This is a genomic window from Clostridium sp. YIM B02500, from assembly GCF_022324665.1.
In the GTDB taxonomy this organism is placed as follows: domain Bacteria; phylum Bacillota; class Clostridia; order Clostridiales; family Clostridiaceae; genus Clostridium; species Clostridium beijerinckii.
The window spans coordinates 1-47,908 of record NZ_JAKGTE010000037.1 but is presented as its reverse complement, the minus strand read 5'-3'; the positions used below and the strand labels follow the sequence as shown (position 1 = coordinate 47,908).

The following is a 47,908-nucleotide window of genomic DNA, read 5'->3' as shown; positions in this document are numbered from 1 at the left end:
TGCGAGTAGCACAGCCAGCAACAAAGCCTTACAGGCGCAGAGCAAACCACCCGTTTTACGGGTGGTCCTGATTGTAGGATAAATTAAATGATATAGGGGGCGTAAAAAATGAATAATAACATGGAAAATAACGAAATAATACAAAATGAGGACTTAAAGAAAGAAGATAATAAATATGCTAAATGCTTAGGAAAATGTACAATAGATGATTGTATGAAATGTCATGAAACAGAACAAGGTTGTCATGAATATTGGGCAATATGGTGTAGGGACAATAACCAGAACCAAATTGCAGAAAAAAACTAATATTCTAAACTTAAAAAGTTCCTATACCTTAGGATTTGTAAGGATAGGAACTTTTTTTGAATTTAATGTTTTAGGTCTGTGTAAACAGGACTAATTTCTATTAAGCATAAATTCATAATGATTTTCTTATTTAAAGCTACATTTTGAATATAATTTATCGGCGTCTTTTGTCTAAAGGACTTTTGTTGATTTTTTCATCAATATGATTGATTTAATAAATTGTGAACTTCATCCAATTCAATTTTATAAGTACTATTAGTGAATATGTAATCATCTATAATTATCTCCATAGCCATAGCCACTTTCTTTAGAATATGTCACATTAATTTGAGTTTTTATATCCTTTGTTTAACTTATGACAATTAAATGGAGTTAATAAAATTAACTAAAATAAAGTATAGTTATTATAGTTGTGAGGATTTAATTACATAATCTTTAAAGCTTTGAATTACAGGTGTTAATGCTCTATCTTTAATTACCGCTAAATAAAATATCCTTTCCCAGTTTGGGCTTTTAATCTGAATAACTTTCAAATTCATAGAATTTAGCATAGGCATATTAGGACAAACTGCAATACCAAAATTCTTAGAAACCAATCCTGCTATTACTTGATCTTCTTCAACTTCATAAGCAACTTTTGGCTGCTGTCCGATTTGATTGAATAAATCGTCTATTATAGGTCGAAGTCCGCTTTTTCTTGTGAAAATAATTTGAGGATATGGAATAGTTTCGATTAAATCTATAGTATCTTTATTTGCAAGTGGATGATCAGTAGGAACTATTAAAACCAATTCTTGTTTGGCAATTGGAATAAACTCAATAGTATGCTCTTCTTTAATCTTAGAGCAAAATGCAATATCATATTTTCTATCTTTAAGCCCCTGAATAATATCGGAAGTTACTCCAGTATGAAAGTGAAATTTAATTTCTTTTTTAGGATGAGATTCTAAAAAAAATGAAGTAACATCTGGAACAAAATCACTTCCTAATGTCCTAAGAAAAGCTAAATCAATTATACCTTCTCCATTACTGATTGATTTTAAAGTGGCTACATTTGAGTCAAGAATTTCTAAAGATTCTTGCACAGCAGCAAAAAACATTTTTCCACACTTTGTTAATACAACATTCCTACCTTCCTTTTCGAAAAGTGAAACTCCAAGTTCTTTTTCTAATGAAGAAATAGCACTACTTAAGCTTGGTTGAGTAATCATTAATTTTTCGGCAGCTTTTGTATAGTGTTCTAAATGCGCCAGAGTTATGAAATAACGTAAATGATATAAATTCAATTTAGCACCTCGCTTTCATAATGTATGTATTATGGTGAAATTATAGCATGACCTATATATAAAATCTATAGATTGTTAGGATATTATCAATTTGTTTTCTAAATAGGCCTATAATATAATATAAATATAGATTCCAATAATATTGATTAATAAATGGGACTCAGCTTTCAATCTACCGGTAGAATGATTAATGTTTTATAGAAACAGTTTTTAAACAAAATCCAGAAATCGATATCAATGTTATTTAGATATCAATGTTTTTAAATTGAAAGGAGTAAATACCATGAATAATGAAGTTATGAAAAATACTTATGAGGAAGGACAATGTCCACCACTTACAGTTAGCTCATGGACATTAGGAGATCAATGTAAATTTGAGGAAAGAGTTAAAGCAGCTAAAGAAGCAGGATATGAAGGAATAGGTCTTCGTGCTGAAACATATGTAGATGCATTAAATGAAGGTTTATTCGATTCTGATATTCTTGATATTCTTAAAAAATATGACATGAAGGTTACAGAAGTCGAATACATTACACTTTGGGCTGAAAATAACCGTTCTTATGAACAAAAATACAAAGAACAAATATGCTTCCATATGTGTGAATTATTTAATGTTCAACATATAAATATTGGTTTAATGGAAACTTATAGTGTAGAACATACTGCACAAAAGTTAAAAGAATTATGTCAAAGAGCAGGCAAATATGTAATTGGTGTAGAACCTATGCCATATAGTGGTATCCCAGATGTTAAAAAGGGTTGGGCAGTAGTTGAAGCTTCAGGTTGTGACAATGCTAAACTTATCTTAGATACATGGCATTGGGCAAGAGCAAACCAAGAAAATGATATTAAATTATTAGAAGGTATTCCAGCTGATAAGATCGTATCTATTCAAATCAACGATGTTTATGAAAGACCTTATGCAAAATCTATATTAAGAGATGAATCAATGCATGACAGACTTGCACCTGGTACAGGAATAAATGTAACAGAAGGTTTTGTTCGTATGATTAAAGAAAAAGGTATAAAACCAGCATGTATAGGTGTTGAAGTAATAAGTGATGCTATTTTAGCAAAAGGTGTTGCCGAAGCAGCTAAACACACATATAACAATACTATAAAAGTATTGGATAAGGCTTGGCCTGAAGTATATCTCCAAAAATAGAAATATACAATATTAATTGCATATTTTAAAGTAAACAAAAGATAAATAATTGTGAATTAAATTAACAATGAAAGGATGATTTGTTTTTATGAAATTTAAGTCAATGTTTACCCCAATTAAAATTGGGCCAATGACAGTTCCAAATCGTTTTGTAGTTCCACCAATGGGTAACAATTTTGCAAATACAGATGGAACATTGAGTGATAAATCTTTAGCTTATTACCGTGAACGTGCTATTGGAGGATTTGGATTAATTACGTTTGAAGCTACTGTTGTAGATAAGAAAGCTAAGGGTGGACCACGTAAACCATGTTTATTTGAAGATAAGACTGTAGAAAGCTTTAAGAAAGTTATAGATGCTTGTCATGAGGCTGGTGCAAAAATATCTATTCAGCTTCAACATGCAGGACCAGAAGGAAATGCAAAGATTGCAGGCTATCCATTAAAAGCTGCTTCAGCAATACCATCATCTCTAGGAAGAAATACGCCTGTTGCTATTTCTAGAGAAGAAATCTATGAACTTATAGAATTCTACGGTGATGCAGCAGTACGTGCAAAGGAAGCAGGAGCTGATGCAGTAGAAGTTCATTGTGCGCATGGATATTTAGTTAATAGTTTCCTTTCACCAAGAACTAATAAGCGTGTGGATGAATTTGGTGGTTGCTTTGAAAACAGAATGCGTTTACCACGTTTAATAATTGAAAACATACGTAAAAAAGTTGGACAATCTATGGCAATTCTTTGTCGTATAAATAGTTCTGACGAAGTTGACGGTGGATTAGATGTTCATGATAGTTCAACAATTGCTGCTTATTTAGAAGAGTGTGGTGTTGACGGTCTTCATGTTTCACGTGCTGTACATATACGTGATGAATATATGTGGGCACCTACAGTTTTACACGGAGGATTTAATGCAGAGCTAGTTACAGAAATTAAGCGTGCAGTAAATATTCCAGTTATTATTGTTGGACGTTTTACTGAACCACATTATGCAGAATTATTAGTTCGTGAAGGACGTGCTGATTTAGTAGCATTTGGACGTCAAAGTTTAGCTGATCCTCACACACCTAATAAGGCGAAAGAAGGTAAATTAGATCAATTAAATCCATGTATTGCCTGCTTACAAGGCTGCGTTGGAAATATGTATCAAGGAAATCCAGTTAAATGTCTTGTAAATCCATTCCTCGGTTATGAAGGAGAAATGAAGCCAGCTGAAACTAAAAAGAAAGTAATTGTTGTAGGTGGTGGAGTTGGCGGTATGCTTGCAGGATGGGCAGCAGCTGAAAGAGGTCACGATGTAACATTATTTGAGGCAACAGATACCCTTGGTGGACAAATGCGTTTAGCAGCTTATCCTCCAGGAAAAGGAGATCTTACAAATATGGTACGTAGTTATGTTGCTAAATGCGAACAATATGGAGTAAAAGTTCGTATGAATACAGAAGTAACTACAGAGATTTTAGAAGCAGAAAAACCTGATGCAGTAATTATTGCAACTGGTGCAAAACCATTAGTTCTTCCAATCCCAGGAATTAATGAATCAGGATTAATACATGCAGTAGATCTTCTTGATGGAAAAGAATCTTGTGGTGAAAAAGTACTTGTAGTAGGTGGCGGAATGGTTGGATGTGAAACAGCTGATTTCTTAGGAGAACAAGGACATGATGTTACAGTTATTGAACTTCGTGATAAAGTAGGAGCAGATGTAATTTCTGAACACCGTAAATTCTTAATGAAAGACTTTGAAGAATATAAGATTAAAAGTGTTACTAATGCAAAAGTTGCAAAATTCTTTGAAGGTGGCGTTGCTTATACATTAGAAGATGGATCAGAACATACTCTTGAAGGCTTTGATTCAGTAGTACTTGCTATGGGAGCACGTAATTATGATCCATTAAGTGAAAAAGTTAAGGAAATTGTAAAAGAAACTTATGTTGTTGGAGATGCAGTAAGAGCTCGTAGAGCCCTAGATGCTACGGCTGAAGCAATGGAAGTAGCAATGAAATTATAATTAATATCTTAAAAACGAGATATTAAAATTGTGAGGGATATTTATGGAAAAGAGAATTTCAGGAACAACAGCATTATATTGTTTGATTGGTACACCAATAGGTCATTCAGGATCTCCGGCTATGTACAATTATAGTTTTCAAAAGTTAGGAATAGACTCAGCATATGTAGCTTTTGATATTTCAATAGAAAAAGTGAAGGATACTATTGCAGCTTTTAGAACATTAAATATAAAAGGCGCAAACGTAACAATGCCATGCAAAAATGAAGTTGCTAAATATATGGATGAATTATCTCCAGCAGCGCGTCTAGTTGGAGCAGTTAATACTATCGTAAATGATGGCGGAAAATTAACTGGAAATATTACAGATGGTGTTGGATTCGTGCGTAACTTGAAAGAGCATGGAGTAGATATAAAAAATAAGAAAATTACTATTTTAGGTGCTGGTGGTGCTGCAACAGCGATCCAAGTTCAATGTGCTTTAGATGGAGCTAAAGAAATTAATACCTTCAATATAAAAGATGATTTTTACAAAAAAGCTGAGAAAACTATTGAAAATGTTAGAAAAGAAGTCTCAGAATGTGTTTTAAATTTATATGATCTAGAAGATGTGCAAAAACTTAATGATAAAATTGCAGATAGTGATATTCTAGTAAATGCAACACATGTAGGAATGCATCCTAACGAAAATGAATCTCCAATAAAAGACAGAAGTGTTTTTAGAAAAGATTTAGTTGTAGCAGATGTAGTATATAACCCAAGAAAAACAAAGCTTTTAGAAGATGCAGAAGCTGCTGGCTGCAAAATAGTGACTGGTATAGGTATGCTTTTGTGGCAAGGTGCAGAGGCATTTAAATTATATACAGGACTCGAAATGCCTGCAAAAGAAGTCAATGAGTTGTATTTTAAATAATCTTAGATATATAGTAAGAAAGTGAATACCCCATTATAATGAATTTTATTATGTTATAGGTTGGATTTTGAATCCAGCCTCATTATTAGGAAGTGTATTCAAATAATTTTATTTAGTCAAAAAAGTTAAAAAATTAACAAAAATGATAAAGTGAACTAATTTAATTAATAATATTATATCAAAGGAAAAATGAAAGGGGAAAAACAATGAATAATAAAAAATATTATCCGACGGCTTTAGCACTATACTTTACATATTTCATACATGGTATTGGAGTATCAATACTTGGACAATACAAACAGAATTTTGCGGGTGCATGGGGTGCAGACAAATTATCTAATGGTACTTTTGATGTAAGTATGGTGCTTGCAGTAATTGCTGCATTAGGACTTGGACGTTTAATAACACTTCCATTTTCGGGTCCAATTTCAGACAGATTCGGAAGGAAAATTTCTGGATTAATCGGTGTCGTTTTATATGTAGCTTACTTTATAGGAATTGCAATATCTCCAAATATGTATGTTGCTTATGCATTTGCATTATTAGGTGGTGCAGCTAATTCTTTCTTAGATACATGTGTTACTCCATCATGCCTAGAGATTTTTGTGAATTCTGGTGATGTTGCCAATATGTTTACAAAGTTCTCGATATCAATAGGACAATTTTTACTTCCTTTTATAATTGGTTTTATTGCAGCAAGCAATATGTCTTATACAACTATTTTCTTTGTGACAGGTATAGCATTAGCTATAGATGGTATTTTAATTGCAATTGCACAGTTTCCACCTAAAAATGGAAATGTAAATACAACAAAAGATACACCAATAAAATCAGAAAAAATGAAGTTTACAGCAACAAGCATAGCAGTTATTTGTATTGGTTTTACATGTACATCTACATTTCAACTATGGTTAAATTGTAATCAAGAATTAGGAAAGTTATATGGTTTAGCTAATCCAAGTCAAATTCAAACTTATTATGCATTAGGGTCAATGGTTGCTGTATTAGTAACAGCTGCACTTGTAAAAAGTTTTCTTAAACCAGTTAGAATACTTGTTATTTATCCAGCGATTTCAGCAATTATGTTATTGATTATATACTTTGTACAAACGCCAGAAATTTGTCTGATTGGTGGATTTATAATAGGATATTCAGCAGCAGGTGGTGTACTTCAGTTAGCTGTATCAACAGCAAACTCTATGTTTCCAACAAACAAAGGAAAGATTACATCTATTGTTATGATTGCATCGAGTGTAGCTAACTATGTTATTTTAAATGCAGCTAGTTATATCTCAAAGTCAGGTGGTCTAGAAGGACCAAAATATGTGCTCATATTTAATGTGGTAATTACTGCTGTTGGTATTCTACTTGCATTATTTGTAAATAAACAATACGCTAAAGCAGAAATAAAGTAAGTATTGGGAGTTTATAATTAATTCAATAAAATTTTTGCACAATACCATCATTCTCATATTAATTATTTTCAGTATAATTTATCAAATAATGAAGTGAGTATGATGGTTTTTTATAAATAATTTTCAAATTTATTGGACTTTGTATTGCTGAATGGATTGTAGTTACCTTTATATATACTTAGCATTTCGAGTTTAGGTGTTTTTATTTTATATAGATTTGGTCAAAAGGAGGGTAGCAAAGAAGAACAAGATTATATAGTATAAGAAAATAATTATATAACAAAACTAGAATATAATTAATAAAATTGGAGGGAAAATAATGGATCAAGAGAATATTGGTAAAATCAAAGAAGAACCGACAAAGAGACGATGGTTCGTACTTTTTTTGGTATGTATAATAACTTTTATAAATTACCTAGATAGAGCTAATATTTCAGTAGCAGCTCCATTTATATCAAGTGATATGGGTTTTAATGCTGCTAAAATGGGATTAATATTTTCTGCTATGAGTTGGTCATATACGTGTATGCAAATTCCATGTGGTTGGTTTCTTGAACGCTTAGGACCAAGAGTAGTATATGGGATTGCACTTTTTGGATGGTCTGCATTTACAGGAGCTATGTCCCTTACTTATAACTTTGCCAGCATGATTGCTTGTCGTCTTGGACTTGGCATATTTGAGGCACCAGCTTTTCCAGCAAATAGCCGTATTGTTACTGCATGGTTTCCATCTAGAGAACGTGGATTAGCAATTGGTGCTTATACTGGAGCTGAATATATAGGGCTCGCATTATGTACTCCTGTTTTAACATGGCTTTTGGTAAATTTTGGATGGAAATCTATATTTGTTGCTACTAGTTTAATAGGAATTATATTCACATTTTTTTGGTTGTTTTGTTATAATGACCCAGCCAAGTCAAAGGGGGTTAACCAAGAAGAGATTGACCTTATTAAAGAAGGCGGTGGTCTTTCAGATACTATCGCAGAAAAAAATAAAGTTAATTGGAAACAGGTAAAGTATCTTTTTACAAGCCGTCAGTTATGGGGAATGTATATAGGTGGATTTTGTAATACTGCGATATTATTCTTTTTTATGACATGGTTTCCATCTTACCTTGTTGCTGAAAAACATATGACTATGTTAAAGATGGGGATTTATGGAGCTTTACCATATATGGCAGCAATTGCTGGGGTTTTGTTTGCTGGAAGATGGTCAGATTGGATGATTTCTAAAGAATATGGAATAGGAATATCACGTAAACTTCCAGTTATTATCGGTTTACTATTATCTGCTGTTATTATGGCTGCTAATTATACTAATGATATTACAACTGTTATCATATTTATGTGCATAGCTTTCTTTGGTCAAGGTATGGCATCAACTATTTCTTGGGCCCTGTTATCTGAGATAATGCCTAAACAATTAGTAGGATTATGCGGTTCAGTTTTTAATTTTGTATCTAATATGGGAGGGGCTCTATCTCCTGCTATAGTTGGCTACTTAATTGCTGCAACAGGATCTTATGCATCTGCATTGGTTTTTGTTTCTGCAATGGGTGGATTAGGCGCTTTTTCGTACATATTTATTATCGGAAAACCTAAACGTATTGTGATTCCAGATTAATTAAGGTTATGTTTAACAATCTAGATTTTTAGTAATTTATTCATAGAATATTTCTATTGATAATAAGAGAAGAATTAATTGGAATATTATTAGAAATAGACATATCATATAATTGTAGGAAAATTAACAAATAAAAATTTTAATAAATATATATTATTTAAAATTAAGGAGAGATGAGAAATGGAAAGACGTATTACAGGATATACTACATTAATAGGGTTAATTGCAACACCAATAAAGCATACTAAATCACCAACGATGCATAATGAAGCTTTTTCATATTTAGGACTTGATTATGCATACCTTGCTTTTGAAGTGGGTAACGATGAGCTAGAAGATGCAGTAAAAGGATTAAAGGCATTAAAAGCCCGTGGATCTAATGTATCAATGCCTAATAAGACTGTTATTCACAAATATTTAGATAAGATTTCTCCAGCAGCAGAGCTTGCAGGTGCAGTTAACACGGTTGTAAATGATGATGGTGTTTTAACTGGACATATAACAGATGGAGTTGGATTTATGACTTCATTAAAAGATAGTGGTATTGATGTGATTGGTAAGAAAATGACTATAGCGGGAGCTGGTGGTGCTGCTACAGCAATTCAAGTTCAAGCTGCTTTAGATGGTGTGGCTGAAATATCTATCTTTAATATTAAGGATAAATTCTGGGCAAGAGCAGAAGAAACAGTTAAAAAGTTAACTGAAAAAACAAACTGTAAAGTTAAATTATTTGACTTAGCTGATACTGATGCTTTAAGAAGTGAAATTGAATCAAGTTATCTTTTTGTAAATGCTACAGGTGTTGGTATGAAGCCATTAGAAGGTCAAATGGTAATTCCAGATGAAACTTACTTACGTCCTGAATTATTCGTAGCAGATACAGTTTATATGCCACATGTAACTAAATTATTAGAAACAGCTGATAAAGTAGGTTGTAAATGGATTAATGGTGATGGTATGATGTTATATCAAGGAGCAGAAGCATTTAAACTTTTCACAGGAAAAGAAATGCCTATTGAACATATGAAAGAATTTTTAAACATTAAATAATATCATAAGTAGATAAAAAATGAATAGTGCTCATATAAGCTGCGATAATTATGCTATATTAAAGTAGAAGCAAGTTATAATTATAATATATGAATAAAATATTTATTGTAGCTTATATAGCATATGAGTTTTAAAATTTATTCTTTAATTATTTTATGAAAATATTATATAAAAGTATTTTGACACACAATATAAAATTGGACTGCAAAAAGATAGGAAGTGTATAATTTGTCTAAAAAAGAATTGATAAGACGTTATATTTTGTTTATAGTAGGATTATTTATTATGGCAATAGGAATTTCGCTTATGGTAAAAGCCCAACTTGGAACATCTCCAATATCATCAATGCCTTACGTAATAAGCTTAAAATTTACATCTATATCGTTAGGCATGTTTACTATTATATGGAATATGATTTTAATAATATCTCAAATATTTATTTTAGGCAAAAAGTTTCAAGCTTTTCAACTTTTACAGATTCCATTATCATTTATATTTGGAAGTTTTGTTGATTTTACAAGATATATGCTAAGTGGTATTTCAATACATAGGTATATATCTTGTATTCTATTATTGTTTTTAGGATGTTTTGTATTAGCATTAGGGGTAAGCTTTACAGTTTTAGCTGATGTTATTATGAATTCTGGTGAAGCATTTGTGCAAGCAATTTCAATTAAAACTGGAAAAGATTTTAGTTTTATAAAAGTTGCATTTGATATTTCACTTGTTATTCTATCAATTATTGCATCTTTGGTATTCTTTCATAAAATTGTAGGAATGCGGGAGGGTACAATTATTGCAGCTATAATTTCGGGATTTATTATCAGATTTTATAATAAAAACCTATCTTTCATTATTGACGAATTTATTGCTGATAAAAATTATGAAACAGTGAACTAATTAAATCTAAAAATTACAAAACTCGTATGTATATAGTTAGAAACAAGGAGGATAATTATGAAAAAAACAGTAAAAGTTAGAGATATTAGAATTGGAGAAGGAATTCCTAAAATTTGTGTTCCAATAGTTGGAAGAACAAAGGAAGAACTTCTAGAAGAAGTTAATTCTTTAAAAAATATTAGCTTAGATGTTGTTGAGTGGCGGGTTGACTTTTATGAAAATGTAGAAGAGATAGAAAAAGTTAAAGAAGTACTTGTAGCTATAAGAAAACTTCTTCTAAATACACCTATATTATTTACATTCCGTAGTAAAAAAGAAGGTGGAGAAAAAGAAGTATCTGTAGAATATTATGCGCAATTAAATAAAGAAATTGTAGCTACATCATTAGTTGATTTAGTTGATGTGGAGCTTTTCACTGGTGATGAAATAGTTAAGGATATAGTTGCTTCTGCACAAGCTTCTGGGGTTAAAGTTGTAATGTCAAATCATGATTTCTTTAAAACTCCGACACAAGGAGAAATTGTATCACGTTTAAGAAAAATGCAAGAATTAAAAGCTGATTTACCCAAAATAGCTGTGATGCCTAAAAATCAAAGTGATGTATTAGTTTTACTTTCGGCTACAAACGAAATGGTTCAAAATTATGCTGAAGGTCCAATAATTACAATGTCTATGGCTGGTACTGGAGTTATAAGTCGTTTAGCGGGAGAAATATTTGGTTCATCATTAACATTTGGAGCAGCCAAGAAAGCCTCAGCACCTGGTCAAATAGCAGTAGCTGATTTACGTACAGTACTTAATATTTTACATAATAGTGTCAAATAATTAATACGCTTGATTTTGTAAAAATAATTTATTTATATATTAAAAGCATATATTTTAAATCTAGTTGATTAGATCTTATGATACTAATGCTTTAAGTAAATTATAAAAAATGTAATAGATAATACTTAGTAAAAAATATAATGTTAACAGCACACTTATTGAAAGATAAGGTCGCAAAGCTATGAGTCTAAGGGAAATCTTATTTTCTATGATTGTCAGGTTGCCAGAATGTATTTGTAATAAATTTTGTATTTTATTTTGGTGTCCATAATTATATGGGCACTTTTTGTTTCTAAAGAAAGTCGAATAAAAAATATTATCGTTTAATTAACGCTAAAAAATTATATTCATAAAATAGTTTATTCAAATAATGTATTTCTGTAGTTAGTTTCACTACAGCATTCTACTGAATTTACTGATTGTCTGTACTAAAATTTTTAAATATATATAAATGAAAAAACAGAAGAATATTAAAATTAAATTTTAGTAAAATAACGAATTATAGGAGCTGTGAGAGGGTAAATAGTGTTAGGGGTGGAATTATGAAAAGTATAAAATCAAAATTAATAGTTTTTTTAGGCTTATTATTAGTAAGTATATGCATGGGATTAGGGATAATTTCATTTATGAATTCGTCAAATGCATTAAAATCAAATTTGGGAAAGACATTACCCAAAATTGCAGAACAAACTGCAAGTAGCGTTTCAGGAAGACTTGAAGGACAACTAAAATCCTTAGAAGCTGTTGCAGCTACATCAGAAATAAGTAATCCTAATATTGCAACAGAAAGCAAAATTCCCATTCTTTCAAATGAAGCAAAAAGAATGGGAAGTATTAGATTAGAATTTGTAGAAACAAATGGGGATATAAAAAAACCAGATGGAACAATTACGAATGTTAAGGATAGAGAGTATTTAAAGAAAGCATTAGAAGGTAAAGATAATGTATCAGATCCAATAGTAACTAAAGATGCTAATAAACAAGTTGTAGTTGTATATGCGGTTCCAGTTAAATATAATGATAAAATTGTAGGCGTGTTAATAGAAACAAGAGATGGTAATTATTTAAGTGAATTAACTAACCAACTTAAAATAGGCCAAACTGGTTATGCATTTATGATTAGAAAAGATGGAGCAAATATTGCTAGTACAGATAAGGAAAAGGTTATTAGTATGTATAATCCAATTGAAGAATCTAAAAAAGATTCTAGATTACAAGCAATAGCAGATATTGAAGTTAGAATGGGTGAAGGTGAAACAGGGCTCGGTAAATATACTTTTAATGGAGTAGATAAATACGTAGGGTATGCACCGGTTACTGGAACTGAATGGTCTGTAGGTGTTATAGTAACGGAAGGTGAAGTATTATCAGAATTATCTAGTTTAAAAGTTTCAGTAGCAATATCTTCTATAATATTTATATTAATTGGAAGTGGGATTATATTTATAATTGCAAGTAATATATCTAATGGTGTAAAATCAACTTCAAAACATTTGAAGTTATTGGCAGAAGGAAACTTGAGTGAAGAGGTTTCAATTAAATATATGAATCAAAAAGATGAAATTGGAGAAATGACTAATTTAATGAAATTAATGCAAGAATCTTTGGGAAAAATGATAAAGCAGGTAAAAGAAAACTCTTCAAATATTAATGCACAATCAGATAATTTATCATCTATATCGGAAGAAATAGCAAACGTATCACAAAATGTTACAGAAGCAATATCTGAAATAGCAAAAGGTACAAGTAATCAATCAGAAGAGTTAATACATATAACAGAAATCCTTAATGAATTTAGTAATAAATTATCTAAGATGGTTAAAGAGATACAAGCAGTAGATTCAAATTCTAGAGAGATAAGCATAATGGCAAATACAAGCAGTAGTGAAATGAATGGATTAAACCAATCAGTAACAAATGTAAGTAAATCATTTAAAGTATTTTATGGTAAAATAAATGCCCTTGGAAAGAATGTTAATAAGATAAATGAAATTACTAATTTAATAAATGATGTTGCAGACCAAACGAATTTATTAGCCTTGAATGCGGCTATAGAAGCAGCAAGGGCAGGAGAAGCAGGAAAAGGTTTTGCAGTGGTTGCAGATGAAATTAGGCAGCTTGCTGAACAATCAAAAGAGTCATCAGAAAGCATCAGTAAATTAATAAGCGGAATATTTAAAGAAACTGACGTTATAGTTGAAGATTCTGTTAACATGGATCAAGAGCTAATAAATCAGGTTAATGTAATAGAAAATTCAATAATATCCTTTAAAAAAATTATAGAAGCTGTTGATGAAGTGATTCCCAAAATTGAAATTGTTAAAAATTCAGCAGAGAACATAGAAACTGATAAAAATTCTATTATTACCAAAGTAGAAGGTTTATCTTCTATTTCGGTTGAAGTTTCAGCATCCTCAGAGGAAATTTCAGCATCTTCAGAGGAAATGAATGCTTCAACTGAAGAAGTGGCTTCAGCAGCACAAATACTGAATAGTATGATGAATGAAATGATTGAAGAAGTTGATAAATTTAAAGTTTAATTTTTTTGGCGGTCAATTATCTAGATTTCCTGCAAAGGTAAAAGCTATATTTGCATATAATTACCAAAGGTAAAATTATTCATTAAGGCTGGGCACTATCCTTTATTTATTTTTGAGAAACTATAACTTGGAAAATGCTATGGTTTTGTCTGTACAAAACTTAGGTAATTAAGATAAACTAATATATGCAATTAATGGAAGAATAAAAACTACTACGAGCAAGAGTATTAATTTATAAAATTGATACTCTTTTCTTTTAAATATTAGTATTTAAAAGAAAATACGAGGATTAAGTAGAATTTATGGAATAGCTATAGTATAAGATTGAAGTATTCAATACAGTGAATTTAGTAATAGATATATTATCTATCTTTTTCCTTTTAATAAAAACAGATAAATTGGATTCGATTTATAAAGTAAGAATGAAAAATAATATTTTTATATATTAAATGACATAACATATTATTGATAAGTGATATATAGTGTTATATAATTGAATATAAGAGAGTAATTTATATTAATAAAATAAATACCAAAATGATTATTAATATAGTTAGGAGGAGATTAAAATATCGTTTTTTATAGGAATAGACATAGGTGGTACAAATTTAAGAGCAGCAGTTATATCCAAAGAAGGAGATATAGTACAAATATTTAAAGTTGAAAACGAAGTGCAAAAGGGGGCGGCTTATAACTTAAATAAATTAGTTAATCAAATAAAGGGACAATGGAGCAGTTATGAAATAGAAAAAGTGGGAGTAGGTGCACCAGGACCACTAGACTTAAAAGTAGGTAAATTATTAAACCCTGTTAATTTAAAAGGATGGGAAAACTTTAATATAAAAGAATATCTAAGTGAGAAATTGGGATTACCTGTTCAAGTTAATAATGACGCTAATGTAGCAGGGCTTGCAGAAAGCTTAGTTGGAAGTGCTAAAGAATGCGAATCGGTATTTTATATAACGGTTTCTACTGGAGTAGGCGGTGCATTAATTATTGATAAGAAGATTATAAATGGAGCACATAGTCAAACAGCAGAAATCTACAACATGATAATAAATGAGGACAAGTATAGTCATGCAGGTACAAATAAAGGCGGGCTTGAAGGACAATGTAGTGGTGTAAATATAGCTAGAATAGCATCAGAAGCATATGGAAAAACATTAAGCACAAAAGAAGTGTTTGATCTATATAAAAGCAATGATGAAAAGGCTGTCCAGGTAATAGAAAAATGGATTAACAATATTTCAATTGGTATAGCTAATGTGATAGCTGTAGTAGATCCAGAAACTGTAGTTATTGGTGGAGCAGTATTAATATATAATACTTACTTGCTACCTAAAATTATTGAGTGCACTAAGACTAAGGTTTCAGATCCATCTATTGTTGATATAAGAATAGCGCAAATTGGTGATAATGCAGGTCTTATTGGTGCAGCAATGTTATAGAAGAAAATACTATTTCATTTTATAAATATTTAACGTATGGAGAAAATAACATAATTTAAATAAAGAAATATAGGAGGCATAAGATGAGTATACAATTCAAGTTCCCAGAAAATTTTTGGTGGGGATCAGCAACATCAGGTCCACAAAGTGAAGGTCGATTTAATAAAAAGCATGATAGTGTATTTGATCACTGGTTTGATATAGAACCAGAAGCATTTTTTAATGGAGTAGGTCCTAATGTAGCATCAAACTTTTATAACAGTTATAAAGAAGATTTAAAATTGATTAAAGAAATAGGTTTAAATAGTATTAGAACATCAATTCAATGGACACGATTGATAAAAGATTTTGAAACTGGAGAAGTAGATGAAGATGGTGTAAGATTCTACAATGCTGTAATAGATGAATGTATTACAAATAATATCCTTCCAGTTATGAATCTACACCACTTTGATTTACCAGTTGAATTATATGATAAATATGGCGGATGGGAATCAAAACATGTAGTAGATTTATTTGCATTGTTTGCAAAGAAGTGCTTTGAGTTATTTGGAGATAGAGTTAAACATTGGGCAACATTTAATGAACCTATGGTTGTAGTTGAAGGTGAATATTTATATAAATTCCATTATCCAAAGATAGTTGATGGGAAAAAAGCAGTGCAAGTTTTATATAATTTAAATTTGGCATCAGCAAAGGCTATAAAAGAGTTTAAAGAATCAAATTGTGGTAAGAATGGTGGGAAGATTGGTATTATTCTTAATTTAACGCCTTCATACCCAAGATCACAAAATGAAGAAGATGTAAAAGCAGCTAAATTTGCAGAAGATTTCTTTAACAATTCATTTTTGGATCCAGCTATAAAAGGTGAGTTTACAACGGATTTAGTTGAAGTTTTAACCAAAGATAATGTAATATGGGAATCAACAGAAGAAGAATTAGAAATAATAAAAAACAACACAATTGACTTCTTAGGAGTTAATTATTATCAACCAAGAAGAGCAAAAGCTAAGGAAGAAAAATTCGACGATTCAAAAGGTTGGATGCCTAATAAGTATTTTGACGATTATGAAATGCCAGGAAGAAGAATGAATCCATATAGAGGATGGGAGATATACCCACAATGCATGTATGATATAGCAATTAATATAAGAGATAATTATAACAACATTCCATGGTACATATCTGAAAATGGTATGGGAGTTGAAGGGGAAGAAAAATATATAAATGCAGATGGAGTTATAGAAGATGATTATAGAATAGAGTTCTATGAGGAGCATTTATCATATCTTCATAAAGGGATAAGTGAAGGATCTAATTGTTTTGGTTATCACACATGGACTCCGATTGATTGTTGGTCATGGGCTAATGCATATAAAAATAGATATGGGTTTATTGCTGTAGATTTAGCTACTCAAAAAAAGACAATTAAAAAATCAGGAAGATGGATTAAAGAAGTTGCAAAAAATAACGGATTTTAGATAGAAAATTATATTTGACAATCAAATGGCTGTCTCAAAACAATAATCTTGAGATGGCTATTTGAATTATACTAGAACTAGATTTTAAATATAGAGGTGATTTTTCAATGAGAAAATTTATGGCTTTTGATATAGGTGGAAGCTCAGTAAAATGGTCTGTAATTAATGAAAATGGAGAATTTATTGAAAATGGGAAATTTAATGTTCCAAGTGATAAAGAAGAATTTTTTTCTAAGTTATCAAGAACAACCAATGAAATGAAGGGAAAATTTGATGTTAAAGGAATTGCAATAAGTGCTCCAGGAGCAGTTGATAGTGAAAGTGGAGTAATAGGAGGAACAAGTGCTATTCCATATATACATGGGCCTAACTTTAAAGAGATTTTAAATGAAAAGACAAATTTAAACGTTGAACTTGAAAACGATGCTAATTGCGCAGCCCTTGGGGAATGTTGGCTTGGAGCTGGGAAGGACAATAAAGATTTAGCATTTGTTGTATGTGGATCAGGTATAGGTGGAGCAATAGTTAAGGATAAGAAGATTCACGGTGGCGTTCATAAGCATGGAGGAGAATTTGGTTACTGTTCAATAATCTGTGAATTAGAGGGAGAACTTAAATTTGCTAGTTGGAGCAAGGTTGGATCTACCACAGCATTAGTAAGAAAAGTTGAGAAATTAAAGGGATTGGATGAAGGAAGTCTTGATGGGGTTAAAGTTTTTGACTTATGTAATAATGGAGATGATATAGCAATTAATGAAGTTAATAAATATTACTTTATTATGGCAGCAGGAATATATAACATTCAATATACTTATGATCCAGAAGTTATTATTTTAGGTGGAGCAATAAGTGAAAGACCAGAATATGTTGAGGAAATAAATAAGAGAATCGACATACTTATGAGCAGTGATTTGGAGGGAAAAATAAAACCAGTTTTAAAAAAATGCGTATTTGGAAATGATGCTAATAAACTAGGTGCATTATGTAATTATCTTCAAAGAGAAAAAATTCTATAAATTACAGTATTAAATTATTTATAATGACTGAGCTATTTCAAAAGGAAAGTGATTCTTAGATGCACCATTTAAAAATTGGCAATTTATCACTTTATTATTAATTTTGAAATAACTCAGTCTTCTCTTTGTTATGATAATAGATTATCCTAAATGTTCAGTAGATTGGTTATATATTTGCGTATATAATTTTATTCCATGAGTTTTTAAAAGTAGAAATACAGCTAAAAACTTTAATATTTATTCTGAGTATACTTCTTTACCTAAAACTAATACCTTTTTTATATTTATATCATCGTCAAACAATATCAAGTCTGCATCATAGCCTTCCTTGATCTGCCCTTTATGATCATCAACTTTACAATGTTTAGCACCATTATAAGATGCCATTTTTATTACTTCATAAAGTGGTAAATTAGAGTTTTTGTATACATTTTTTACTGCTTTATCAAGAGTGAGAACAGAACCAGCTAAAGCGCCATTTTTTAAGCGTGCCTCACCATCATTAACGATGACATCTTGCCCTCCTAAGGAGTAGTTACCATTAGGCATGCAGCAAGCCATCATAGAATCAGAGATTAATAAAACATTATCAGTACCTTTTTGTTTGTAAGCAATTCTTAAAGCTGGGTATGAAATATGAATTCCATCTGAAATAGTTTCAGTTGTTATATCGCTGTCAAATATAGCGCCTACCACTCCTGGATTTCTGTGGGTTAAAGGAGTCATAGCATTAAAAAGATGAGTTGCATGGCAAGCACCACATTCAATAGCTTCCATAGCCTCTTCATACGTAGCACTGCTATGACCTAATGAACAGACTATTCCAATTGAGGATAAATACTTAATAAGTTCTTTAGCACCTTCAATTTCTGGTGCTAATGTTATAGATATAATAATATCCTCATAATCCTTAACTATATCATTGTAAGCTGAAACAGATGGCATCAAAATATAGTTGGGATTTTGAGCACCAATTGCTTTTGGACTTACAAACGGACCTTCTAAATGCACTCCAAGAATGTGAGCACCGTCTGAACCTTTTTCTTTTACGCTTTTAATTGCATCTAAAGATTTTCTTATATCGTCCACAGCAACAGTCATAGTTGTAGGAGTGAAGGAAGTTGTTCCGTGTTTAATTATAGTTTTAGAAATGGTATTGATTGATTCACTGGTACCGTCCATTGTATCTGAGCCTCCTGCGCCGTGTATATGAACATCAATAAAACCAGGTGAAACATATAGACCATTCGCATCTAAAATGCTGTCTGTATCTATATTAGACGGATTTATCTCTTTAATTTTCCCATCTTCAACTAGAATTGAGCCTTGTTCTATCTTGTCTAGGTAAATTATATTACAATTTCTTATTAACATATTTCTTCTCCTTTTAAGTCAAATTTCATATATTATAGTAAGTGGACATTATCAGTTTATATATTCAGTATATAGCATGTATAAAGAATTTTTCAAGTGTATGTTGACAGAATTAAAAGAATAAATTATAATTCTCTTAGTGGTAATTACCACTTGAAAAATATTAATTATTTAAGGAATTACAGAATTGAAAGTACTTAAAAGAAGCGTTTATAGGAAATTTTAAATTATTTGATTTATATTTTCTTTTGTGTACAAGAATAGTATAATTGTTGGGAAAACTACTAGAACTAAAAGAGGTGCACTTATGAGTACGATAAATAAAAATTCTAATATTCCTTTGTATGTTCAACTAATGAATATTCTCATTGAAAAAATAGAAAGCAGCATGGAAGAAAATGAAAAATTGGACTCCGAAAGAGAAATATGCAAAAAATATGCTGTCAGCAGAACTACAGTAAGAGAAGCATTAGATGAGTTGGAAAAAAATAATTATATTTATAAAGTTCAAGGAAAAGGAAATTTCATTTCACCAAGAGTTGTAGAACAAGATTTAATAAAGGTATCATCTTTTACAGAGGAAATGAAAAAACGTGGAAAAAATCCGACTTCTAAATTATTAAATTTTGAGATAATGGAAGCCAACAGCAAAGTGTCTAAAAAATTAAATATAGAAAAGAACGAGCTTGTGTATAAAATCTCGAGAATAAGGATTGCGGATAACATTCCTATGATATATGAAATGACTTATTTGCCGTATGAAAGATTTAAGCAGCTTACTAGGAATATGATAGAAGAAAATCCATTATATGAGATATTAAAAAATACTTTTAATATTAACATTACATCTGCTGAAGAAGTAATAGAAAGTGTTTTAATAAATAAATTAGAAAGTGTTTATTTAGAAATACCTCAAGGGCAGGCAGGATTAAAGTTTGAAAGAATAGCATATGAGCAAAATGAGATTGTTGAATATACCATAACAATAGCGAGAGGAGATAAATATAGATACAGGGTTTGTTTAAAAAATTAACATCAAAGGAGCGTAATAATAATGAAGTTACTAGTAGTTAAAGATTATGAAGAAATGAGTGAAGTTGCAGCTAAAATATTTAAGGAGGTAATTTCTGAGAAAACAAATGCTGTCCTAGGACTGGCTACAGGAAGTACTCCTGAAGGTTTATATAAAAAGATTATAGAAATGAACAGAAATAAAGAAATAGATTTTTCTAATATAAAAACAGTAAACTTAGATGAGTATGTTGGACTTGGAGGAGAAGATCCTCAAAGCTACAGATATTTTATGAATGAAAAGCTATTTAATCATGTTAATATAAATAAAGCAAATACATTTGTTCCAAATGGCTTAGCAAAAGACCTTGATGAAGAAGCTAAGAATTATGATAAAAAAGTGGATGAATTAGGTGGTATTGATATACAAATCCTTGGAATAGGTGCTAACGGCCATATTGCATTCAATGAACCAGATGATTTTTTAATAGCAGAAACTCATGTAACAGGTTTAACTAAAACTACAATAGAGGCAAATTCTAGATTTTTCAAATCTATAGAGGAAGTACCTACTAAAGCTTTATCTATGGGACTTGGTCAAATAATGAAAGCTAGAAAAATAGTATTGTTAGTAAGAGGTCAAGATAAAGCAGAAGCAATAAAAGGATTATTTAAAGGAAATATTACAACTCATAATCCGGCAACTATGTTACACATGCATAAAGATGTAACAGTAATAATAGATGAAGAAATGGCAAATGCAATTAAGTAATTGTAAAATAGGTGAAATTAAAATTTTAAACTATATTAAAATAACGGTGAGTTTTTTAATATAGTTTTTATTATTTTGAAGGAAATCAAGAATGATTTCTTTTTTTGTACAATTTATATCATATTTTAATATGAATTGTGTGTTAGAGTTATGATGTTCAGTGATTTTTTTATTAGATGTGCTTAACACAACTAGTAAAGTCATTATAAACAGTAGATTTTAATTGAATAAAGATACTAATAATTTATATATATAAATATTATTTTATTGAACATATATAATTGCCTTATAATTTGTATAATTAAACTTAATTTAAGTGTTTAATGATGTATAGAAATGATATAATTAATATATAAATGATATGATAAACATGTATATAAGTTATACCGTAAGGAGAAAGGTGAATATAATGGCAAAATATGAGGAAATTGCTGAAGACATAAGAAATAGAATATTGAATGGTGAATATAATCCTAATGAACAGTTGCCTTTAGAAAAAGAAATGTGTGAATATTATGGGGTTAGTAGAATAACAATAAAAAAGGCTGTTGATGAACTAGTAATTCAAGGGTTAGTAATAAAGCGAAGAGGTTCTGGAACATTTGTAAAAGCTCTTGATGAAGAAGGGGTTCAGGAATTAAGTCTAGCAAAACAATTTGAAGGATTTTCAGAAGCTCATAAGGATAGAAAAGTAACATCTAAAATTATAAAATTCGAAGTAATTCACCCAACGGAAGAAATTGCAACTAAGCTAAAAATTACTATTGATGACTTTGTTTATTATGTAATAAGAACTAGATACGCGGATGATAGTCCATATGTAATTGAGTATACATATATGCCAATAGGCCTTATACCTGGCATAAAAAATGATATTTTAACGAGTTCAGTTTATGGTTACATTGAAAAAAATCTTAAACTTAAAATAAAAAGTGCTCATAGGATTATTCGAGCTATTTTACCAAATGAGTTGGAACAGGAGTATCTAGAAATAGAAAATAACTTTCCAATATTGGAAGTAGAACAAGTGGGCTTTTTAGACAATGGCCAGCCTTTTGAATTTTCAACAGCACATCATAGAAGTGATAGGATTGAATTCAGGACCGTAAGTATTAAATAAGATATAATTACTTTTATTACAATTATAATTGATGGAGTTAAAATAGAATTTCAAAAATTAAATAGAAAAAAATAAGCTTGATGAAAAGTGAATTACACTTTTCATTAAGCTTATTTTTGCATTCAGTGAAATTGAAAAGGATATACAATAAAGATATCAGATTTAGAGATCTACATTAGAGCTATAAAAGCATTAGAATTACTGGAAACAGAAGTTCTAGCAGTAGAAGATTCAGCATTAGGAATTAGAGCAGCAAAAGCAGCAGGGCTAACAGTTGTAGCTTTGGAGCCAAGAGATTACTACATAGATCAGTCAGAAGCCGATTATAAAGTAAATGATTTGATTGAAATAATTTCTGAAATTTAAATGGAAAGACTTTTGCAAATTAGTATTACAAAGTATATAAGTGATGATTATCTTAGAATTGAGTATTACTATAAATGATTTTAGAAAAAGTTAGAGAAGATATATATAATGATTCAATGAAAAGAGGGCATTTAAATAGCATTTATATCTATTGAAGATATATGTGAAATAAGTGGTAAGGATTTTGTAAATGTATAATAAGAAGATTTATGAAAGAGATAGCAGATTAAAAACTGCTATCTCTATTTTTCATTAGTTACTATAAGTTCAATATTATAATTATGAAAATAGTCTGCATACTTTTCTGGAGGACAATCATTTGTTATAACATAATCAAGATCTTTTATATCACAAAATGTCATCAAAGATACAACATCAAATTTTGAGGTATCAGCTAATAAAAAGCATTTAGAACTTTTAGATACTGCTGCTTTTTTTATTTTATACTCGTCTGGAGAGGTATTTGTGACACCGTTTTCAAGTGATATTCCTGTGCAAGCCATAAAGCATTTATTTAAATTATAAGCTGATAATATATCAGGAGCAGTTAACCCAGTAAAAGAAGATGTTTTTCTAGTTAGTTTTCCAGAAAGACAAATTATTTCAATATTCTCATATGGAATTGCTTGGACTATGACATTTAAGTTATTTGTGAAAACAGTAATGTTCTTCTTATCTTTTAAATATTCAATCATATTAAAAGTTGTTGTGCCTGAATCTATGAAAATAGAATCGCCATCTTCAACAAATTGTGATGCTTTCTCAGCAATAGATAATTTAGCAAAATTATTTTTTATTGTTCTTTCCTCAAAAGATAAAAGTTCCTTATTACTACTATTTACAGTTACTCCACCATAAACTTTTTTTATTACGCCTCTATCGACTAAAGTATCTATATCTCTACGAATTGTATTTTTTGACATCTTAAATTCTTCGCATAGTTTATCAATAGAGATAGTTTTATGCTTATATATGTACTTTTCTATTAAATCAATTCTCTTAGAACGCATTAAAATTCACTCCCATAAGTCAAAATAGAATTACTATTATTAATTTAATATTATAAACCAAAGAATTTAAAAGTGAAAGTAATTATAGAATTTAATTTTATATTTAGAAAAAAGTTACAAAAACCAATATGTAATTATTGACAAGTGATAAAAACATATTTATAATTGAATCATAAAGTAACAATAAGTTAATCAAAAGGTAATCAATAGTTAATCAAAAGTTAGAGGGGTGACTAAAATGTCAAATGAGTTCATGATGCCGAAGAAAATATTAACAGGAGGGAAAGCTCTCATCGATAGTAAAGAATATCTAAAATTATTAGGTAAGAAAGCGTTAATCGTTACTGATAGCGTTATGGTTAGTTTAGGAAATGTAAAAATGTTAACAAACATATTAGAGGAAGAGAAAATTTATTACAAGATATATAGTGATATAAATGGTGAACCAACTGATTTAATGGTAGAAAAGGGGGTAGAAATATTTAAAGAAGAAAATTGTGATTTTCTTATAGCTATTGGAGGAGGAAGTCCAATAGATTCGGCGAAAGCCATTGCAATGATGACTAGTAATGACGGGAAGATATCAGACTATATGGGAAAACAGATAACAAATCAATTACCCAAAGTGGTTGCAATACCAACTACAGCAGGAACAGGATCAGAAGCAACTCAATTTACGATAATCTCAGATACAGAAAATGATGTAAAAATGCTTATAAAGGGAAGTTCATTACTTCCGACGCTAGCAATAATAGATCCTATATTTACAATGACAGCTCCAGCAAAAACTACAGCAGCGACAGGAATAGATGCTTTAACACATGCAATTGAAGCATATACATCAAAAAAATCCCAACCACTTTCCGATGTATTTGCAATTTCTGCTGTAAAAAGAATATTTAAATATTTACCTATAGCATTTAAAGATCCTAAAAATGAAGAAGCACGTACTCAAATGTCTATTGCGGCATTAGAAGGAGGAATTGCTTTTAACAATTCATCTGTAACAATAGTGCATGGAATGAGCAGACCAATAGGTGCATTATTTCATGTGGCACATGGAATATCTAATGCAATGTTGTTGAAGGAATGTCTTACATTTGTACTAGACGGTGCTTACTCTAGATTTGCTGAACTTGCTAGAAATATAAAAATTGTTAATGAGGAAACATCAGATGAAATTGCTTCAAAAAAATTTGTTGATGCTGTAAACGGTTTGTGTAAGGAGCTTCAAATACCTTCATTAGAAGAGTATGGAATAGACCGGAACAAGTTTTTCGATAATTTAGATAAAATGGCTGATGATGCAATTGAAAGCGGTAGTCCAAGCAATACAATTAAAAATATTACACATGAAGATATTGTTTCTATATATAAAGCACTTTGGAGGTAAATGAAATGCCATTAGTAGATATGAGAGGACTTTTAAAAAGTGCTTTAAAAGAAAATTATGCGGTTGGAAGTTTTAGCGTTGCTAATATGGAAATGGTTATGGGAGTCATAAAGGCAGCAGAAGAATTAAAATCTCCAATTATACTTCAAATAGCTGAAGTAAGATTAAAATATTCACCTTTAGAGCTTATTGGTCCAATGATGGTAAAAGCTGCTGAAAATTCAAAAGTGCCAGTAGGAGTACATTTTGATCATGGAGCTACAATTGAGAATGTAAAGAAGGCTTTAGATTTAGGATTTACATCAGTAATGATCGATGGATCACATTTAGATATTGAAGAAAACATAAAAATAACTAATAAAATATCAAGCATAGCAAAATTATATAATGCATCAGTTGAAGCTGAAATTGGACATGTTGGTGGCAGTGAAGATGGAAGTGAAGAAATAGAGATTCAAGTGACTAAGTTAGAAAGTGCTAAAAAGTTTTTTGAAAATACAGAAATAGATGCTTTGGCTGTAGCAATAGGCAATGCTCATGGAGTATATACTGGAGAGCCTAATTTGAGGTTTGACGTACTTAAAAATTTACAAAATAACATGCTAATACCGTTGGTTCTGCATGGAGGATCTGGAATATCAGCGGAGGATTTTAAAAAGTGTGCCACAATGGGAATAAAAAAAATAAATATTGCAACAGCTACATTCAATTCAGTTAAGGAAAGCGTGAAAGAATTGAACAAGAAATTAGAGGATTATGATTATTTTAAATTACATGAAACAGAGATTAAGGCTGCCTACGAAAATGTTAAAAAGCACATAGAAATCTTTGGCAGTTCAAATAAAGCATAAGGAGGAACTATAAATGGAATATATTAAATTTGATAAAGCAAGAAAACTGGATATAGTACCTATAGGAAGAGTCGCAATTGATTTTAATCCTATAGATATTAACAAGCCTTTATCTGAAAGTAGTACTTTTAAAAAATATTTAGGAGGATCACCAGCTAATATTGCAGTTGGACTTGCAAGATTAGGTAAAAAAATTGGATTCATTGGCAAAGTATCAAAGGATCAGTTTGGAGAATTTGTTGTTAATTATTTCGATAATGAAGGTATAGATACATCTCAAATAAAGTATTCAAAGAATGGAGAAAATTTAGGGCTAACTTTTACTGAAATAGCAAGCCCAACAGAGAGCAGTATACTAATGTATAGACAGGGAATTGCGGATTTAGAATTGAATGTTGATGAAATAGACGAAGAATATATAAAAAAGACTAAGGCCATAGTAATATCTGGGACAGCTCTTGCCAAAAGTCCGTCAAGAGAAGCAGCATTGAAAGCGCTGGAATTAGCAAAAAAGAATAATACAGTCATAATATTTGATGTAGATTATAGAGAGTATAATTGGAAAAATAGCGATGAAATAGCTATATACTATTCTATAGTAGGAAAACAAAGTGATATTGTAATGGGATCACGAGAAGAATTTGATTTGATGGAAAAATTAATTGCTGGTGAGAAAAGTTCAGATAAAGAAACAGCAAAAAGATGGTTAGATTATGGAAACAAAATAGTAGTAATTAAACATGGAAAAGAAGGATCTACTGCGTATACCAGCGATGGAAAGTCATACAATATAAAGCCATTTCCTGTTAAGTTACTTAAATCATTTGGTGGTGGAGATGCTTATGCATCAGCATTCTTATATGGTTTATTAGAAGGATGGAACATTATGGATTCATTGGAATTTGGAAGTGCATCAGCAGCAATGCTAGTGGCTAGTCATAGTTGCTCACAAGATATGCCTACAGTGGAAGCAATAAGAAATTTTATAAAAGAAGAAAAAGAAGAATATGGAGATATGGTAGCTAGAGCATAAAAGGAGGAGTTAATATGGTTCATAATTTGGATGGATTGGAAAATGGCGAGAATATATTATGTCAAATTAATGGTAAAAATAAAGAAATGTTAATGGATGTAACGGTAGAAAAATTAGAAAAAAATCAAAGAAGAGAATATCTAAAAAGTGATAAGGAAATAGCTATCTTACTTCTGACAGGACAAGTGAAAATAAATTGGCTTGAAAATTCTAAGTCTATTGAAAGAAAATCAGTATTTGATGAGGATCCATGGTGTTTACATGTACCTAAGAAAGTTGGAATTACTGTTGAAGCCAGTGAAGATAGTGAGATATTAATTCAAAGCACTGAAAATTTGGGATTTTTTGAACCAAAGTTATATTCACCAAGTGAATGTAAGAGTGAAATCTTTGGAGAAGGGACTTGGAATGGTACAGCTAGAAGGGTGGTAAGAACAATATTTGATTATAAAAATGCACCTTATTCCAATATGGCTATTGGAGAAGTTATAACATATCCAGGAAAATGGTCAAGCTATCCTCCACATTACCATCCTCAACCAGAAGTTTACTTTTATAAGTTCAATAAACCACAAGGATTTGGATTGTGCTTAAATGGAGATAAAGCATATAAGATTCTAGATAATAGCTTTGCAACAATAATTGGGGGAGATGTACATCCGCAAACATCTGCTCCAGGATATGCAATGTATTATTGTTGGATGATTAGGCATCTAGAAAATAATCCTTGGACAGATAGAATAGATGTAGATGAACATAAATGGCTTTGGAATAAGAATGCTAAAATATGGCCTGAGGAGTAAAGGGAGGTAAAGAGATGAATTCTATTAAAATGACAACAGCTCAAGCACTAATAAGATTTTTAAATAATCAATACATTTTATTTGATGGGAAAGAGGAACGATTTATTGATGGAATCTTTACTATATTTGGGCATGGAATAGTTTTAGGACTTGGACAAGCACTTGATGAAAATCCAGGAAACTTAAAAGTTTATCAAGGAAGAAACGAACAGGGAATGGCACATGTTGCGTCAGCTTTTGCTAAGCAAAATAATAGAAGAAAGATAATAGCATGTTCAACATCAATAGGACCAGGAGCTGCTAATATGGTTACAGCAGCAGCTACTGCAACAGTGAATAATATTCCATTACTTATGTTCCCAGGAGATTCATTTGCTAGTAGACAACCAGATCCTGTACTCCAACAAATTGAACAATCTTATAATATGGGAATTACAACTAATGATGCATTTAAGCCAGTATGTAAGTATTGGGATAGAGTTTCCAGACCAGAGCAATTAATGTCTGCAATGATTAATGCAATGCGAGTTCTTACAGATCCATCAGATACTGGAGCTGTGTGCATAGCATTACCACAAGATGTTCAAGGTGAAAGTTTTGACTTCCCAGAATATTTCTTTAAAAAACGTATTCATAAAATAACAAGACCGATAGCTGTGGATGAAGAGTTTAAAGAATGTGTTGAATTAATAACTAAGAGAAAGAAACCAATAATAATTTGTGGCGGTGGTGTTAGATATTCAGAAGCTGGAGAAGTACTTGAAAGATTTGCAGAAAAGTTTAATATTCCAATAGGAGAAACGCAAGCAGGAAAAAGTGCTGTAAGAGGAAGTCACCATATGAATTTAGGAGGAATAGGAGTAACAGGAAATTTGGCTGCTAATACAATTGCTAAAGATGCAGATTTAGTAATAGGAATAGGAACAAGATTTTCAGATTTTACGACATCATCTAAATCTTTATTTAAAAATCCAGAAGTAGATTTTATAGCAATAAATTTATCAAAATTTCATGCAAGTAAATTGGATTCCAATAAGGTGGTTGGTGATGCTAAAGTCTGTATTGAGAAACTTAGTAATTTATTAGAAAAAGAAAATTATGTTTCATCATATGAAGAGGAGATTAAAAATGCAAAACAAGCATGGAGAGAGGAGATGGATAGGCTAATTAATATAAAATATGGAAAAGATTTCACTCCAATTATAAAATCAAGAAATGAAAGAAGCTTGGAAGAATTTAAAGAATTAACTAGCGGAGTTATTACTCAGACATCGGCTCTAGGATTGATTAGAGAATGTATTGATGATAATGCGATTGTAGTCGGTGCATCAGGAAGCTTGCCAGGGGATCTTCAAAGAATGTGGGAAACTGATTATAGAAATTCATATCATATGGAATATGGGTATTCCTGCATGGGATATGAAATAGCTGCAAGTCTAGGGTGTAAAATTGCGGAACCTAGCAAAGAAGTCTACTCACTAGTTGGTGATGGAAGTTACTTAATGTTACATTCAGAACTTATTACTTCATTGCAAGAAGGTAAAAAGATAAATGTATTATTATTTGATAATTGTGGATTTGGATGTATTAATAATCTACAAATGTCTAATGGAATAGGTAATCTTGCTACAGAGTTTAGATACAGAAATAAAGACACAGAAGAGCTTAATGGAGGTTTAATTCCTATAGATTTTGCTAAGGCAGCAAGTGGATACGGAGCGAAAACATATACAGCTAAGACTTTAGAGGAATTAAAAGTTGCATTGATTGATGCAAAAAAACAAAAAATTTCTACGTTAATTGATATTAAAGTTTTACCAAAAACCATGACTGATGGATATGAATCATGGTGGCATGTAGGATTAGCTGAAGTATCAGAAAAAAAATCTGTTAATGAAGCTTTTGAAGATGGGCAAAATCAACTTAAAAATGCAAGAAAATATTAAAGGAGAGATAATTTATGTTAAAGGTTGGAATTATTGGTGCAGGAAGAATTGGAAAAGTTCATGGAGAAAGTATTTCAAAGTATGTTAAAAATGCAGAGGTAAAAGCTATAGCAGATGTATTTTTAAATGAAGCTACAATAAATTGGGCAAGAGAAATTGGGATTCAAGGTGTATATAAAGATTATAAAAAGATACTAGAAGATCCAGAAATAGATGCTATTCTTATATGTTCATCTACAGATACTCATTCAAAAATCTCTATAGAAGCAATAAGAGCAGGTAAGCATGTATTTTGCGAAAAGCCAATTGATCATGATTTGGCAAGAATTAAAGAAGTGATAGATGAACTTAATAAATCAAATGTTAAATATCAAGTGGGTTTCAATAGAAGATATGATCATAATTTTAAAGCCATAAGAAATGCGGTTGTGGAAGGGAAGATTGGAGAACCACATGTTCTTAAAATAACTTCAAGAGATCCTGAACCACCTTCAATTGATTATGTAAAGGTATCAGGAGGAATATTTTTAGATATGACAATTCATGATTTTGATATGGCAAGATATCTTTTAGGTAGTGATGTGGTAGAAGTTTATGCAGCTGGTAATGTTCTAGTTGATAATGCAATAGGAGAAGCAGGTGATATTGATACAGCTATTATAACTCTAAAAATGGCCAATGGAGCAATGGCAGTTATAGATAATTCAAGGCAGTCAGCTTATGGATATGATCAAAGAGCTGAAGTATTTGGATCTCTTGGTCAAGTGTCTGTGGGAAATGATAGTATCTCAAAGGCGGTGATATCAACTAAGGATGGAGTTGCAGCTGAAAAGCCACTGTTTTTCTTCTTAGAAAGGTATATGCAGGCATATGCAGATGAAATTACAGAATTCATAGATGCAATTGCTAACAATAAAGATGTTTCAGTAAGTGCGGATGACGGATTAAAAGCTGTGTTAATAGGAGATGCTGCAACTAAATCATTGAAAGAGAATAGACCAGTTAGGATATCAGAAATAGTATATTAGAATTTTGGAGGAGATTGTTATGCTTAATACTGAAAAAGTAAAATTAGGAATTTGTCCAATAGGATGGACAAATGATGATATGCCTGATTTAGGAAAAGAAAATACATTTGAACAAGCTGTAAGTGAAATGGCTCTTGCAGGATTTAAAGGTACTGAAGTAGGAAATAAATATCCCAAAGATGTAAATGTTTTAAAAAAAGCATTAGACTTAAGAAATCTTCAAATAGCAGGTGCTTGGTTTAGTTCATTTTTAACTACTAAGCCTTATGAAGAAACTGAAAAAGAATTTATAGCTCATAGGGACTTCTTACATGAAATGGGTGCAAAAGTTATAGTAGTATCAGAGCAAGGGCATAGTATTCAAGGGGAAATGGATACCCCAATATTTGAGGGAAAATATTATTTTAATGAAGAAGAGTGGAAATTATTAGCTGACGGTCTAAATAAGCTTGGAAGGTTAGCAGAAGATAAAGGAATGAAAATTGTTTATCATCATCATATGGGGACTGGAGTACAAACCACTGATGAAATTGATAAGTTAATGAGTATGACTGATGAAAGCTTAGTATATTTATTATTTGATACAGGTCATTTGGTTTATTCAGGAGAGAATCCAATTGCAATATTAAATAAATATGCTAATAGAATTAAGCATGTGCATTTAAAAGATATAAGAGCAGACGTTTTAGAAAAAGTTAAGAAAGAAAAAATGAGTTTTTTAATGGGAGTAAGAGAGGGTTCATTCACTGTTCCAGGAGATGGATGTATAGATTTTGAGCCAATATTTAAGATATTGGATGAAAACAATTATGAAGGCTGGATATTAGTTGAAGCAGAACAGGATCCAGCAATTGCAAACCCATTTGAATATGCAATGAAAGCTAGAAAATACATCAAAGAAAAAACAGGATTTTAAAATTAAAATTCATAAAAGATTTCAAATGAACAAAATCTATTAAGTTTGGTAACTAGTATTTCTTAAAAAAGAGTGTGCAATATATCTAGTTACCATACTAATGATAGGTATAAGTTACTAATATATTGAAATCAGAATAAAGCATTTATAAATATATTAAGAAAAACAGTATTAATATGAAAAAATAAATTATAAAAGTATTTGTGTAATTCTGAATGATTCTAATTATTTAAAGTAGATAAGGAGGAATTAGAATGGAACAAGGTTCTTATAATATTAAGAAAAAAAGCAATTTGAGGAAAATACAAATCATATCAACGTTTGGGGGATTGCTATTTGGATATGATACTGGTGTGTTTAATGGAGCATTAAGTTTCATGAAACGACCAGATCAATTAGATTTGACACCTATGAATGAAGGGCTTGTTACAAGTATATTAACATTAGGTGCAGCATTTGGTGCAATAATTGGCGGACGTCTATCTGATAAATATGGTAGAAAAAAGATAATAAGAATGTTAGCTATTATATTCTTTTTTGCAACTATAACTTGTTCAATTGCACCTAATGCAAATATTATGATTGTTTCTAGATTCGTTTTAGGGTTAGCTGTAGGAGGAGCATCAGTTATTGTGCCAACATTTTTAGCAGAATTGGCACCTATGCACCTAAGAGGAAGCATAGTATCTAAAAATGAAATGATGATTGTGACTGGACAATTAGTAGCTTATGTTATAAATGCTGTATTAGGAAACCTTTTTGCAGATAATTCTGGTGTATGGCGTTATATGATAGTACTTGCTACTATTCCAGCAATTGTATTGTGGTTTGGAATGATGGTACTTCCTGAAACACCAAGATGGTTAGCATCTAATGGAAAAACAGCAAAAGCATTAGAAGTTCTAAAACAGATTCGTGATAAAGCAGAGGCAGAAGCGGAATTAGAAGAAATAAATAAGAATATTGAAGCGGAAAAGCATTTAGACAAGGCATCATTTGCTGATTTATCTATTCCTTGGATTCGTCGAATTGTTTTAATTGGAGTTGGAATAGGTATTACACAACAAATTGCTGGAATTAATATAATGATGTATTATGGAACATCAATTTTGGAACAAGCTGGATTTGGTACAAAGGTGGCATTAATTGCTAACATAGGAAATGGGTTGATGTCTGTTATAGCAGCTATATTTTTTGTAAAATGTGTTGGTGATAAATATCCTCGTAGAAAGTTATATTTACTTGGAATAACTGGAACGACTATAGCTATGACGGCGTTATCTGTTGTTACAAACGTTTTACAAGGTTCATCTATGCTTCCTTTTGTTGTAATAATGTGTACTATTGTTTATATAGCTTTCTTCCAAGCCTTTCTTGGACCATTAACTTGGCTATTAATATCAGAAATTTTTCCATTAAGATTAAGAGGTTTTGGAATGGGAATATCAGCATTTGCTTTATGGGTAGCTAACTTTATAGTAGGTTTTGTATTCCCTATATTATTAGCAAGATTTGGTTTATCAGGAGCATTCATAGTGTTTATAGGATCGTCAATTATAGGAGGTATATTTATCTATAAATGTGCACCGGAGACATATGGTAAATCATTGGAGGAAATAGAGCAGTCATTTAGAAAATATAAGAATGATGATTTTGTTGAAGAAAATATAGAAGCTAGGTTGTAGCAATATACTTTGGGAATCATTAGTGCAAAAATAATTAATGATGTATGCATTTGAAATAATAAACAAACGTAGTTAAAGTCTGTTTCTATGAAAACCTTTAACTATAAAGTGATGAGTGATGAATATATGTTGCGATATTAAATTTATAGTTAAGAATCTAGTAAGCTAAAGTTTAATTAAGATTAAAGTTTAAAAATTTAATTCCACCATATAAATTATATCGAAAACAAAAAATATTAATTATAAAAGATATTAATATAAATACAATATATCTTGAAGGGGGAATATTAAATGGAAAATATTAAGGTAAAGGAAGAAAATGGGATATCAGTGATTTGTATTGATAGACCTAAGTCACTTAATGCATTAAATACACAAACACTCAAGGAACTAGGACAAGTAATAAATGATATATCAGAAAGAAAGGATATATATACTGTTATCATAACAGGATCAGGAGAAAAGGCTTTTGTAGCTGGAGCAGATATAACAGAAATGAAAAGTAAAAGTGCAATAGAGGGAAGAGAGATGGCTAAGCTAGCTCAAAAGGTATTTTCTAATATTGAAAATATGCCACAAGTTGTTATAGCTGCTGTAAACGGTTATGCATTGGGTGGAGGATGCGAATTATCAATGGCGTGTGATATAAGATTAGCTTCTACCAATGCTAAATTTGGACAACCGGAAGTTGGATTAGGAATAATTCCAGGTTTTGCGGGAACTCAAAGGCTACCAAGATTAGTTGGAAAAGGAATAGCTAAAGAACTGATATTTACTACAGATATGATAGATGCAAAAGAAGCTTATAGAATTGGTCTTGTTAATAAAGTTTACGAACCAGAAGAACTAATGGAAAAAACTATTGAGTTAGCTCAAAAAATAATGAAAAAAGGATTATTTGCAGTAAGCTTGGCTAAATCAGCAATAAATAATGGCTTAAATATGGATACTGAATCAGCCTATGCATTTGAAGCAGACCTATTTGGATTATGTTTTTCAACTGATGATCAAACAGAAGGAATGAGTGCATTTATAGAAAAAAGAAAGGCTCTATTTAAAGGATGTTAAAAGATTAAGACGCTAGGACAGTTAATTAATCTTGAAAGGACTGAATATAGGTGAGAAAAGTAAAAGTTTTAACAAGTCGCGAAGCAGTACAAATAGTGAAGGATGGAGATGTGTTAGTAACTGGCGGATTTGTTGGTAGTTGTGCACCTGAAACTCTTAGTTGTGCTTTAGAAAAACGTTTCATTGAAACAAATCATCCGCAAAATATAACTTTATTTCATGCAGCAGGACAAGGCGATAGTAAGGGGAAAGGTTCAGATCATTATGCCCACGAAGGCTTACTTAAGAGAGTGGTTGCAGGTCATTATAATTTAGCACCGAAAATTGGAAAGTTAATTAATGAAAATAAAATAGAAGCTTATAATCTACCACAAGGGACAATTTCTCAATTATTTAGAGATATTGCGGGAAAAAGAATTGGGACAATAACTCACGTTGGATTGAATACATTTGTGGATCCAAGAATTAGTGGTGGAAAATTAAATGAAAAAACAAAAGAAGATCTAGTAAAGCTAATAAATATAGAAGGTGAAGAAAAATTATTATACAAATCAATTCCAGTTAATGTCTGCTTCTTAAGAGGATCTTTTGCAGATGAATACGGTAATGTATCATTAGAAAAAGAAATAGCTACACTTGAGGATACGTCAATAGCCCAAGCTTGTAAGAATAATGGCGGAAAAGTAATAGTTCAAGTAGAAAAAGTAGTTGAAGCAGGATCTTTAGACCCACGTCTTATAAAAATTCCAGGTATATATGTAGATGCGGTTGTAATCTCAACTCCCGAAGAGCATGAACAATCCTTCGAATGCCCATTTAATCCAGCAGTAACAGGTGAAATGAGAATTCCATTAAACAGTGTAGAAAAAGCTCAATTAAATGAGAGAAAGATGATTGCGAGAAGAGCAGCTATGGAATTAAAGAAAGATACGGTAGTAAATTTAGGTATAGGGATACCAGAAGTTATTTCTTTAGTTGCGAATGAAGAAGGAATTGGTGAATATATGACATTAACTGTAGAAGCCGGTCCAATAGGAGGTATACCACAAGGATGCACAGCTTTTGGAGCGAGTATAAATCCAGAAGCTATTATAGATCAGCCATATCAATTTGATTTTTATGATGGTGGAGGCGTCGATATAGCATTTTTAGGACTAGCTCAGGTTGATGAACATGGAAATTTGAATGTAAGTAAGTTTGGGCCTAGAATTGCTGGATGTGGTGGATTCATAAATATAACTCAAAATGCTAAGAAAGTGTTATTTTGTGGAACATTCACTGCAGGAGGCTTAAAAGTAGTAACAGGAGATGGCAAATTAGAAATTAAACAAGAAGGAAGAGCTAAAAAATTCATTAAGGATGTAGAGCAAATTACATTTAGTGGAGATTATGCAAGAAGGATGGATCAACAAGTTATGTATATAACTGAGAGAGCAGTATTTGAGTTAAGGAAAGATGGATTATACCTTACAGAAATAGCGCCTGGGATAGATCTAAAAAAGGATGTATTGGATTTAATGGATTTCAAACCTAAAATGGATGGAGTACCTAGACTAATGAATGGAAGAATATTTTATGATAAGTTGATGGGATTAAGGGAGTAAATATATTTTATATAAAATTAAGGGCTCTAAGCGTTAAGATAGGGTACCTATTGAAAATTCAAATTATATTTGAATTAAAAAGATATACATTACAAGGGGGATTTAAAAGATGGATTTTAATTTAACAGAGCAACAAGAAAAAATAGTGAAAATGGTAAGGGAATTTGCAGAAAACGAAATTAAACCTAAAGTAGTTGCATATGACGAAAGTGGAGAATTTCCAATAGACACTTATAAGAAAATGGGGGAATTAGGATTGATAGGGCTTCCATATCCAAAGGAATATGGTGGAACTGGTGGAGATTATTTATCTTATGTTTTAGCAGTTGAAGAAATATCAAAAGTGAGTGGTTCATTAGGAATTTCATATTCAGTAAGTACTTCTCTTTGTTCAGGAGGAATAATTAATGCAGCATCTGAAGAACAAAAGAAAAGATATCTTCCAGACATTTTGTCAGGAAAAAAATTCGGATCATTTGGATTAACTGAACCAAATGCAGGATCAGATGCAGGTGGATGTATAACAACAGCTGATAAGAATGGTGAGTATTATATATTAAATGGTGCAAAATGCTTTATCACAAATGGACCTTTATCAGAAACATTCTTAGTATTTGCATTAACTGATAAGAGCAAAGGAGCAAAAGGATTATCAGCTTTTATAGTTGAAAAGGAATTCGAAGGATTCTCTATAGGAAAGATTGAGAATAAATGTGGTATAAGATCAGCACAAGTTTCAGAACTTGTATTTGAAAATTGTAAGGTTCCAGTTGAAAACTTAGTAGGAGCTGAGGGCAAAGGTTTTGGAATAGCAATGAAGACTCTTGATGGAGGAAGAATAGGAGTTGCAGCTCAAGGACTTGGAATAGCAGAAGGAGCGTTTGAAGTAGCTAAGCAATATATGAAGGAAAGAGAGCAATTTGGAAAACCTTTATGGAAAAATCAATATTTAGCTTTCAAAATGGCAGAGTTAGAGCTTGAAATAGAGCAAGCTAAATACATGGTATATAAGGCTGCCATGGATAAACAAGAAGGAAAGCCTTACTCAGTTTCTGCAGCTAAAGCAAAACTAGCTTGTACAGATGCAGCAATGCACGTAACAACTGAGGCTGTGCAAATGTTAGGTGGAAATGGTTATATGAGAGAATATAATGTTGAGAGAATGATGAGGGATGCTAAGATAACTCAAATATATGAAGGCACAAATGAGATACAAAAACTCATTATAAGCGGAAATATATTTAGATAGGATACAGGCTATTGACGAAAACAATTATACCTAAATAATGAAAATCGTTGCCATGCAATAGTTGGTAATCTTACTAAAGCAGTACAAGAATTAATAGCTCAATTTGAAGAAATAAGGCGCGCTGAATAATTAGCATTAAATAAAGTGAAGTAAAAGTGCAATAAAAAATAATCAGATCAATAGGTTATAATCAAGTGGTCTTTAATGAAGATTTTGAATATAACTTATTGATCTAATTTTAGTTAGAGACTAGTAGGAAATAAATTTCTTCTACATATTTAGATTTTAGGTAAGATAATGGCTGCTATCTTACCTCGTTTATTAATCCTTTTCTATAGGCTTTGAGCAATAATTTCAAATCTTTAATTTGATTTTTAAGCTCCTTTCCTATGTCTGTATCACCAACTTTTTTTCTGTCTAGTTTTTCTACTATTTGTGTTGAAGATAATATATCCGTTTCTTTACTAAATGCATCTTCAATTGATTTGAAAGGTTGATGAGATATTAGCTGAAGTCCATAGGAATTATAAGTCAATGTGTATCCTGCGAGGCCAGTTTGACTTCTATAAGCTTTAGCAAAGCCACCATCTATAACTATCAGTTTTCCATTACACTTTATTGGGTTTTCTCCAAATTTATTTTTAACTGGAACATGTCCATTTATTATTCGTGATTCAGATGGATCTAATCCAAATTCTTCAAAAATCATATTACACATTTCTTCAGAATCCCTAAAATTGTAGTAGGGATTTTTCTTTTCTTTATGTGTACTTTTGTCTTTTATAAAGTATCTTTCAAAAGTTGTCATATCTTCTTTTCCAAAAAGAGAAGAACAGGCTCCAGTCCATAAATACCACATTATATCAATACCATATAATTTTTCAGCACTGCCTCTAGTACTGAAATAACCTTCTCTAGCTAAAGAATCAAATTTATCTAGAAGTTTTTTTCCTTTATACTCTTCACCATGAATAGTCATACTTTTAAAAGTTTTATCTTTATTTAAAGGAATACAGCCGTGAAATAAAAGATTAGAATTATAAGTTAAATATAGTCTTCCTTTATTAAATAAAAATAGAACGTGCTTTTGCAATTTATCGCTATTTATAAATGAAATTTGAAGCTTAGAAACCAATTTTTTTTCATCACTCGTAAGTTCAAAAGGATTATTAATATTGATTGTAGGGAAACTTTTGTCGCAAAGCTCATAAGTTATATTGTTTAAAGTTATGGTGCCATCACTATAATTTATCTTATCTAAAAGTAATCTATGATCCATATTAAATTCAGGTCTTCTTTTTATAATTTCATATTCAAGTTTAAATTGAATAATTGTTATGGCTTTATGCATTTTAGAAATAAGCTCAATTTCAGAGGCTCCATATAATGTTTCATCTGTGTTTTTAGGAACTAAAGCTATGCAATTATCATTTTTATAGTGCTTAAGTGCAAAAGTTGCAAGAGGTAATAAATTTATACCGTAAATATCTTCGATGACGTCTAGATTAGAATATCTAGCTGCTATTCTTAAAACATTTGCTATACATGTAGTATTACCTGAGGCAGCACCCATCCACAATATATCATGGTTACCCCATTGTATATCAACAGAATGATAATTTATAAGGGTATCGAGGATTATATCTGGTCTAGGACCTCTATCAAATATATCTCCGATTATGTGTAATCTATCTATTACTAGTCGTTGTATTAATTTAGATAGAGCCACTATGAACTCTTGGGCTCGTTCAATTTCGATAATAGTATTTATTATCCCATCATAATAACCCTGTTTATCATTATTATCAGATTCTTCATGTAATAATTCTTCTATAATGTAGCTAAAATCTGGAGGTAGCGCTTTTCTTACTTTAGATCTTGTATATTTAGAAGATACATGTCTGCATAATTCAATCAACCTATACAGATTAATTTTATACCAATCATTTATATCTTTTTCTTCTCTTAGAACAATCTCTAATTTTTGTTCAGGATAGTATACAAGTGTGGTTAAACTTCTTTTTTCACAGTCCATTAAAGAATTTTCAAATACCTCTTGAATTTTTCTCTTTATAGCCCCTGAACCATTTTTTAATACATGAACAAAAGGCTCATACTCACCATGAAGGTCAGCTAAAAAATGTTCTGTACCTTTAGGTAAATTTAAAATAGCTTCTAAATTAATTATTTCAGTTGATGCCGCTGCAATAGTAGGATATTGCTTAGCAAGCAGACTTAAATATTTTATGTCATCATATTTTTCCATGACATCCTCCTTTTATAAGAAAAAAAGTTTAGTTTAAAAGTAAACTAAACAAATTTCATTTTAAAAGTATACCTATCTCTATGTATATTTTACATTATATAAACTTATAATTCCATAGTAAATTTACAGTTAATGGAATAAAAACTTAATTATATTCCTTTAGGGACATTATTAAGCAATCCTCTTTCAGATAATATATCGTATATTGTTTGAGAGGTTGTATCTTCTAATGTATATCCAAGTAACTTCACTACTGTTTCCAATTTTTCTTCCGATGTAGTTTCAATTTCTAAATATGGGAAGGGACAAAAACTCTTGTCATTAATATCAATTTCAATTAAGCAATCAAGTAATTTATAGCTTTCTCTATATTTTTTATTAGATTCTTTCAGAACTAATCCAAGAGATTTAAATATACCTTCTCCCATAGCTTTGTTATCAATTATAACTTCATTTTCTTCCATGACTTTAAATCTGCCCTGGGATAGCATTTTTTTGGTAGTCATAAAATACACGATTTTATTATTAATCATATCATTTATAGTTCTTATTCTAGCATATCCTTTCTTATCTAAAAGACGTCCATCTTCAAAATCATATATATCATTTACTTGATCTTCCATTTTAACTTTTTCAGCACCATTTGATAATAAAATTTTCCTTATATTTTCAACATCAATATCAACGATCCTGGTTTCTAACTCTTGCATAGAATAGCCTCCTTAGTTAAAGTTAATAAATAATACTTAAAAAGAGTAGATATTTATTTTTATATAATAATATAATATAGCAATTTTAAAAGTTGTGCTAGTAAAATTGATTTATATGGCATATTTATAGTAGAGTCAGAATTATCTAAACAATTATAATAATATGAAGAATATGGTTGCAAGAAATAAAAATATTATTATATAATGAATTCAAAACTGGTAGTATCCAGTTATATTTTCACAAAGATTTATGTAGAAGAATTCAAAGGAAAATTTCAAATGTATCTTAGAAAGCGAAAAACATGGGACAATATATATAGGTGCATTTATATAGTAGGTTAAAAGTTATAAGGACAAATTTTATGTTTTTAATGTGGACTACTTATGAGTGGGGGATAATATTAAATGAAAGGATTACCTAGAAAGGAAGAAGTAATAAAGAGTCTTATTGAGCTTGAAAAGATCAAAGGAAGAGGAATAACAGCAGATGAACTGGGATTTTATATAGGAATAGACCGAACAAATATAAGTAGGTATTTAAACCAATTATATAAGGAAAAAAGGATAAATAAAAAAGAAGGACGACCAGTTATCTATAGTAGTATCAAAAGTTACAAGAATGAAATGAATTCAATTAAAAATAAATCGGACATAATCGTGAAAAATATAGATAGCCTTGAAATGCTCATAGGTTCAAATCAGTCACTTAAATTACCTGTACAGCAAGCGAAAGCTGCAATATTATATCCTCCTAGAGGCTTACATGCTCTTATTTTGGGTGAAACTGGTGTAGGAAAATCGCTATTTGCAGAAGCAATGTACAATTTTGCTAAAGACTCTAAAATAATAGCTGCTGAAGCTCCTTTTATTAGATTTAATTGTGCCGATTATTCAGATAATCCTCAGTTAGTTGTGGCACAAATATTTGGAGTAAAAAAAGGTGCATTTACGGGGGCAGATACTGATAGAGAAGGTTTGTTAAAGAAAGCTGATGGAGGAATATTCTTTTTGGATGAAGTACACAGGCTATCACCACAGGGGCAAGAAATGTTATTTACTTTTATAGATAAGGGATATTTTAGGCAGCTTGGAGATACTGAGAAAAAGGTGAAATCTGAAGTGCAGATTATAGCAGCTACTACGGAGAATCCACAGTCATATCTTCTGAAAACATTTACTAGAAGAATTCCAATGGTGATAGTATTACCGACATTAAGAGAAAGAAAATTAGAGGAAAGATATCTTCTTTTAAACGAGTTCATAACAGAAGAATCTATAAGAATCGGAAAGAGCATATATATTAGTAAAAATGCGATTATTTCATTTTTACTATATGACTGTCCTAATAATATAGGGCAATTAAAAAGTGATATACAATTAGCTTGTGCTAAAGCATTTTTAAATTATAAGATTAAGAAAAATAATTATATTTTGGTAGATAAAAGTGATCTGCAACCTAGAATTCAAAAAGGAATAATGAGAATTAGAGAATGCAGAAAAGAAATAGATAATTTATCTCAAGATATGGCTGATATTTTAAGATTTTCAAGTGAAGATAGTATACTAAAAAATATTGAATTTCATGAAAATCAAATAGAAGGCTCGGAAAATAAAAGTTTTTATTCGATAATAGAAAATAAGATGGAAAACTTAAAGGCACGAGGAATTAATGAGACAGAAATAAATGATATTCTAAATATTGATTTGGAAAAATATTTTAGAAGATATATTAGTAATATCACAACAAATGTTAAAAAAGATGAGATTGCCAAAATTGTAAACATTAAAGTAGCTACAGTTGCAGAAAAAATGTTGAGTATAGCATCTGAAAAGTTAAATAGGGATTTTGATCAGAAAGTTTATTTTGGGTTAGCACTTCATTTACAGGGAAGCATCGAAAGGATTAATTCAGGAAAAAAGATATATCATCCTAAGCTTAATATTATAAGGGTAGAAAATAGGGAAGAATTTGCTGTGGCCATGGATATTATAAAAATTGCGGAAAAAGAATTTCATATAGATATCCCATTAGATGAAATAGGCTATATAACTATGTTTTTGGCTGCATGTAATGATGAAAATAGTGAACAATTAGAGAAAAAGGCGCGAGTTCTAGTAATGATGCATGGAACAAGTACAGCTAGCAGCATGGCTGAGGTAGCTAATTCTTTAATAGGAGAAGAATATGTGCAAGCTCTAGATATGCCACTAACTATGAAGGCTGAGGATATGCTAGAGAAAGCTAAGAAAAAAATTAAAGAAATATATAATGAAAAAGGTATATTGTTACTTGTTGATATGGGATCATTGGTTAACTTTGGAGATATAATTAGTAATGAATTAGAAATAAAAATTAAAACCATAGATATGGTTACAACACTAACTGTTATAGAGGCAGGAAGTAAAGCTTTTAATGGGAGAAGTTTGGATTCAATATATAATTTATGCAGAGATATTGGAAAGTCCTCTATGCAAGTTTCTAAGGAAGACAATAAATACAATAAAGAACTAGTTATAATAACCACATGCTTTACAGGCGAAGGAGCAGCAGAAAGAATAAAGATAAGAATAGGTAATAATTTAAAGAATATAGAAAAAGTAAAAATTATACCGCTTAATATTTCTGATAGGGAAGAGTTTTTTAGAAAAGTAAATAGGCTAAAAGAGAAGTTTATAATATTAGCAGTTGTGGGAACTATAAACATAGTTATTGAAGATGTTCAATTTATACCAGCACAAGATGTCTTCTTGAATGAGGGAATAAACTATTTGGAGAATCTAGTGGACATTGAATATGACTTTCTAAAAGTTAGAAAAGCATTAAGTATTGAATTAAATGAATTAAATTTAATAAAGGTATTTTCAGATATTAGAGATGTAATAAGAAAAATAGAAGAAAATTTAAAAGTGAGAATTCAGCATGATGCACAGATAGGAATTTTAATTCATATCACTTTTCTTATAGATAAATTAAAGCATGGTGGTCAAGAATTAAAATTCAAAGATTTAGAAAATTATCGCCATATGTATAATAGTGAATTTTCATTGATTAAGAAAATTTTAAAAGACTTGGAGCGTGTATATAATATAAATATAGGAGATAATGAGATCGCTTATATAGTGAGAATTGTTAAGGAAAATATAGTTACTGTGTAAGAGCCAAAGCAGTGTGTAAGTTAAATTACACACTATTTTTTTTAAGTTGCACACTTCGATTCATGAATTGTGCGATTATGAGATGATTTATATTTATTTATGTATAAATATAATATTGGTATAAAACTTGCTTTATATAATAGTGTAATAGATGAATGCTAGTAAATAAAAATATCCAAGGAGAGGTTAAAAATGAAGAATATATTATTAGTTTGTTCAGCTGGAATGTCCACAAGTTTATTAGTTTCGAAAATGGAAAAGGCAGCTGAAGAAAAAGGGATTGAATGTAATATAAAAGCTGTAGGAGAGGCAGATGTTAAAGAATATATAGGTAAGATAGATGTTTTGTTACTGGGGCCTCAGGTTAGATTTTTATTATCAAAATTTAAAGCTAATTTATCGGATAAGAATATATCTGTAGAAGTAATTAATACAGTTGATTATGGAACAATGAATGGAGAAAAAGTCTTAGAAAGAGCTCTAGATCTTATAAAAAATAAATAATTGAAAAGGAGAGAAACATTGTGGAAGAAACAATAATGAATCTTATAGTGCATAGCGGAGAAGTTAGAAGTTATTCAATGGAAGCTATTCAATGCGCTAAAAGTGGGAATATAGATGGAGCAAGAAAATTAATTGAACAAGCAGAAGCAGAATTATTAAAAGCACATAATGTTCAAACATATTTAATACAAAAGGAAGCACGAGGAGAAAAAACAGAAGTTTCTTTACTTATGATTCATGCTCAGGATCACTTTATGACTAGTATGACATTAAAGTCTATGGCAGTTGAAATTATAGAAATACATGAAAAATTTAATAACAACATATGTTAGCCTAATTACTTATTTACTTAATGTTAAGGAAAAGGTAGTGATGATATGAAATACATTATAGGTGTGGATGGTGGAGGAACAAAAACGGAAGCAGTAGCTTATGACTTTCAAGGAAATATTATAGTTACTTCTGTAAAAGGATTCGCAAATTTGCTAAATAATAGAGAAAAAGCACTAAATAATATAGTAGATTCAATAAGAGAAATAATAGATGTTCTTAAAGAAGACGAACTTGTAGATTTATATCTTGGCATTGCAGGATCGGAAGTCGGAGATAATGCAAAAATTATAAAAGATACAATAAAAAATGAACTTAAGACTGACTGTGTACTTATGAACGATGCTGAAATAGCCCTAAAAGCTATGTTAAGGGGGAATGATGGAATATTGACAATAGCAGGAACTGGATCGATAGCATTTGGAGTTAAAAATAATTCAAGTGTAAGGTGTGGGGGATGGGGCAACTTATTAGGAGATGAAGGGAGTGGATATAAAATATCAATTGATGCTATAAAAAGAATGATATTTGAAGAAGAAAATTCTTTACCCAAATCAGAATTAACTACGAGAATTATGAAAAGGTTAGGTGCTAAATCAATAGGCGAAGTAGTAACTTTTGTATATTCCTCTACTAAGGACGAGATAGCATCTTTGGCAGAAGTAGTTTCAATATTGGGCGAGGAAGGAAATAAGATAGCTGAAGAAATATTGGTTAATGAAGGCATAGATTTGGCTAAGACTGTTATAAATGTGTATAGAAAATTAAAATTTGAAAGCTGCTCTATTGCCTTGGTTGGTGGGGTTATAAGAAAAGCAAAGATATTAAGGAAATCTTTTGAAAAGTACCTAAGAGAAAATATAGTTATTGAGTATATAGTAGATGATGAAATTTCACCTACAATTGGTGCTTATTATATTAATAAAGCGAAGAGAGAAAGTAATGTTTAGGTAAATATTATACTAGACTATATAGAGCCATGGATGAGTTTTGACTTTATTTCAAATAAATCTTAGATATGGGGAGGAAATAATTATGAATAAATTTTTTGAATGGATGGAGGAGCACTTTGTTCCAATTGCATTTAAGATTGGTTCGCAAAGACATTTAGTAGCTATACGTGACGGATTTGCTACAATAACACCTATTATAATGGCCGGTGCATTTGCAGTATTGTTCAATAATATAGGATTTCAATGGTATCAAAATTTCATGGATTGGCTATTGCCAGCAGGTTGGAAAAGCTGGGGAGGATCTATATGGAATGGTTCTTATGCAATTATGTCAATATTAGTTGTATTTACGATATCATATCATTTAGCAAGATCGTATGATAAGGATGGCTTAGGAGCTGGAATAGTATCAGTTGCGGCATCGATGATCCTATATGCAACGACACCAGATGGAGGAGCATTTCCATTAACTTTTTTAGGGGCACAAGGTTTATTTATTTCATTGATAGTATCATTAGTATCTACAGAGATTTTCGTAAAGTTAATCGGCAATCCTAAATTAGTAATAAAAATGCCTAGTGGAGTACCACCAGCAGTTTCGAAATCATTTGCAGCATTGTTACCAACAATAATAATTTTAGCATTAGCAGCGGGAATTAAGGAATTATTTATAGTTATGAGTGTACCAGATATACATCAGGCATTATTCTTTACTCTACAGAAACCATTACAATTAATTGCAGGAAGCTTTTTAGGAGTATTTGTAATAGTATTATTGGTACATGTATTATGGTTTTTTGGTTTACATGGTTCAAATATACTAGCACCAGTAATAAATGCATTATTACTTCCATTACTTTTAGCTAATACAGAAGCAATAACAAATGGATTACAGCCAGAAAATATATTAAATAGTCAATTTTTAGATTCATATGTAAATATGGGAGGAGCAGGAACCTCAATAGCTTTATTGATTGCAATATATGTATTAGGTAGAAAAGCAGGTGCACAACAAAGGGCCATTGCAAATTTAGGTATAGCACCAGGAATATTTAATATAAATGAACCAGTAATATATGGTGCACCAATAGTTTTAAATCCGATCTATTTTATTCCGTTTATATTATCTCCTATAGTTTCATTAACCATAGCATATATATTAACAGTTATTGGGTTTGTTCCAAAGGTAGCAATAATGGCAACATGGACGACACCGCCAATTTTGGGAGCAATCATATCTACGAACTCAATCATGGGTGGAGTTACAGCTCTTATTTGTTTAATTGTAAGTATATTAATATATCTTCCATTTGTATATGTTGCTGGAAGGCAAGAATTAAGAAAAGAAAATGTAAAATAGGAATTTTAATAAAGGATTTTAGCATAGTTATTTATAATGTTTCTTAGTAGAATATTCTTAATACTCTATATTAAATATTGAGTAATAAATGGAATTTTAATTAATATATTTATATTAGTCCATTTATTATATTAGTGAGTTATGAAATGTAGCAGATTCTTAGGAATCTGCTTTCTATTTATATCTTAAGATTTCTTAAATCTGTGCTTTACAATAAATAATATATTAAGCTATTATTAATATATTAGATTTATATGGTTTAAAAGAATCATAATAGATACTAACGGCTAAAAATAAGTAAAGTATTTAAATAATAAGGTTAATGATAGAATCGTTTTATAAGATTAATAATGTCATTTATATTTTCTAAATAATGTATTAATTCAGATGATAAGTGATTTGCTAAAGATTAGAAAGTTCTATAAATAATAAAAAGGGTGGTCATATGAGTAAAATTATTGATCCAGCAACGATAATAAAATCTTATAACAACAATATAGTTTCCGTAAACATGAATGGAAAGGAAAGAATACTTTTTGCAAAGGGAATTGGATTCGGTAGAAAGTCTGGAGATACCATTGAAAAGGGTACTGAGGTTGAAAAGATATTTGTTATTGAAGATGAGGATAACCTAAGAAACTTTAAACAAGTAATCGAAAATGTTGATGAAGAATTTTTTGTGCTATGCGAAAAGATGATATCATATGTTGCAAATGAATTAAAGGAAAATTTGGATGAGAGAATACACGTTGCATTAGTAGATCATTTAAATTTTGCAGTGAAAAGGCTTTCGGACAAAGAGGAAATAGAGAATCCATTTCTTATGGAAATTAGAGCATTATATCCACAAGAATACTCGTTAGCAGAAAAAGTTGCGGAAGTTTTACAAAATGAAAAAAAGGTAAAAATTCCAGAAGGAGAAATTGGATTCATAGCATTACATATCCATTCTGCTAGAAATTCAGGTAAGCTATCCAATACTATAAAGAATACACATTTGATAAACTCAATAATTGAATACGTAGAAGCAAAAACTGAAATAAAAATAGACAAAACATCATTAGATTATGCCAGATTTCTCACACATTTGAGATTTGCAATTAAAAGAATTTTAGATGACATATCTATTGAAAATGACTTTATAAAAGAAATAAAATCAAAATATAAATTATCATATAAAGTATCTAAGGGTGTAGCAAAAATATTAGTTTTAAAGCTAGAAAAGAAAGTTTCAGATGATGAAATAGCATATCTAGCAATGCATATAGAGAGATTTAGAAAAGCTACAATAAAACTCTAATTAAAATGGCTAACATATTAATAAAAACATGTTAGCCATTTTTTTTTTATAAATAGGTTGTTGAATAAACAGAATTTGTAAAAAATAAATAAGTCATCCCTTTGTGATATAATAATTTCG

39 protein-coding genes and 1 riboswitch are annotated in these 47,908 nt (G+C 30.5%); of the genes, 34 read left to right on the top strand and 5 right to left on the bottom strand.

Features of this window, described 5'->3' with window-relative positions:
* Positions 1-108 precede the first annotated feature (108 nt).
* On the top strand, positions 109-306 hold the full coding sequence (locus tag L1S46_RS22445) for a hypothetical protein (protein ID WP_238901022.1): 198 nt from the start codon (positions 109-111) through the stop codon (positions 304-306).
* A 404-nt stretch (positions 307-710) separates the two neighbouring features.
* Here L1S46_RS22445 and L1S46_RS22440 read toward each other — a convergent pair whose 3' ends face one another.
* Positions 711-1,592, bottom strand: coding sequence for a LysR family transcriptional regulator (locus L1S46_RS22440; RefSeq protein WP_238901021.1), 882 nt, complete (start codon positions 1,590-1,592; stop codon positions 711-713).
* A 283-nt stretch (positions 1,593-1,875) separates the two neighbouring features.
* Between L1S46_RS22440 and L1S46_RS22435 the strand changes: the two genes are divergently transcribed.
* The 12 genes from L1S46_RS22435 to L1S46_RS22380 all read left to right on the top strand — a co-directional run bounded on the left by L1S46_RS22435 (position 1,876) and on the right by L1S46_RS22380 (position 17,980).
* Positions 1,876-2,757, top strand: coding sequence for a TIM barrel protein (locus tag L1S46_RS22435; RefSeq protein WP_238901020.1), 882 nt, complete (start codon positions 1,876-1,878; stop codon positions 2,755-2,757).
* A gap of 88 nt (positions 2,758-2,845) precedes the next feature.
* Positions 2,846-4,768: an FAD-dependent oxidoreductase gene (locus tag L1S46_RS22430; RefSeq protein WP_238901019.1), complete on the top strand. Its 1,923-nt coding sequence runs from the start codon at positions 2,846-2,848 to the stop codon at positions 4,766-4,768.
* A gap of 43 nt (positions 4,769-4,811) precedes the next feature.
* Positions 4,812-5,681 carry a shikimate dehydrogenase gene (locus L1S46_RS22425; RefSeq protein WP_238901018.1) on the top strand — a complete coding sequence of 290 codons (870 nt, stop codon included), beginning with the start codon at positions 4,812-4,814 and terminating at the stop codon, positions 5,679-5,681.
* A 206-nt stretch (positions 5,682-5,887) separates the two neighbouring features.
* Positions 5,888-7,096 carry an MFS transporter gene (locus L1S46_RS22420; RefSeq protein WP_238901017.1) on the top strand — a complete coding sequence of 403 codons (1,209 nt, stop codon included), beginning with the start codon at positions 5,888-5,890 and terminating at the stop codon, positions 7,094-7,096.
* 319 nt (positions 7,097-7,415) lie between these two features.
* On the top strand, positions 7,416-8,720 hold the full coding sequence (locus L1S46_RS22415; RefSeq protein ID WP_238901016.1) for an MFS transporter: 1,305 nt from the start codon (positions 7,416-7,418) through the stop codon (positions 8,718-8,720).
* Between the two features lie 180 nt (positions 8,721-8,900).
* Positions 8,901-9,770: a shikimate dehydrogenase gene (locus L1S46_RS22410; protein ID WP_238901015.1), complete on the top strand. Its 870-nt coding sequence runs from the start codon at positions 8,901-8,903 to the stop codon at positions 9,768-9,770.
* Positions 9,771-9,998: 228 nt separating this feature from the next.
* Complete coding sequence (locus tag L1S46_RS22405) at positions 9,999-10,670, top strand: DUF6198 family protein (RefSeq protein ID WP_238901014.1); 672 nt, start codon at positions 9,999-10,001, stop codon at positions 10,668-10,670.
* Positions 10,671-10,727: 57 nt separating this feature from the next.
* Positions 10,728-11,495, top strand: a complete 768-nt coding sequence (gene aroD, locus L1S46_RS22400; RefSeq protein WP_238901013.1) for a type I 3-dehydroquinate dehydratase — start codon at positions 10,728-10,730, stop codon at positions 11,493-11,495.
* A gap of 138 nt (positions 11,496-11,633) precedes the next feature.
* Positions 11,634-11,723, top strand: a riboswitch (cyclic di-GMP riboswitch).
* 314 nt (positions 11,724-12,037) lie between these two features.
* Positions 12,038-14,035, top strand: coding sequence for a methyl-accepting chemotaxis protein (locus L1S46_RS22395; protein ID WP_238901012.1), 1,998 nt, complete (start codon positions 12,038-12,040; stop codon positions 14,033-14,035).
* Between the two features lie 569 nt (positions 14,036-14,604).
* Positions 14,605-15,483 carry an ROK family protein gene (locus tag L1S46_RS22390; protein WP_238901023.1) on the top strand — a complete coding sequence of 293 codons (879 nt, stop codon included), beginning with the start codon at positions 14,605-14,607 and terminating at the stop codon, positions 15,481-15,483.
* 83 nt (positions 15,484-15,566) lie between these two features.
* Entirely contained in the window at positions 15,567-16,964 is a 1,398-nt protein-coding gene (locus L1S46_RS22385; RefSeq protein WP_238901011.1) for a glycoside hydrolase family 1 protein, read from the top strand.
* A gap of 107 nt (positions 16,965-17,071) precedes the next feature.
* On the top strand, positions 17,072-17,980 hold the full coding sequence (locus L1S46_RS22380; protein WP_238901010.1) for an ROK family protein: 909 nt from the start codon (positions 17,072-17,074) through the stop codon (positions 17,978-17,980).
* Between the two features lie 237 nt (positions 17,981-18,217).
* On the opposite strand, the gene nagA is transcribed toward L1S46_RS22380, so the two are convergent.
* On the bottom strand, positions 18,218-19,354 hold the full coding sequence (gene nagA / locus L1S46_RS22375; RefSeq protein ID WP_238901009.1) for an N-acetylglucosamine-6-phosphate deacetylase: 1,137 nt from the start codon (positions 19,352-19,354) through the stop codon (positions 18,218-18,220).
* Between the two features lie 307 nt (positions 19,355-19,661).
* On the opposite strand from nagA, the gene L1S46_RS22370 reads away from it, so the two are divergent.
* The 4 genes from L1S46_RS22370 (at position 19,662) to L1S46_RS26430 (ending at position 22,623) form a co-directional block, all read left to right on the top strand.
* On the top strand, positions 19,662-20,387 hold the full coding sequence (locus tag L1S46_RS22370) for a GntR family transcriptional regulator (protein ID WP_012060719.1): 726 nt from the start codon (positions 19,662-19,664) through the stop codon (positions 20,385-20,387).
* A 21-nt stretch (positions 20,388-20,408) separates the two neighbouring features.
* Positions 20,409-21,137: a glucosamine-6-phosphate deaminase gene (gene nagB, locus L1S46_RS22365; protein WP_012060718.1), complete on the top strand. Its 729-nt coding sequence runs from the start codon at positions 20,409-20,411 to the stop codon at positions 21,135-21,137.
* A gap of 409 nt (positions 21,138-21,546) precedes the next feature.
* Positions 21,547-22,257: a GntR family transcriptional regulator gene (locus tag L1S46_RS22360; protein ID WP_238901008.1), complete on the top strand. Its 711-nt coding sequence runs from the start codon at positions 21,547-21,549 to the stop codon at positions 22,255-22,257.
* Positions 22,258-22,404: 147 nt separating this feature from the next.
* Positions 22,405-22,623, top strand: a complete 219-nt coding sequence (locus L1S46_RS26430) for an HAD hydrolase-like protein (RefSeq protein ID WP_343217284.1) — start codon at positions 22,405-22,407, stop codon at positions 22,621-22,623.
* 242 nt (positions 22,624-22,865) lie between these two features.
* Here the strand turns inward: L1S46_RS26430 and L1S46_RS22355 are convergent, their stop codons facing one another.
* Positions 22,866-23,633: a DeoR/GlpR family DNA-binding transcription regulator gene (locus L1S46_RS22355; RefSeq protein WP_238901007.1), complete on the bottom strand. Its 768-nt coding sequence runs from the start codon at positions 23,631-23,633 to the stop codon at positions 22,866-22,868.
* Positions 23,634-23,871: 238 nt separating this feature from the next.
* Between L1S46_RS22355 and L1S46_RS22350 the strand changes: the two genes are divergently transcribed.
* The 11 genes from L1S46_RS22350 (at position 23,872) to L1S46_RS22300 (ending at position 37,209) form a co-directional block, all read left to right on the top strand.
* Positions 23,872-25,026, top strand: coding sequence for an iron-containing alcohol dehydrogenase (locus L1S46_RS22350; protein ID WP_238901006.1), 1,155 nt, complete (start codon positions 23,872-23,874; stop codon positions 25,024-25,026).
* Positions 25,027-25,031: 5 nt separating this feature from the next.
* Entirely contained in the window at positions 25,032-25,877 is an 846-nt protein-coding gene (locus L1S46_RS22345; RefSeq protein WP_238901005.1) for a class II fructose-bisphosphate aldolase, read from the top strand.
* Positions 25,878-25,890: 13 nt separating this feature from the next.
* On the top strand, positions 25,891-26,910 hold the full coding sequence (gene iolC, locus L1S46_RS22340) for a 5-dehydro-2-deoxygluconokinase (RefSeq protein WP_077309457.1): 1,020 nt from the start codon (positions 25,891-25,893) through the stop codon (positions 26,908-26,910).
* Between the two features lie 14 nt (positions 26,911-26,924).
* On the top strand, positions 26,925-27,713 hold the full coding sequence (locus L1S46_RS22335; protein WP_238901004.1) for a 5-deoxy-glucuronate isomerase: 789 nt from the start codon (positions 26,925-26,927) through the stop codon (positions 27,711-27,713).
* Positions 27,714-27,727: 14 nt separating this feature from the next.
* Positions 27,728-29,659, top strand: coding sequence for a 3D-(3,5/4)-trihydroxycyclohexane-1,2-dione acylhydrolase (decyclizing) (iolD, locus tag L1S46_RS22330; RefSeq protein ID WP_238901003.1), 1,932 nt, complete (start codon positions 27,728-27,730; stop codon positions 29,657-29,659).
* A gap of 14 nt (positions 29,660-29,673) precedes the next feature.
* Positions 29,674-30,687, top strand: a complete 1,014-nt coding sequence (iolG, locus tag L1S46_RS22325) for an inositol 2-dehydrogenase (protein WP_238901002.1) — start codon at positions 29,674-29,676, stop codon at positions 30,685-30,687.
* A gap of 19 nt (positions 30,688-30,706) precedes the next feature.
* Entirely contained in the window at positions 30,707-31,603 is an 897-nt protein-coding gene (iolE, locus tag L1S46_RS22320; protein WP_238901001.1) for a myo-inosose-2 dehydratase, read from the top strand.
* A 254-nt stretch (positions 31,604-31,857) separates the two neighbouring features.
* Positions 31,858-33,288 carry a sugar porter family MFS transporter gene (locus L1S46_RS22315; RefSeq protein WP_012060701.1) on the top strand — a complete coding sequence of 477 codons (1,431 nt, stop codon included), beginning with the start codon at positions 31,858-31,860 and terminating at the stop codon, positions 33,286-33,288.
* A 291-nt stretch (positions 33,289-33,579) separates the two neighbouring features.
* Positions 33,580-34,356 carry a short-chain-enoyl-CoA hydratase gene (locus L1S46_RS22310; RefSeq protein WP_077855000.1) on the top strand — a complete coding sequence of 259 codons (777 nt, stop codon included), beginning with the start codon at positions 33,580-33,582 and terminating at the stop codon, positions 34,354-34,356.
* Positions 34,357-34,406: 50 nt separating this feature from the next.
* A complete protein-coding gene (locus L1S46_RS22305; protein WP_238901000.1) occupies positions 34,407-35,960 on the top strand; it encodes an acyl CoA:acetate/3-ketoacid CoA transferase in 1,554 nt (517 codons plus the stop codon).
* 109 nt (positions 35,961-36,069) lie between these two features.
* On the top strand, positions 36,070-37,209 hold the full coding sequence (locus L1S46_RS22300; RefSeq protein ID WP_012060698.1) for an acyl-CoA dehydrogenase family protein: 1,140 nt from the start codon (positions 36,070-36,072) through the stop codon (positions 37,207-37,209).
* Between the two features lie 304 nt (positions 37,210-37,513).
* Here L1S46_RS22300 and L1S46_RS22295 read toward each other — a convergent pair whose 3' ends face one another.
* Complete coding sequence (locus tag L1S46_RS22295) at positions 37,514-39,475, bottom strand: fructose-1,6-bisphosphatase (RefSeq protein WP_238900999.1); 1,962 nt, start codon at positions 39,473-39,475, stop codon at positions 37,514-37,516.
* 149 nt (positions 39,476-39,624) lie between these two features.
* Positions 39,625-40,185 (bottom strand): CYTH domain-containing protein, encoded by a 561-nt coding sequence (locus L1S46_RS22290; protein ID WP_238900998.1) that lies wholly within the window; start codon positions 40,183-40,185, stop codon positions 39,625-39,627.
* A gap of 405 nt (positions 40,186-40,590) precedes the next feature.
* Between L1S46_RS22290 and L1S46_RS22285 the strand changes: the two genes are divergently transcribed.
* From L1S46_RS22285 to L1S46_RS22260, 6 genes are all read left to right on the top strand, one after another.
* Positions 40,591-43,341 (top strand): sigma-54-dependent transcriptional regulator, encoded by a 2,751-nt coding sequence (locus L1S46_RS22285; RefSeq protein WP_238900997.1) that lies wholly within the window; start codon positions 40,591-40,593, stop codon positions 43,339-43,341.
* A 192-nt stretch (positions 43,342-43,533) separates the two neighbouring features.
* Positions 43,534-43,845 carry a PTS sugar transporter subunit IIB gene (locus L1S46_RS22280; RefSeq protein ID WP_012060694.1) on the top strand — a complete coding sequence of 104 codons (312 nt, stop codon included), beginning with the start codon at positions 43,534-43,536 and terminating at the stop codon, positions 43,843-43,845.
* 20 nt (positions 43,846-43,865) lie between these two features.
* Entirely contained in the window at positions 43,866-44,177 is a 312-nt protein-coding gene (locus L1S46_RS22275) for a PTS lactose/cellobiose transporter subunit IIA (RefSeq protein WP_012060693.1), read from the top strand.
* A gap of 45 nt (positions 44,178-44,222) precedes the next feature.
* Positions 44,223-45,125, top strand: coding sequence for a BadF/BadG/BcrA/BcrD ATPase family protein (locus L1S46_RS22270; RefSeq protein ID WP_238900996.1), 903 nt, complete (start codon positions 44,223-44,225; stop codon positions 45,123-45,125).
* An 85-nt stretch (positions 45,126-45,210) separates the two neighbouring features.
* Positions 45,211-46,488 (top strand): PTS sugar transporter subunit IIC, encoded by a 1,278-nt coding sequence (locus L1S46_RS22265; protein ID WP_238900995.1) that lies wholly within the window; start codon positions 45,211-45,213, stop codon positions 46,486-46,488.
* 445 nt (positions 46,489-46,933) lie between these two features.
* Positions 46,934-47,788, top strand: coding sequence for a PRD domain-containing protein (locus L1S46_RS22260; RefSeq protein WP_012060690.1), 855 nt, complete (start codon positions 46,934-46,936; stop codon positions 47,786-47,788).
* Positions 47,789-47,908 lie beyond the last annotated feature (120 nt).

Coding starts and splice junctions, on each gene's coding strand:
- L1S46_RS22445 (WP_238901022.1), top strand. CDS start 109: ATGAATAATAACATGGAAAATAACGAAATAATACAAAATGAGGACTTA.
- L1S46_RS22435 (WP_238901020.1), top strand. CDS start 1,876: ATGAATAATGAAGTTATGAAAAATACTTATGAGGAAGGACAATGTCCA.
- L1S46_RS22430 (WP_238901019.1), top strand. CDS start 2,846: ATGAAATTTAAGTCAATGTTTACCCCAATTAAAATTGGGCCAATGACA.
- L1S46_RS22425 (WP_238901018.1), top strand. CDS start 4,812: ATGGAAAAGAGAATTTCAGGAACAACAGCATTATATTGTTTGATTGGT.
- L1S46_RS22420 (WP_238901017.1), top strand. CDS start 5,888: ATGAATAATAAAAAATATTATCCGACGGCTTTAGCACTATACTTTACA.
- L1S46_RS22415 (WP_238901016.1), top strand. CDS start 7,416: ATGGATCAAGAGAATATTGGTAAAATCAAAGAAGAACCGACAAAGAGA.
- L1S46_RS22410 (WP_238901015.1), top strand. CDS start 8,901: ATGGAAAGACGTATTACAGGATATACTACATTAATAGGGTTAATTGCA.
- aroD (WP_238901013.1), top strand. CDS start 10,728: ATGAAAAAAACAGTAAAAGTTAGAGATATTAGAATTGGAGAAGGAATT.
- L1S46_RS22395 (WP_238901012.1), top strand. CDS start 12,038: ATGAAAAGTATAAAATCAAAATTAATAGTTTTTTTAGGCTTATTATTA.
- L1S46_RS22385 (WP_238901011.1), top strand. CDS start 15,567: ATGAGTATACAATTCAAGTTCCCAGAAAATTTTTGGTGGGGATCAGCA.
- L1S46_RS22380 (WP_238901010.1), top strand. CDS start 17,072: ATGAGAAAATTTATGGCTTTTGATATAGGTGGAAGCTCAGTAAAATGG.
- nagA (WP_238901009.1), bottom strand. CDS start 19,354: ATGTTAATAAGAAATTGTAATATAATTTACCTAGACAAGATAGAACAA.
- L1S46_RS22370 (WP_012060719.1), top strand. CDS start 19,662: ATGAGTACGATAAATAAAAATTCTAATATTCCTTTGTATGTTCAACTA.
- nagB (WP_012060718.1), top strand. CDS start 20,409: ATGAAGTTACTAGTAGTTAAAGATTATGAAGAAATGAGTGAAGTTGCA.
- L1S46_RS22360 (WP_238901008.1), top strand. CDS start 21,547: ATGGCAAAATATGAGGAAATTGCTGAAGACATAAGAAATAGAATATTG.
- L1S46_RS22355 (WP_238901007.1), bottom strand. CDS start 23,633: ATGCGTTCTAAGAGAATTGATTTAATAGAAAAGTACATATATAAGCAT.
- L1S46_RS22350 (WP_238901006.1), top strand. CDS start 23,872: ATGTCAAATGAGTTCATGATGCCGAAGAAAATATTAACAGGAGGGAAA.
- L1S46_RS22345 (WP_238901005.1), top strand. CDS start 25,032: ATGCCATTAGTAGATATGAGAGGACTTTTAAAAAGTGCTTTAAAAGAA.
- iolC (WP_077309457.1), top strand. CDS start 25,891: ATGGAATATATTAAATTTGATAAAGCAAGAAAACTGGATATAGTACCT.
- L1S46_RS22335 (WP_238901004.1), top strand. CDS start 26,925: ATGGTTCATAATTTGGATGGATTGGAAAATGGCGAGAATATATTATGT.
- iolD (WP_238901003.1), top strand. CDS start 27,728: ATGAATTCTATTAAAATGACAACAGCTCAAGCACTAATAAGATTTTTA.
- iolG (WP_238901002.1), top strand. CDS start 29,674: ATGTTAAAGGTTGGAATTATTGGTGCAGGAAGAATTGGAAAAGTTCAT.
- iolE (WP_238901001.1), top strand. CDS start 30,707: ATGCTTAATACTGAAAAAGTAAAATTAGGAATTTGTCCAATAGGATGG.
- L1S46_RS22315 (WP_012060701.1), top strand. CDS start 31,858: ATGGAACAAGGTTCTTATAATATTAAGAAAAAAAGCAATTTGAGGAAA.
- L1S46_RS22310 (WP_077855000.1), top strand. CDS start 33,580: ATGGAAAATATTAAGGTAAAGGAAGAAAATGGGATATCAGTGATTTGT.
- L1S46_RS22300 (WP_012060698.1), top strand. CDS start 36,070: ATGGATTTTAATTTAACAGAGCAACAAGAAAAAATAGTGAAAATGGTA.
- L1S46_RS22295 (WP_238900999.1), bottom strand. CDS start 39,475: ATGGAAAAATATGATGACATAAAATATTTAAGTCTGCTTGCTAAGCAA.
- L1S46_RS22290 (WP_238900998.1), bottom strand. CDS start 40,185: ATGCAAGAGTTAGAAACCAGGATCGTTGATATTGATGTTGAAAATATA.
- L1S46_RS22285 (WP_238900997.1), top strand. CDS start 40,591: ATGAAAGGATTACCTAGAAAGGAAGAAGTAATAAAGAGTCTTATTGAG.
- L1S46_RS22280 (WP_012060694.1), top strand. CDS start 43,534: ATGAAGAATATATTATTAGTTTGTTCAGCTGGAATGTCCACAAGTTTA.
- L1S46_RS22270 (WP_238900996.1), top strand. CDS start 44,223: ATGAAATACATTATAGGTGTGGATGGTGGAGGAACAAAAACGGAAGCA.
- L1S46_RS22265 (WP_238900995.1), top strand. CDS start 45,211: ATGAATAAATTTTTTGAATGGATGGAGGAGCACTTTGTTCCAATTGCA.
- L1S46_RS22260 (WP_012060690.1), top strand. CDS start 46,934: ATGAGTAAAATTATTGATCCAGCAACGATAATAAAATCTTATAACAAC.